Here is a 46,720-nt window from a genome sequence, read left to right as displayed (position 1 = left end):
CAATCTCAAATCTCAAATCTCAAAGCGAAAGCTCTAAAGCGACACTCAAACAGCGACAATAAAAACAGACTCTGCCTCAGAAATCTCCCTCTCTTTTGCCTCAAGTCCCCCATAAACCTCTTGTTTGGATGTTATTTCTAGCCCCCAGTACCCCCTCTGAACTCAATCTAAAATCTAAAATTTAAAATCGATTGTTCGATCGCCCACTAAAGCCTCTTGGCTCAATCTCAAATCTCAAATCTCAAAGCGGAAGCTCTAAAGCGACACTCAAACAGCGACAATAAAAACAGACTCTGCCTGAGAAATCTTCCTCTCTTCTGCCTCAAGTCCCCCATAAACCTTTTGTTTGGAGGTTATTTCTAGCCCTCAGTACCCCCTCTCAACTCAATCTAAAATCTAAAATCTAAAATTTAAAATCGATTGATCGGAGTGTGATAAAAATCACTGACAGCAGGCAGCCCCTAAATGTAGAAAATGGTGGCGGCCAACAACTAGCTTCAAAACGGGCAGCGGAACCTGTGGCGGTTAAGCTAAAAGAATTGCGGTTCCGTTCAAAACAAATTGGAGTCATCGCTCGTGCGTATTAAGGAGGCTAATTGATGGTGTACGCAGAAAATTGGTCGCAGCCGTCTATCTTGGAGCTAGCGCGATCGGGCAACTTTCAAGCCCTGAATTACTGGATTGACAGCTTGCTGCGCCCCGAAGGGATTTATGCCCGCGTCGAACAGGCTCAGGCCGGCTGCGTCCAAATCCTCCTAGAATTCCAGCGCGAATTTGCGCCAGAGACTACATTACTCGGGAGCACTCTCCGGGAAGGCCTAGTCAAATTTATTTGCCACCAACTCTGGAGACTCAACTCGCCAGCAGTAGAAGGAGTGCGAATTCACGCGCGCTTAGCTGGGGATGCAGACATTCTCTGGAAACAGTCAGTACGAATTGTCACTCCGGCAAACCGCCAGCGGCGGCGTTACCGTTCCCTACCGGTCGTGGATTGGGTTAAATTTAAAACGTATCGTTCTCTGCTGCTAGTGGGATCGGCACTTGCATCATTTATTTTAGGGTGTTGGGTCAGCTACCACGAAGCTCTCACCCTGCAGTCAGTATCTCCAGTATCCGGGTACCAGCAAGCTGCGGTAATGTCGGGGCCGCCTCCAAAACGTGCGGATACGGTGCAAGCGGCCTTAGAAGTGGTACCAGTAGTACAGCAAAAGCAAGTTGCTAATCGTTACGACCCAACAGTAACGCTGATGTTCGGAGGAAATGTGAATCTATCGGATGCGCTCGGAGCATCTGCTGCCAACGATCACCAATGGGCTTTCGCCAATATGGACGAGTACCGGCAAGCAGATGTGGCGATGGTTAACTTAGAAAACTCCCTGACTCGCTCTACATTGGGCTCTGCCAAAAAACAATTAAATTTTAAAGCCGATCCAGAATCGGTGAAAGTATTAACAGCCGGAGGAGTGGATATTGTCAATCTGGCAAATAGCCGCGCTATGGATTACGAGGAACCTGGGCTGGTGGAGACTATGAATACTCTAGATAGTAGTGGGATTCAACACCTGGGAGCCGGCAGAGATATTAAACAAGCGAGGCGTCCAGATATTATTGAAGTTAAGGGTCAGCGAATTGCCTACCTCGGTTATTACGATGCCGAGCTTAACGTCGCCGACCAAGGGAAAGCGGGCACTAACCCCCGCCGCAACAATCGCGTGGCCGAGGATATTCGAGCTCTTAGGGGTCAGGTAGACTGGATTATTGTTAATTACCACTGGGGAGTCGAATTGGCAGATTATCCGGGGGACTGGCAGATTGATTTGGCTCGGTTCACGATCGACCAAGGAGCTGATTTGGTAGTGGGACACCATCCCCAAGTATTGCAAGGTGCAGAAATTTACAAGGGCCGTCCGATAGTTTACTCGCTAGGTAATTTTATATTCGGCGGGAATGCTCGCAGGGATTACGATACCGCAGTCCTGAAAGTATCGCTCAAAGACAGGAATATGAAGGTAGAGTTTCTGCCTGTGGAGGTGAAAAAGTTTCAGCCGAAGGTGGTGAAGGGAGCCGCAGCCGATCGCATCCTCAAACGTGTCGAGCAAATTTCTAGTATTTTCGATCGACCGATGCAATCTTCTGTAGTTCTCGATGCCCTAGTCCAGCCAGGAGCGGCATCAAAAACTCCAAATTCTCCATTGCCCGGAGCAGCACAGAGCGGTACATACCAGCCCGGGCGAGGTTCCGGGGGAACCTCCGGTGAAAGCACTCAGCAAGGGCCCGGACAACCCAAGCCTACTTTGATTTTGCCGGCTTTGCCGGCTGCGCCCCAACAGCCGGACAACTCCTCATTTTTCCCGAACGGGACGGGGCCTGCAATTGAATCAAACCCACCTCCGAATCAAAATTTGCCGCCGCGCATCTACCCCACTCAACCTCAAAATCCCAGCCGGGAACCAGAGCCGTTTACAAAAGAGCCATTCATCAAAGAGCCGTTTATTTCGCCCCCTTCTCCCAGTCAAGGAGCAGTGCCGAGTCCCCAAAGCTCTCTTCCCCCCACTCGGGCTGTATCTTTTGAAGTCGCACTCAAAGGGCAGCCGACCTCAGCGATCGTACCAACTACCCGCAGCAACCGCTCCAAACAGCCGATCGCCCTGCCTCCCATAGCTGGGAGCATTGGTTAGCCGGTGAGGGCGGGAGCGAGGATGCAGGGGGAGGATAGGGGTGGTAATGGGTGAACATCAAGATACTAGCGACCAATTATTAACGATCGATTTACTGACAACCAATGATCAATGACCTACTACCGATGACAAATGTGTTTGCGATCGCGCTCAAGCAAAAGCAGTACAAAACCTATATCCTCTCCGACGAAACGGCTAACTCTACTCTAGAAGTTGTGCCGGAACGGGGCGGTATTGCCACTAGCTGGCTGGTTGAAGGCAAAGAAATCTTCTACTGGGACGCGGAACGGTTCGCCAATCCCGATCTAACTGTACGTGGCGGGATTCCCATCCTGTTTCCCATCTGCAGCAATCTCCCCGAGAATACATACACCCACAAGGGAGTCGAGCGTAAGCTCAAACAGCACGGCTTTGCTCGAGACTTGCCTTGGACAATAGGTGAACAAGTTACGGAGGGTTGCGCCGCTCTTACGCTGATTCTCGATAGCTGCGACAAGACGCTGGCTGTTTATCCCTTTGATTTCCAACTAGCCTTCACTTATCAGATTAAAGGCAATTCTTTGGAAATTTTTCAGCGATACACCAATCTGTCTGCCGAACCCATGCCGTTTTCTAGTGGTTTGCACCCCTACTTTTTGGCGACGGACAAATCTAAGCTCCGCTTTGAGATTCCGGGGATGCAGTACAGAGATCAGAACACCCATGAAAAGGGTTACTTCACCGGGGTTTTTGACGAGACGCTGGATGAAATTGATGTTTCCTTTGACGAGCTCACTGGTCTTGCTGCTACTGTCACTGACGCGGCGAGCGGCTTGCGGCTCACCCTCAGTTACAACTCCAGCTATGGGAAGTTGGTTTTCTGGATGGTGAAGGGCAAGGATTTTTACTGTTTGGAACCTTGGACTGCTCCTCGAAATGCCCTCAACACTGGCGAACACTTGATTTATTTGCAGCCGGGAGCGACTTGCGAGATGCTGGTTCGCATGACTGCAAATTTTATTTAAAAAACACTTGCTATTTCAAATGAGGGGTGCTACTATTAGAAATTGTGTGCGGTAACAATGTTTTCGCGGGTCGCTAGCTCAGCGGTAGAGCATTCGGCTTTTAACCGATTGGTCTCGGGTTCAAATCCCGGGCGACCCATAAAAATTTGTGAGTTAAGAATTTTGAGTTTTGAGCTGAATGCTCGGAACTCAAAATTTTGTTTTTTGAACTTTTAAGTAAATCTGGAAAGATAGTGCGCGATCTGTGGCAAATTGTCTTAATATTATCGTAAGAATTGAGCTTGTCCAAAATTCACTGCCAAAAAATCACAAATAATTAGGAGGAATATCTATGGCGCTTGTACCTATGCGATTGCTGCTCGACCACGCGGCTGAAAATGGTTACGGCCTACCGGCTTACAACGTCAACAACATGGAGCAAATCCAAGCGATCATGCGCGCTGCTGACGAAACCAACAGCCCTGTGATTCTGCAAGCTTCTCGCGGCGCTCGCTCCTACGCTGGCGAAAATTTCCTGCGCCACTTGATTTTGGCAGCAGTTGAAACCTATCCTCACATTCCCATTTCCATGCACCAAGACCACGGCAATGCCCCTGGCACTTGCTATTCTGCCATGCGCCAAGGTTTTACCAGCGTGATGATGGACGGTTCTCTGGAAGCGGATGCTAAGACTCCCGCCAGCTACGAGTACAACGTTCAAGTTACTCGCGATGTGGTGAATGTTGCTCATTCGATCGGCGTTAGCGTTGAAGGCGAACTGGGTTGTTTGGGTTCTCTGGAAACAGGGATGGGCGAAGCAGAAGACGGCCACGGCTTTGAAGGTGCGCTTTCTCACGATCAGTTGCTGACAGATCCTGAACAAGCTGTGGATTTCGTTGAGCAAACCGGCGTTGATGCTCTAGCAGTCGCGATCGGCACTTCTCACGGCGCTTACAAGTTCACTCGCAAGCCGACTGGCGAAATTTTGGCAATCAGCCGCATTGAAGAAATTCACCGCCGCTTGCCGAATACTCACTTGGTAATGCACGGTTCTTCTTCTGTGCCCCAAGAATTGCTGGAAATTATCAACAGCAACGGCGGCAAAATCCGCGAAACCTACGGCGTACCTGTGGAAGAAATCCAAAAGGGCATCAAGTGCGGCGTTCGCAAGATCAATATCGATACTGACAACCGTTTGGCGATTACTGCTGCGGTGCGCGAAGCTTTGTTTGCCAAGCCCGATGAGTTTGACCCCCGCCACTTCTTGAAGCCGTCGATCAAGTATATGCAGAAGGTTTGTAGCGATCGCTATAACTCTTTCGGTTGCGCTGGTCACGGTACAAAGATTAAGCAAGTGTCTTTGGACGATTTTGCAGCTAAGTATGCTAAGGGCGAATTGAGCTCTTCTGCTAAGAAGACTGTCGCTGTTTAAGAATTTTAGGTTTTAGATTTTAGATTTGTCTGAAGTCTAAAGTTAGGATTGCCGGGTAGCTTTGAAGTTGCCCGGTTTTTGTTTGTGCGATTTTATGTATTTAGTTACTGGGCGATTGAAATCGCTACTATACAAACTAAGTCTGCCTCCGCAGACTAAAGAATAAACGAGGCATTAAGGTGACAAAGTAGGGCGCACAACACGAATCAGTTTACCTTCTAAAGGTTCTGCGGCGACGATCGCAGTGTGGATTCGGTTAGCCAGCGTTTCCCAATTGCGATCGTTCGTACAGGCAATAATACCAGCATGAAGGGGCTGTATGCGGTGCAGCCGAAAGAAATCTTTACGGTTTTCGGTAAGGACGGCACGTTTTTCGCTACTAGCAAAAGCTAAAACATCGGGATCAGGAATTTTCTGATTCGCTCTGCCTGCTTCTTGGACAGTCAAAACATCGTGTCCTAAAGCTCTCAGTAATTCTACAACAGGATAGGGGTATTGCTCATCGGCATAAAGACGTGCCATCGGCTACAAATCCTCGTCCATCACTTCATCGTTTTCCCGAATTTCTGTTTCAATTTCATCGGAGAAAGCTTCAGCATAGGCCCAAGCGTTAGCAATATCAGTAGCAGAGAGTAATCGATAGCTTGTGAGTAAGTCAGCTTCGCTATAGCCAATACGACGAGCTTCTACAAGTCCCCAAACGGTGATGCGAGTTCCAGCAATGCAAGCACTCCCGCCACAGATATCAGGCGTTTTTTCTATACCGCGCCAAGGAGTGATTTTGCCTTGAGTGAGGAGTTGAACGACTTGAGCTTTTTCGTCGTCAGAGAGTGCCAGGAGTTGAGGCTCTAATTCTTTCAGCGTCATGACAAACAATGGAATTGCGACTACCGATCATTCTATCGAACCGATCGCCCTATTTACCCGATCGCCCATTGCCACTTCTAGTAATTTGGGTGAAGCGCGACAATGTAAGCAATGGTTGTATAAATTACACTATATGGGCGATCGCATATTGCCTCAGTACAGGTGAAATCGTGTAAAAATTTGCTTGTTGTGCTATCAAGCAGCGTCGCGATAGAGATTGCAGCGCATTTAGCAAATCGGAAGCCGGAATTCTGTCATTTTCTAGCAATTTTGCCCGGTTGATGGGCTGGCTTTCTTTCGCTAACAATGAGATTACTTGTTTTTCCAGTTCGGATAGGCGATCGAACTGCTGCTGTAAAACATCTTTCAAATCTTCGGGCAACAATATAATATCATTTGGTAATAGCTCTGTCACGCCTCCTCCCAAGTCTTGAATCAGAGTCGCCACGCTTTTTAACCATAGGGGATTGCCTTGGTAGCGATGAATGAGTGCTTCACTGTTGTCGCTTTCTTCTAACCCATAATCTCTGAGTATTTCCTGTCCGGCTGCGATGTCTAAACCTTTGAGTTGCAAGGTACGAATGGCAGTATTTGGGTTTTTAACTTGAGTCACTTCTCTGGGTTGTTCCCAACCGACTAACATCAAGCAGCTTTGATGGGATAATTTTTCTATTTGTTTGAATAAAGAGCGATATTCTTCGCATTCAGTTTTATATTTTCCAGCCAATTCCCCGCTACAGAAAAGGTTTTGAACGTCATCTAAGATTATTAAACAGCGATGGTTTTGTAAATACTTAATCAGCGGTAAGCGTTTCTGGTTTGTTGGGGATGAATCTTGTTTTTCTGAATTTTAAAAAAGCTGTATTAGGTTAGATTGGAATTTATCTATGGTGGGGAATTCGTCTAGTGTGTGCCAAACTGCGTACTCAAACTCGTCTTTGATTTGTTGTACGAGTTGGACTGCTAAGGTGGTTTTGCCGATACCGCTGATGCCGGTGAGGGTGATGAGGCGACAGCGTTGTTGTAGAATCCATGTGGTGAGGGTTTGGAGTTCGAGGGGGCGATCAAAGAAATCACCCAACTCTGGCATTTCGCTTAAATCTTGATGTAGAGTTTTGGTTTGTTTTGGGTTAGCTGTTTCCTGATTTGGTGGGTGTGAGTTTGGGATATTTGGCGGGTGTCTAGCTTCTCCACAGATGTTAAAACTACCGCTCACTACAACGTCTTGTGCAAAGTTTACAACATTAGAGTTTTGTAACCTCTCTATTGCTGAGCGAACATTCGATTTACTAACATCTTCTCCTAACTCCTGTGAAAGTATCTGCCATAATTCCGATCCGATTTCCCTGATGCGACTTTCAGAACAGTCAAAATCTTTTGCTATTTCTTTGTATGTCTCGCGTTGTAGAGTTCCCCGCAGTACCGCTGCTTGTAAATCGTCAAGGTGCTGACCTGTTTTCTCGAAAACTATGCGATCGGCGACATTTAACATTTCTTTAAGATTCATCTGGCAGGGAGATGCGAGAGTTTTGTGTATTGTAGCTCACAACTGCCAACATTTTCGTACATTTTCGTACATTGTTGTACAAACTTAGATTAAAGTTAAAGTTAAAGCGAGGGAGAAGTGGTGGCAAAATAGAACATTTTTGGGATAGACAAACCTTGAATTTATTAAGGATAATGGAACAAGTATTAAAAGAATAAATTAATTTATGAAGTGGGAAGATTTGGCCAGTAAAGCAGGTGAAGAAGTGGTAGAAAATGTAGTAGAAAAAAATCTGGGAATTAATGGAAATACAGTCAGAACAGTCAAAGCGGTTGCAGAAACTGGTGCTGCGGTAGGCGCGGCTGCGAGTGCTGCTACAGGATTGACTGTAGCAGCAACTTCAGGAGCAGGAATTACTTCTGGTCTAGCTGCGGCAGGTGGTGTGGTTGGTGGTGGTATGGCGGCGGCTCCTGCGGTATTAGCAGCGGGGCCAGCTTATCTGGGGGCAAAAATAATGAATGAAACTTTGTTCAAAGAGCAATCGAACTTGTCTGAGGAAGAGAATGATGCTCGTGCAGCGGCAAGAACAGCTACAAATATTGGGGCTGCTGCTGGTCTAGTTGGTGCTGGTGCTGTAACGGTAGCTGGCGGTGCCTCTGGTGCTGCAATTATGGGCACCCTTGCTGGTATCGGTGGCGTTGTCGGGGGAGGCGCAATTGCTGGTACTGCCATAGTTGCTGCTGCACCTGTTGCTGCGGCGGCTGCTGTTGGATACGGAATATATAAACTGTTTGGAGGTAAAGGGTAAAGATAGTTAGTTCAGTTTGAATTGGTAGGTTGGGTTTCCTGTTGCAACCCAACCTTCATCAGCGTTTAGTCTGGCTTTAGTATTTCCTCGCACCTCGCAGCAAATATCAGAAAACTGCCAGCGATTGAAAAGGTAAGCTTGGCTATCTATATGCAGCAAATATTACAGCGTTGGGTTATAGATTCTGTTTCGTAGCTTTGGAGTATACGGATGTTTGGTTGGCTATCTGAACTATTTAATTGGTTTTTCAGACTATGGAATCGGTTGGATGATAAAACGAAAGGTAAAATTATAGAGGAAGTTGTCAAGTCATTTGAAAAGCTGCTTCGTGCTTTTTATGGTTCGTGGAAAAATCGGCATACCAAGTGAGAATAAGTGATGAGTAATTTTAAGGAACTTATGGATGAGATTGAACAATTACCTACTCAATCAGTGATGAGTAATTTTAAGGAATTTATGGATGAGATTAAGCAATCACCTACTCAGTCACTGCCAGAATCTGATTTAACTCTCCCATCCCTTCAAATGGCTTTAACAGCAGGAACTTTCCTTATGTTGACGCCCTTCTCATTTTCAAATAATGAAAAGCAAAAATTCTCAGAAGAGGTGTCGAATTTAATCCAGAATCAATTTTTTTTATCTGACTTCAGCAATCAAATTGGTGAACCTTTGGAGCAGGAATCTGAAGATGACTTCGTGAAACGCGGTAGCAATAGGTTAAGAGAGATGCTTTATGATAGATTTGGCATCAAAGGTTGAATGGATATAATGTTCAGGTCTGTCGAAGTAGTCGCAGCATAACTTAGTGCGATCACAGCTCTTGTAGGTTGAGTTGAAGCTTGTGTTCACCTACCTCTTTTTCCAGTTACAATTTTATCCCTTTGCAGCATTTCAAAGTGCGCTGATTGCACGGATAGTGATCGCACATAATCATCATCCCTAATTTGCGATCGACCTCCGGCATCAATTCTCCACAAAGCATCCGGCTGAAATTCGTTATCTGCGTTCAAGCGCACAGTAGCATGGTCGCCCCATTCCACCCAGCCAACCTCTAATTTGATTGTGTGGTTCGCCGTGACTTCTGAATCTTACGGATAATGCCACATAAAATATTTTTCAATCTATTCAGTTAGCGATAAAAATTCAAGTAAACATAGCATCGCGGAGGCGAGTTTTGCCGCACTAAACTCGCTCCTAATATCAAATTTTAACTAAATCCGCCCCTTAAACCTTCTGCTTCTTCCTTCGCGTCTTTCGCGTCTTCGCGGTTCATTTCTAACGCAAATACTCAATCCAAGCCGGCAAAACCTCCGGCGAACCGTACCACTTCCCCGGAGAACGAGGCGAATGCCAAACCCCCTCCAACACCAAATTTTCTGCCCCGTCCAAAACAGCAGCTTCCACCGGCGTAATTCCATCTCCCCAAGTTTCGCCCTTCCCCACAGTCAACTCGTAACTTTTATAAGCCAGCCAAGTTCCAAAACCGCGCTTGCCAAAAACAGCCTTCCCAGCAGCGCACACGTAGCGCACCTGCGGGTGAAAAGCCCCCGGATAGTGAATTTTGACAAAATCTAGATTTTTGCGCGTCCAGCGCTCTTGAGAGACGTGCGGCGTGCCTAAAGTGATTAAAGTATTCACATAAGGGTGAGCTTCCCACAAACCCGCGTCCTCAAGCACGTCGCCGTGAATCGTGTAAGGCTTTTCGCCCAAATAGATGCGAGAAATCCAGCCGCCAGCGGAATGACCGACGAGATTGATCTGGGGAACGCCGTATTGCTGTAACATTTGTTTGACTGTGCGATCGAGCTGTCGCAAAATTGGCACCATCGACCGCCCGCCAAAAGTTGGCAACCAATCTCCCTTGCCCAGAGGAACTGTTACTGTTGGGAAACCTCGATCGACCAGAGACTTTTCTAATTCGCGATAGTCGGAAGCAGCAGCAAAATATCCTGGTAAAATCACGGTTGGTAATGGCATTGTCAATTTTAAATTTTAGATTTTAGATTTTAGATTTTGCGGCCGGAGTGCTACGATCGGTTTTTCAAGTTCAAAGACGCTTGCCGAAGCATCCTTTGGATTGCTAACATCTGCCGCTCGTTAAACCTTTTGCTTAGGGAATATCTACTTCTATGGCTCGCGAGCCGATTCAAACATGGTATTTTACCCTAGTTGTCGTTCACTTAGAAGACCGTTTTCTACTTGTACAAGAGCGCAAGTACGAGCAGCAGTGGTATCTCCCAGCAGGGCGAGTGGAAAAAGGGGAGACTTTGCTCGAAGCTGCTATGCGTAATACCCTTGAGGAAGCAGGCATTTCCATCATCGTTGAGGGAATTCTCCGGGTAGAACACACAGTGATGCCTAAAGGCAATGTGCGCCTCCGAGTCATTTTTGTGGCTCGTCCCCAAGATAAGACGCCGCCTAAGAGTAAGCCGGATGAGCATACTTTGTGCGCGGGCTGGTATTCTCTCAAGGAATTAGACCAGTTGTCTCTACGGGGAGAGGAAGTTCGAGAAATGTTTCAATATATGGCAAGCGGCGCTCCAATTTACCCCATCGACTTGCTCACCATCGAGGGAGCTCCTTTTAAAAATTACCGCTATCGCTGGTGAATCAAGGGGCTTTTGAGATTGCCGCCACAGCCTCCGCGTACAACGCGCACCAACTCGATCAGTTTTGAGTTTTTTGATCTCGTAACCGAATTGGAAACGCCGATCAATCCGTTGGCTTGATCGTGTGTAATGAAATAATTAGGCCCCTGAACCCGAAAAAAGACGGTATAGCAACGGCGCAGTCTGTTTTTTCCATCGCCCCAGTCCGGCCCGTCTGAGGCCCGGCTCACCATTCTCAACAATATCTGATAAACCGCGTATAGGATTCGGCCAAAGGGATTAGGCAAGAAAAACAATGGTTTGAGCAATTAACAACGTCTTCACCCTATTAGGGGCTGCTATACAAGCGTGGAACCAGGCAAAAAACCGGGTTTCTAGGCTTGAGTGCTTGATGTGAGGGTCGCGAAATCTCAATAAAAGTCGATCGGGCAATTTCGATACCGACCGTGCTAAAATTATACCTTTGAATTCTCCAACAGCAACTTTTAAAATCACTCAAAAAAAATATCAATTAATAACTATTAACTTCCAATTCCCAATTATCAATTCTCAATTACCAATTACCAATTCCCCATTCCCCATAGTCATGACTGACTCTTCCTCCCTAGCCAACACCCTTTCCGAACCGCTGCGCCAGCCTTTTTGGTGGGCAGCCCTAGCTTCTGTCAGCCTTCACGGAGTGCTCGGAGTAAGTGCCCCAACGCTCTCAAGCATACTTTATGGTGGAAATTCCTCAAACAATATTCCCGGTTCTGTCGGCTTGGTAGAACTAACTCCCGCAGAAGCCGGTCGCCTGCCACAAACCATACCACCGCGCGCGTCTAATACGCGATTTACGCCATTTTCGATCGCACCAGTTCCCCTTCGACCCGGGCCAAAGTTAGCCCCGCCCTTGCCCCCCGCACCGGATACCATCAACTTGCCCGCCATGCCGCCGGGAATGCCGCCTCCTGGATTCTTTTCCCCTCTGCCTTATCCCTCTCTCCCGCCGTTAACGGCCCCAACAGCCCCGCCACCTCCCAAAACTCCATCCCCAACAGTCAGAGCCCCCTCCCAGCCAATACCCACTTTCGTCCCACCCGTACCTCCCAGCGGTTTCCTTTTCCCACCCTTACCTGGTAATTTTGATCGCAATATCCCGCCACCACCATCGCTGCCAGAAGCGCCCCAGCTTCCCGGCGGCGGCTCGGAAGATGAAGCAGAGGCGCTCAAAAAGATCATAGCCAATAGAGGCGGACTTCCACTATTTCCCGACGGAGCTCCAGTCTTTACCCCGGAATTCCCAATTGCCGGCAGGAATGTGGGACCCGATGGAGTACCAAAATTGACTCAAAAAGATCCCAATAAAAGAAATCTCATCGCAGAAACTCAGTCCGGCCAACCGGGTTCAAACTTACCCACCGACAAAGAGGCACTACTTGCGGCTGCACAGACCTATGTTGCTTTGTTTGAGAAATTCAAAAAGGCTTATCCTGACTTGGAAATGACGAACCCGACTCCTGTGAACGTCCCTTATCCCGTAACAGCTTGTTCGCAAAAACTCCAAGGAAGAGCAGTTTTTGGAGCAGTTGTCAGCCCTCAAGGCTTGCTCAAGGCAGAGCCACAGTCGATCGTCCCCACGGGTTACGGTATTCTCGATAATGCGGCTAAAATTGCGATTATTAGCCCTTCTCTAACATTTGAAGCAGCCAGCACGCACAAGCTTTACCAACTGGCTATCGATTTTAAGTACGACGAAAAAGTTTGCAGTGGCATTCCTGTCACCCCAACCAGGCCCAACCCACCAGGCCAGCAGCAGCCAGCGCCCGCCCCGACAGCCCCCAGCAGACCAACAGGCCAGCCGCCATCTCCAGCGCCTACAGAAGTCAAGCCGCAGTTTGAGAAGCCGCCGGCCCCGTCGAACAAACCGCAGCCAGGGGCCCAACCGTCGCCGTCGGCACCCAAGCCTGCAGCTAAACCGTCGCCCTCGCCTGAACAAAAACCAGCCGCCGAACAGTCGCCTTCTCCTCAACCGCAACCCGCCGAAGAGTCCCCGCAGCCGGAAGCAGCGCCATCTCCTGCAGCCGAAGAGTCCCCGCAGCCGGAAGCAGCGCCATCTCCTGCAGCCGAAGAGTCCCCGCAGCCCGAAGCTGCACCATCTCCTGCCCCGGAAGTGTCGCCGTCGCCGGAAGCTGCGCCATCTCCTGCAGCCGAAGTGTCGCCATCTCCTGCCCCGGAAGTGTCGCCCTCGCCGGAAGCAGCGCCATCTCCTGCAGCTACCGAAAATTAATTGGGCATCGGTAATTGGCAATCCGGTAGGGGAATGGGTAATATCCAATCTGCTTGCTTGACTATTGTGAGTTAGTAGTTAGTAGCGTGCGTCAGCTTGAATATGTGTTGCTTCTCAAACTAATTTCTCCTTGCTGACGCACCCTACTTTATCCACTAAGAATGAAGGTGTTTTTCGTCCCCCCGACCAGGCTTTGGACGATTGAAGTTGTGACTGCAAAGCTAATTACCTATTCCCATTAACCTCTCAATTGTATTGAACTTTATACATTTGAAATAAGTCGCCGCTTTGCTTTTTTACTACCTTAGCGCCCGCAGCTTTAATCATTTTTTCCCAATCTTCAATTGTCTCTAAAAATACTTCGCCGGCTCGATAAGTTTCCAAAATTGCCCAATCTTCTGCTAGAGGAGCATCGGGGTTGAGGACATCAAAAACAAAATGACCGCCCGGTTTTAGTACCCGCTTTACTTCTCCCATCACAATACTCCAATAGTCTATGGGATAGTAACAGCTAAAGCCTGTAGCGAGGCATAAATCGAACTGAGCCTCCTCGTAATTTAACTGGTGGGCGGGAGCCCATTCTACGCCTTTGAACAGCTTAGAATTGAGCTGAGGGCCGCGAGCGTTTAAGGCGTCTCGCGCTGCGCTGCTGATTTCTTGACCGTAAAAATATGCCTCCCAATCCCGCCAAGGGTAGATCAGAAAGCTGACTCCGCAGCCAATGTCTAAACAGCGCTGATTTTTTTGAGGTTTGGCAATTTTCCAGAAGGGAGAAACTGTTTTTTCTTGGAGAGTTCCTGCAACAGATTCTAGGAAAATCGGCATTGCTTCGACTTCTTCGGGTAGGGCGAAAGCTTCTCCCCGGTATTCGCGATCGAATCGAGAAGCGACTTGCGACAGTAAAACTTGCCAGCTATCTGATTTTCCTTTAGCAAACCAAGTCTGCTCCTGACCCGCTACTGGGCGATCGGACTTTTTAGACATTCTTGAATTACCTTTTAGAAGCTTTGAGAGCTTTTGTAAAGTTTTGGCGGTAAGGCTTATTAAAAATTAATGCGGGCCAGAGCAGCGAGAGCTTCAGGCGATTTGTAAAACTTCTGTCGAAGTTAGTGCGATCGAAACCATTCCAAAATTTCCAAATACCGCCACCGTAAGCGATCAGCAATGCCAAGCTAATTAACGTACTCATTTAAAAAACCCCTAAGCAATGGATAGGATTTTGGGTCAGCTAGTCAAAGCGCTACCCTTAATCTATCATTTATCAGACGCCAAGGCGCAGTGATAGCTGTAGTAATTCCACCTTCAGAAAGAGACTTCAAAATCCCCGCTTGCCACAAACTTAAAAATAACACCCCCGAAATAGCTTTCACCGAGCAAGCAAGAAGGCACTTCTGTCAAAAGTCGAGCATTCTGAGGACTTATACGATTGAAGAATTAAAGAATTGGGAATGACTGATGACAGAAGGGTTTCGAGCACGGGCCTACAGTTGCATTCTTTTTTTGAACTGGTATTACCCAACATCCCCTACAAATCCGAGCTCGACCGGGGGATTGGTGCGATGCTGCAAGTTCTAATTCGGTTGAAATCGGTTGCTGTTGGGGGACGGCCTGGCCAAACGGGATTTACCAGACGTGTCACTACTCGAAGATATTTAAGTAAGAACTGATTGCTGGTGGCCGACGAATTACAGCAGGCAAACTTTTTCTAGCGGACAATAGCGGTAGAGAGCTTTCTAAGCAAGGAGGATTTTATGCGTGCAGTGCTGATGGCTGGGGGATCGGGAACGAGGCTCAGACCCCTGACGTGCGATTTGCCCAAACCGATGGTGCCGATTCTTAATCGCCCGATCGCAGAACACATTATTAATTTGCTAAAAAGGCATCAGATTACGGAAATTATTGCGACGCTGCACTACCTTCCCGATGTCATGCGCGAATATTTTACTGACGGGACAGAGTTTGGCGTTCAAATGACTTACGCTGTGGAGGAAGACCAACCGCTGGGTACGGCTGGTTGCGTCAAAAATATTGCTGAACTGCTCGATCGCACTTTTCTGGTCATCAGCGGCGACAGCATCACAGATTTCGACTTAACCGCAGCGATCAAATTTCACCGCACTCAGCAATCCAAAGCCACGTTAATTTTAACTCGCGTTCCCAACCCGATGGAATTCGGGGTCGTGATTACCGAGGAAAATTACCGCATCAGCCGCTTTCTGGAAAAGCCTTCTAGCAGCGAAATTTTCTCCGATACTATCAATACCGGCATTTATATTTTAGAACCCGAAGTCTTGGATTACCTGCCGGTAAATCAGGAGTGCGACTTCTCGAAAGACTTGTTTCCCCTGCTACTGGAAAAAAATGAGCCGATGTACGGCTACATCGCCGAGGGTTACTGGTGCGATGTCGGCCAGCTAGATGTTTACCGGGAATCTCAGTACGACGCGCTGCGGGGAAAGGTCAAACTGGATTTGAGCTACTACAACGAAGTTCGATCGGGAATTTGGGTAGGTCAGAATACTTTTATTGACGATAGCGCGATCATCGAAGTACCGGCCATGATCGGCAACAATTGCCGAATTGGAGCCCGAGTTAAAATCGATGCCGGTACAGTGATCGGAGATAACGTGACAGTCGGGGCCGACGCCAACCTCAAACGTCCCATCGTCTGGAACGGAGCAATTGTCGGTGAAGACGCTCATCTTAGGGCCTGCGTGATTTGCCGGAGTACCCGCGTAGACAGGCGCGCTCACGTCCTCGAAGGTGCTGTCGTCGGTTCAATGTCCATCGTGGGAGAAGAAGCACAAGTGGGGCCAAGTGTGCGCGTCTGGCCGAGCAAAAATATTGAATCCGGCGCTCTGTTAAATCAAAATTTAATTTGGGGAGAACAAGCTAAGCGGAATTTGTTCGGTCAGCGTGGCGTTCAAGGACTGGCAAATGTGGATGTTACCCCGGAATTTGCGGTGAAATTGGGCGCGGCTTACGGCTCGACTTTGAAACCCGGGACTTCGGTATCGGTTTCTCGCGACCAGCGGAGCATTTCGCGGATGGTTTCGAGGTCTTTGATTGCGGGTTTGATGTCGGTGGGAATTAATGTGATCAATTTGGAATCGACGGCAATTCCGATCGCGCGCACGGTTTCGTCTACGATATCAATCGCCGGCGGCATTCATGTTCGCATTTCGCCCGATCGCTCCGACCACATTTTAATTGAATTCTTCGATATCAAAGGCATCAATATTACTAAAGGAGCTGAGAAAAAAATCGAGGGAGCTTATTTTAAGGAAGATTTGCGGCGAGCTCTAATTCCCGAAATTGGAGAGATGACGTACTTTAACCAAGCTCTCGATGTTTACAACCGCATTTTTGAGCGCCAGATGAATGTTGAGGCAATACGCTACAGCAATACTAAGGTGGTAATCGATTACGTTTACGCGGTTTCTGGAGCAATTTTGCCCCAAATGCTTGCCAAGTTCGGTTGCGATGCGGTGGTACTCAATGCCAGTCTCAAGCAGACTTCTCTCAGCAACGGGGAACGGGAATATTTGCTTGACCAACTCGGCCGGGTGGTTAAAGCACTCAGCGCTAATTTTGGAGTGCAGGTATCGGCTAACGGCGAACAGCTCATTTTGGTAGATGAGTCTGGGATTGCGATTCGTGGGGAAATGCTGACGGCGTTGATGGTAAATTTGATGCTGACTTCTCATCCCAAAGGTACAGTAGTAGTGCCGGTGCACGCGTCTTCTGCGGTGGAGGCGATCGCCCGACGCTATCAAAGCCAGGTAATCCGCACGAAGGCGAACCCAACTGCTTTGATGGAAGCCGCTAACAGGAACCCGAATGTGGTTTTGGGCGGCAGCGGCCTTATGGGTTTTATTTTCCCGCAGTTGCATCCCGGATTTGACGGAATGTTCTGCATTGCTAAAGTGATAGAAATGATGACGATTCAGGAGCGATCGCTCGGACAGATCAAGGCGGAACTTCCCCGCATCACCCACCGCAGTTACAGCGTCCGCTGTCCTTGGACTATCAAGGGTTCGCTGATGCGACATTTAGTAGAAACTCATTCGCCCGATCGTCTAGAATTATTAGATGGAGTGAAGATTTTTAACTACAGCGACGACAATTGGGTATTAGTTTTACCCGATGCTAGTGAACCGACCGTTCATATCTTCGCCAACAGTGAGGATCGAGATTGGGTATCTGAAACGTTGAAGGAGTACCGTGCCCTCGTTCACGATTTTGTCAGTCAAGCCGAGGCGGCGGTTCTCCAAGATAAATTTGGTAACGTGTAATGCGTAATCGGTGACAACTAATAGCGAATAGCCCAGAAAAATCAGTAATCACCAATTACAAATTTGCAATTGGCAATTCCCAAAAGCAAGACGCACAAGTCATCGGTACACGGATAGCTATTTTTTCCTTCTTCCTTCTTCTTTCTTCCTTCAACATCCAATTCCCAATTACGCACAGATAACAGATGAATAGCTGCATTTTGATGGCGGAAATAATTCAACAACCGCAACTCCGTTATACTCCTGACAATCAACTTCAAATCGCTGAGATGTTGGTGCAGTTTCCCGGCCCAAAACCAGAAGATCCGCCCGAACATTTGAAAGTGATAGGATGGGGAAATTTTGCTCAAGAAATTCACGAGAAATATCACGAGGGCGATCGCGTGATTATTGAGGGGCGGTTGAGCATGAATACGATCGAAAGAGATGGTATTAAAGAAAAGCGCGCTGAACTGACAGCTCAAAGGATTTACAGTGTCGGCGCCGATGCAATGAGTTCGGCTCCCCCAACTAGAACCGCCCCGGAACCTGCTCAAATTCGCGACAGTGCCCCGGCTAATGTGCCGAGCAATGTAGTTCCTTTAGGCTCGCGGAACCGCAGTTCTAACACCGCTCCAGGTGGCGCTAACCGCACGTCTAGTTCGGATTGGAACTCGCATCAGTCTTCTAATTCTGAGTCCGATCGCCCGTCGGGTTCGTCTAACGAACCGGAAAATCCCGATTACGATCCGATTCCGTTTTAAAAATTAGGGTGCATCACTTTACGAGCGATCGCAAAACTTCGCCGTTCGATCGAAAGTGACGCACCTTAATTTAAGGGCGATTCCCTACAGGATAGCTTCGCACGCGCGTACTTCAGGAAAAAAACGGCGATCCTCTTCGAGGGCTGCGCTAATGACTTTGGCTGAACTACGAGCTAAATTGCAAATTTTACAGCTCGATTGTCACAACTTTTTTCTTGCTTTTTTCGTCGCGCAGCACGACTGTATTGTAGGGTGATGTATCCGTCCCCAGCGGAATTGGCAGCTTAAAGCTGCCGCTCTTATGCTTAAGTTCGCCTAAATCTATGCTTTTCGTTATATTGCCATCTGTTGCCAGATAAGCGGTAAGTTCGCCTTTATAATGTTCAATCAAAAAGTCTCTGAAGAAAACGACTTCCCCACCCTCCTCGGCATCGATAGCAAGGATGACCGTACCGCTAAACGTTGCGCCTTTTTCTTCTTCATCAACCGTCGCCATTTTAATTTCCGAGGGGTCTTGACCGGACATATCTGGCATAAATTTTTTCTCCTGAACTGAGCGCAATAATTAACAAGAATCTTACCTGACGCTAGGGGCGATCGCAAAACTCTTAGGACGTATTTCTGCATCGGTCTTGCTTCTGTCTGAGGTTATAGAAGCCCGCGAGCGCGCATTATACACCAATTACTCTCAATTCTTGAGTCACTAAGTACAGACAGTTAAAATTTTCTATTCTATAATACCCCCAAGTCTCGCAAACACCGCCGCGTTAATTCGATTCGATATTGAGCCTCCTTAGTCTGGAGTTTTTAATTGATTGGGTGGAGAATCAAGCCTGATGTTTCTGATAATTTAAGAGCGATCGCACTTCACTCAAGAAAGGGCGATCGCCCTTAAAGATTATTCTTTCCAGTAACGGGTTAAAATCCGCATTACTTCACCTGCTAGAGGGGACGGTAAAGGCGGACTCCATTCACCAACTTCTGCAAAACCCAAAACGTGCAGCAGATTGATGATGCTTTCCACTCCTTTGGGAATCCCGCAAATCAACAATCGGATCGGTTGCTTTCCGATGGGTGCGTCGGGAATTTCTTCGCGCAGGAGTTCGGGAACTGACTTTGGCTCTGATATCATAAGTTTTAACTACACAAATAGTCGGATAGCGATCGCCCTTGAGTTTTCGAGGCAAAGGGGCGATCGCTTTTCCGTTTGTACATTCTGAGTATAGGTCATTCTTCCAAGTTAGTCAACTGCCAAACTCAAAAAAATACCCGTAGCGGTTAATTAAAGGAGAGTGAAGGTTGCGGGATGGTAACATCAGCTTGCAAAGTCGTGCCCAGTAGTTGAGAATCACCAGTGATCCGTTGGAAATTAGCAGTTGTGATGGCCGAGCGCAACATCAGCAATAAGGAGTTGGCTGCTTTGATAGGAATGCACCCAACTTCCTTTTCTCGACTCAAAACCCGCCGTCGCCTCACGAGAATTGACGAATCGACTCTCAATGCTCTGTGCAAAGCACTAAACTGCCAACCGGGAGATTTAATGGTGTATGAGGAGGAAAATTCCGATCGCACTTAAAAAACCGACTGCGATCGTTAGCAGTAAGGTTGACAGCGACGCACCCTACACATTCGTGAAGCGAAGCTATCCCGTAGGGAATCGCACAATTTCCACTGCAAAAACGCGAGCAAACTCAGCGACAAGGATCGATCGCACTTGATCGACCTCAATTCCGGGGATAAACTGCTCTAAACTGCCAACAGGTTTATCGGGAATTCCGCAAGGTACAATTTGCCCAAAACCTGCGAGATCGGGACAAACATTTAAAGCAAAACCGTGCATCGTAATCCAGCGGCTGACTTTAATGCCGATCGCACCTACCTTGCACCCATCCACCCAAACCCCAGTCATACCGGGAACCCGCGAACCCTTCAACCCCAAAACTTCCAGCACCCCCAGCAGCACTTCCTCCAACTGTCGCAAATACCAGTGCAAATCAGGCTGGTGGCGCCGCAAATTTAAAATTGGATACCCCACCAATTGCCCCGGACAGTGGTAAGTCACCTCGCCGCCCCGCTCAACTCGGTGCAATTCCGGCCCAGTTTGGCTTGGGTCAAATTTCAGAAATTCCAACTTCGCGCCCTGTCCCAAAGTGTATACCGGCGGATGTTCCACCAAAATCAGCACATCTGGCAAATCTGGATTTACCCGACGTTCTTGCACGAGTTTTTGCTGGATTTCCCAAGCTTGGGAGTAGGGCACAAGTCCCCAATCGAGGACTAAGCAGGGTTGTGCATTTAGTTGTTGAGGGATGAGAGGAGAAACCATGCAAAAAATCAATAGTATTTTTACGGAATATTGGCCCAGCTTAAATCAAGAATTGTCAACATATAATAAAAGATTTGGAAGATAAGTGTTTTCCAGAATACATAGTGCTACTGTATAAAATATACCCAAGTTACAGAAGGGAGGGAGCTCTATGAAGCTTGTTATCCAGGGTAAAAATATAGAAATCACCGATGCGATTCGCGAGTACGTCAATCAAAAGGTGGAAAAGGCAGTTAGCCATTTTCAAACTTTGACGACGGAAGTGGACATACATCTATCGGTGGCTCGTAACCCCAGGATCAATCCTAAGCAGACTGCTGAGGTGACAATTTATGCTAACGGCAGCGTGATTCGGGCTGAGGAAAGCACGGAAAGCCTGTATGCCAGCATAGATTTGGTTGCCGACAAGATAGCTCGTCAACTGCGGAAATTTAAGGAAAAACGCCACGACAATAAGACCCAGAGTAGTGCCAAAACGGTTACGGTAGTTGAGGAACATCCTGTAGTAGCGGATCTGATTGGCGATCGAACTCCCGAACTTCCTGCTGAGGTTGTACGGACTAAGTATTTTGCTATGCCTCCAATGACGGTGCAAGAAGCTTTGGAACAATTGCAGATTATCGATCACGATTTCTATATGTTTCGTAATGCGGAAACAGGCGAAATTAACGTACTCTACGAACGCAAGAGTCACAGCGGCTATGGAGTTATCCAACCCCGCCACAGCAACGGTAACGGTAATAGCAAAAATGGCAAAACTGCCGAAAGCGCTACATCTGAAAAATCGAGTGTTGCGAAAAGCTAGATAATTGCTGACTGCTAATTGTTAATGGCTGCAAGTCGTTAGCAAAAAAGGACTAAAGTCCTTACTACGAACCACGAGTTTTTAGTAAGGACTTTAGTCCTTTCTTGGTTTTTTAATATCATGATTCGTAGTAAGGACTTTGCGGAGATTTCCTATAGAAAATGGGTGAGCGTTGCTCCGCCCCCAGATTTAGCTAGATAAATTGCTCTCACCTCTGGCACGCCGTTCGAGAATTGTCACATTCTAGGAGTGCCCGAACTTGGGTCATACGCACGGCGAGGGCTACAAATCAACGTCTTGCAAACCGAACAATATATTGAGTCTGATGTTAGTCCTACTTTCCCCAATATCTCGATTGTCGAACTGGTGAATCAGTACACTCAGCCGAGTCAATTTGCTGCCAGAACCCCCTCTATTCAAGCTTTTAAAAATTTGATAGAGGAAAATATTTACTCTCAGAACTTTCTTCCTCACTAACAACCGTTAGTTCGCAGTCATAAATTTAGTTTTTTCTGGGTTTTTTATAAAATGAGGCATGAGGACTTTCGTCCTCATTACCAACAATATATTTAAGCAAATCCATCTAAATTTTGATGGTTTCTAAAGCTTTGAGTGCTTCTGCAACGTGTGCTTTGAAGTCTAACATGGAGTCAAAAATATGCTTGACAACGCCTTCTTTGTCAATGACATAAGTTACTCTACCGGGCATAATCCACAGGGTAGGGGGAACGCCGTATAATTGCCGCACTTTGTTGCCCGTATCACTCAACAAAGTAAAAGGTAACTGATATTTGGCAGAAAAATTCTGGTGAGACTGCTGCGAATCTTCGCTAATTCCTATGACTTCTGCACCTGCGTCTTTGAAGACTTCGTAACTATCTCGAAAAGCGCAAGCTTGGGTGGTGCATCCGGGTGTGTCGTCTTTGGGATAAAAGTAGACTATGACGTTTTTTTTGCCTTTAAAATCTTTGAGGCTGACTGATGTGCCAGTTTGAGATGGTAAGGTAAAATCTGGTGCGGTGTCTCCTACTTTGACTGTCATGTTTTTTAACTTAGTAGATGTGTTTGCGGGAAATTTTAACTTTTGTTATTGTACAGTTTTTTGTGACGAATAGTTCGTAGGTGCGATCGCCCGATTCGGTATCATCCCATTCTTACTTTCTCGCAACCCTAAAAAAACCTTTTTACCAAATCTGGAGGCAGCCGACGATTCGCAGCTACGCGGATTAATTAGAGAGACTTTTTTGAACCGCACATCCACGGCGATTAACGAAGATTCTTATTAACAATGGGATGGACGGCGCTTCAGCCTTACTACAAACTTAATTGTTATCGACCTTTAGTTAAATTTTTTAATTCCCGCCAGATAGGAGGAATTTGACCGGAGTGTGTGCGGGGCTGGGTGAGGATTCCTTGAGTCGGACTGAACAGTAATGATAGCACAAAGAATCCCGATGCAACTAAAACTATTGCGGGGCCAGAGGGTAAGTTATAGAAGTAGCTGAGATACATTCCGCTAATGCTGGAAATCACTCCGATTATTGCGCCTAAAATCATTACTTGGTGCAGGCGAGTTACTAGGAGATAGGCGGTACTTGCGGGTGTAATTAATAGGGACAATACTAGCACTACGCCAACGGCTTTGAGGCTGGCAACTATTGTGAGGGCGATTAGTACCATCAGTCCGAAGTTGAGCAGGTTTACTGGCAAACCTGTTGCTTGTGCTCCTAATGGATCGAATGTGTAAAATAGCAGTTCTTTGTAAAAGACTACTACAACTAATAAGACTACGGCGACTATGACGGCTGTGTCGATCGCATCTTCGACAGTCACGCCCAGGATGTTGCCGAAAAGAAAGTGGTTGAGGTCGATTTTGTTGTCTTTTTGGACGATCGTAATTAAGGTGATGCCGAGGGCGAAGAAGGCTGAAAATACGATGCCCATTGCCGCGTCTTCTTTGATTGTCGATCGAGCTTTGATCCAAGCTATGATGACTGTACTCAAAACTCCGGCAATGAAAGCGCCGATAAATATGTTTGCTCCGAGGATAAAGGCGATCGCCAATCCGGGCAAAACCGAGTGGCTGATGGCGTCTCCGAGCAAGGCCAGCCGCTGTACCATGAGGTAGCTGCCGACGATCGCGCAGACGATGCCGACGAGAATGGCAATTATGAGCGATCGCTGCATGAATCCGTACTGCAACGGCTCAATTAAGGTTTGTAGCATAAAATTTATAACATCACAGTTAACTAATGACTAACAACCAAAGCAACCGGCTTTAAGGGGAGATTGATCGTTGCCAAACCCAATATTACCCAAGAAACTGAGTTCAAAAACGTAACTCGTAGATTAATGACTGCTGGCTAATTAAGCGGCTTGTCCGGCAAAAAACATTACTTGTCCGCCGTAGGCGCGGTAAAGATTTTCTTGGGTTAGCACTTCTTGGCGGGAACCAGCGGCAATCAATTCTGTATTTAGCAAAATTAAATCGTCAAAATTAGTGATTGATTCGCCTAAGTCGTGGTTGACTACTAAGACGATTTTCCCGGCATTTGCTAGTTGGTGGAAGATGTCGAAAATGATATTTTGAGTTTTTTGATCAACGCCGACAAACGGCTCGTCAAAGCAGAAAATAGAGGCTTCTTGGGCTAATGCTCTCGCTAGAAATACTCGCTGTTGCTGTCCGCCGGAAAGTTGTCCGATCGGTCTGTCTTTGTAAGCAGTCATGCCTACTCTTTCTAAGGCATCGGCAGCGGTGCGGCGGCTAGCTGCGGAGAAGCGGCGAAACCATCCGGCTTTTCTGACTCTTCCCATCATCACGACATCCCAAACCGTGGCGGGATAGTTCCAGTCAATTTGCGATCGCTGGGGCACGTAGGCTACTGTTTCGAGTCGATCGGCGATCGCTTCTTGGCCCCAGGTAACAGTGCCGCGAGCTGCCGGAATTAAGCCCAACATTGCTTTGATCAGCGTGCTTTTGCCGGCACCATTGGGGCCAATAATACCCGTCAGCCTTCCCGGTTTGACGGAAAGATTGATATCTCGGAGTGCCTCTACCGTGCGGTAGTTTACTGCTAAGTGCTTAACAGCGATAATTTCAGTGTCGGTAGCGCTGTCTTTGAGGTCGCAAACCATTTTAGACCAAGGATTCTCGTTGGGCAATGCGGCGGTATTCATGGGGGTGAGTCTATCTCCTTTTTATTAAGTTTACTGTAAAAATGAAAAGAATATGAAATCATCGGTAAATAGGAATAATCTGGAACGCAGGAGAGGTAGATAATGCGACAGTGCCAGCTCGAAACCCCTCAAACCATAGGTTTGGCGACGAAAATCTCAAATCGGTTAAAACTGATATCTTCCACCCTTCTCAATAACAGGCAAGATGCCTGTTCCACAAAGAGTGAGTCTTCTTGTGGGGTGGGCAAGATGCCCGCCCAGACAAGGGTTATTGAGAATGGTGCAAGATGTGAGTTAAAACCGACGGCAATTGTGAAGCAATCCGATAAAGGAGAGTTTAGCGGTGAGTCGGGGATTGAAACCGCCGCCCCTGGATGGGACAAGTCCAAGGCATTTTGGATTAGAACTATTGCTTGCGGCATTTTGACTGTGGGTTTATTTAGTTGTGCTTCAACCCAGGGCGATCGCCTCTCTCCAGAGGCAGATGCTAAACCCAAGGTAGTTGCTACCAGCACAATTATTGAGGATTTGACCGATCGGCTAGCGGGTGGCGAAGTTCAGCTAACAGGAATTTTGCAGCCGGGAACCGATCCTCACGTTTACGAACCGGTGCCAAAAGATTCTCAAGCTTTAGAACAAGCTAACTTAATTTTGTATAACGGTTACAATTTGGAACCGGGATTAATTAGAATGATGAATGCCGCCGGAATTAAGGCGCGGAAATTAGCAGTGGGGGAAGTTGTCAAGCCTTTGCTACTGAATAAAGAAGGCAATACCGTACCCGATCCGCACGTTTGGGGAAATGTGGAAAATGTAGTTCAAATGGTGGAAGCAATTCGGGATGCGCTAATCGAACTGTCGCCGGAAGATCGGGAGAAGTTTACGCAGAATGCTGTGAAACTTACTGAAGAGTTAAAACGTTTGGATATTTGGATCGAACAAGAGATTAAAACTATTCCCGAAAACCAGCGCAAATTAGTAACAACTCACGATGCTTTTCAATATTACAGCCGGATTTACGGATTGGGAATTGCTGACAGTTTGATCGGGATTAGTACGGAGGAACAGCCGAGCGCTCAAACGGTGCAAAAGTTAGTAGAAGCGGTGAAAGCTGCGGGAGTACCTGCTATTTTTGCCGAGACTACAATTAACCCGCAACTGATTAGAACAGTGGCGGAGGAAGCGGGGGTGAAATTGGCGGCGCAGCAACTTTATTCGGATTCGATTGGGGCGCCCGGAAGCGAGGGGGATTCTTATGTGAAAATGATGTCGGCTAATACTCGCACCATCGTCGAAGCTTTGGGGGGAAAATCCACTCCGTTTGAAGTTAGCAAGTAGCAAGTAGGGTGCGTCGGAGGAGTTTTATTTTCTCTGCGGGGTGACAGCTAGCTGACGCAGCCTACAAGTTTCAGTATGCTTGCATTGCATAAGTCTTTGATTGATACAGAAACCGCAGATTTAAGGCAGATAAACACAGATAAACGCAGATTATTGAAGGAATTGAAAGCTTGGGAATGCAAGAGGTCTAGTTTACCTGCTTCGACAAAATTAAATTGAGCACGTTCAATTCGTTGGAACTTAAAAGATATTTATCTGTAAAAATCTTTTCTCGACTTTGCTCTAAACTGTAGCTTCTAAACACGATAAATGGGAAGTCTCGATACTTGTGTCCGATCGGCATTACACTATCTACAGGGTAGATCGATCGCACGTAAGCCGACAGAATATCCCGAAACATCCGATCCTCCGGTTCCTCCAACCTGGTGTCAGCAAAATACTCCTGCATTTCCTCCCCGCTAACGAAAGCAAACAGCGGTATGGCATAATAGCGATCGAACTGCTGACTCTGCTCTTCAAAATACTGAGTTTTCTCCACATCGCTGTTGAGAAACTGCAAAAGCTCGATCGCACCTCCTCTAATTGCCGATCGTAAATTCTCAGGGTAAGATTTGCTATCCCTGATGTGCTCCATTTTTTGCAGCAACTTAGCATCTAAACATTTCCGAATCTCCCTATTCAGCGCCATCTGGTAGTTTTCCTGCAAACTTTTATCAGCCAAAGGCACTAATAACAAACTACCACAAACATGACCAATCTCTAGATTACCACAACCCAACAAACCCTCAAGAGGATTGCACATCTGCAAAAACTTGCGATTAAAATCATCCCGCAATTCCAGGTAAGAATCGCCCGTTACACGAGACTTATCAGAATTTTTCAAAACAAACTCCGCACAGCTCAAAAGCTCCTCCAGACCTTGACAAACATCCTGTAACAACTTATTTCCTGGGTTGCTGCGATGTTCGCTTTTCAAAATTTTAATTAAAGAAGCCATCTTGCTACTAAAAGTATCGCCCACAGCAGAAATCGACTTCCCGCCAATCGGAATCATCAAAAACTTTTCCCTACCCAAATATCCATATCCCACAATCCGTGTCATCACCGCAGTCTTAAGAATTAGCAGCAAATTCAACAAACTCAACTTGCTTTCTTGTAGCGAAAGTTCGGCATCATCTGCATAGTAAACTGCTGTATCAGACAAGTAAAAAACCAACTCCTTAGCTTCACCATCCAGCGTATTACCGTGTTCATCTTCCCCACGCCCGCGATAAATCACCTGTATGACTTCCATCAGATTTTTCTCAATCTGAAAGCGGGGAATATCCACTAAAATATGCTTAGTTTTAGGGAAAGACAAGCCGCGACTTCCCGATGCAGTCATAAAGATTACTTTAACTTTATTTTTGCACTTTTGTATTTGCTCTTTCTCCTCTTCCGAAATATTCGCGTGGACTTCCAGATAATCTTTATAGCGGTTAAATTCTCGTTTTTCTTGAATTTTATCAATTAACTCCGCCAATCTTCGCTTATCCTGAATGTAGACGATAATTTGTTCAACTCCCGGTATTGCTAACCGCTGATTGATATCTTCAATTATTTCAGACTGTACTGATTTAACTAAATCATTTTTGGGATTTAAAGCAGTATTTTCAGTAAACTTTACAGCCTCTACAAATACCTTATAAGTTATCTCTAAACTGCTAGCGGGATAGGAATTCGTATTGATAACTTTAGCAGCTAACCGTTTGAATTCAAAAGGTATGACTTGCAAAGGCGGGATTTCCTGAGCATTTTTATCTACATTTTTGAAATAGATTTTATCCGGTTCCGGCGAGGTATCGCTCAAGTGCTGTTTGATGACATCGGGGTCAACAATCGAAGCATCTGCTACAATAATTTTAGTATTAAAACCGTGCCGCTTATCCGCCAACTCATAATCTTGGACAATTTCCGTAATTCCTGACAAAAACTCCACACCCCCATCATCTCCCGTAACTTCATCTATCATGATGAATAAGTGTTTAATCCGGCGGGATATTTCCTGCATCTTAGCAGAAACAACTTTTCCTGTCCGTTTATTGAAAACATCTTGAAATATCTTTGCAAAGTGTTTTAAAGTATTTTCCCCGTTTTCAGTTGCTTTCAAAGACTGGATAGAAACCGTGGCGATAATATTATTAGAAATTTCACCATTATTAATCAGGGCATAAACTGCATCGCAAGTGCTGTTTAGCACTCCCAGAGTTTTGATATTGGTTGGTTGAAGTACGGTTTCCCCTTTTCTTTCAATTTGCCGCTGGTGATATTCTCTTCTCTGATTTTCTGGATTGTCTTTGAGGAAACGAACTGTTTTTTCTGTGAAATCCTCATTGCGATTATTTGATTGGTACCTGATGGTACGCCGTCCCCCATTGCTGGCAATAATATCAGAGTTTGTGTTAATACAAAAAAGGCGATTATCAAAAAGTAAATCTGTTTTTTTGTCTTTAAAATTCTCGATGATATCTAAGTTTACTTGCTTGCGGGGACTGACATAAAAAAACAGGAAACCATCGTCTATATGCTTTTTGAGGAAATTTGCGATCGCAGTTGTTTTACCTATTCCCGGATTCCCCGTCAAAAAAACGTAAGTTTCATCAGATTCCAGTGCTTTGACAATTAATTCAGCGTGAGCATTTCTCAGATGCGATCCGCGCGAAACTTGCAAATCATCTGCCAGTTTATCTGATATAATATCGATGGAATTAGCAAAACCATCAATCCGCTCAGTATGAGGTATAAAACTAGCCTCTTTCCCGATTGCTAACAAATCATCAACAAACTTCCTGCCTTCTTTAAAACTGTGAGCCGCGTTGATTTGGATAACTTTGAAAACTTCGCTCCGAGCAATGTTAATATCTTTATATGTATCTTTATTTTTGTAAATTTGCGAACAAGTTGACAAAAAGTTAATTTTGTCTTTACCTAGCGAAATAGCATTAACAGTGCGATCGCTATAACCGACTACATTAAACAATACCTCAGCATTGCTTGAAAGTATATCTGTTTTTTCCAAAAAATTATAGAAACTGTGAGAGTAGCTACCCGCTTGAATTAACTTCGTGGTTTCCTTATCCTGATAGTTAAAAGCTTTAAAATAGTCTTGCAACTCCTGTGAAAAATCAATTCCTAAAGTGCTGGTATCGATTCCCAGGTTAGAAAACACACTTTTCGATCGCAAATAGCTAATTTCTCTCCCCAACAGTTTCCGCATCACCTCAACTTCATGCAAATCAGGCATCTCAGTAGCAGCCGGAGAAAACACAGATAAATCAACACACAAAATTCTAAATTTCTTACCTTTTTGTAGCAGCAAAAGCGTATCCGCCCACAGAAATTCACCCGTTTTTGAGTAGCGATTGATGTACAAATTAATGTCAGCAGTTGATAAACTAGGTTTCAGGGCTTCGAGTTGCAATAAAACTTCTCTAAAACCTTCTGTATCCTCTTTAGCATAAGTTCCAATGCTGTTAGTTTTAGTAAAACTGCACTGATAGTACAAAATTTTTAACTGCTGTGGTTTTCCACCAATAGCTTTCAGGTACTCCCGGAAAAAATTCAAGCCGCCCAAAAAGCCTTTCTGTAGATAAAACAAGCTCCATTTTTCAACTATTTTAATGTTAAAACTGCTTGGGATATTATGCGACTTGATAATTTCGGCTACCATCTTGGAAAACTCTATCTGCTGCAAATCTCGGCGGTAAGAATCGCCGAAATTGTGAGAGATTTTTTCCTCCTGAATGCCAGCCAGAATCCCGATATTAAATCCAACTTCAAAGAGGCGACCGAAGTTTGCTGCTATCATTATTTTAGACCTCAATCTGCTACATTTAACACTTCTCTTACCTTGTTCAAAAATGCCAACGAATTAAAAGTAGCACTTCCATCCGCGTGACTGAATTCAGATAAAGCACCAACGGATGACTCGCCAATAATGCGACCAAACGGATCGAGTTTCAAGCTAATTTGTTGGCGTGCTTCGTACTTAGAAAAGTGAAAAATTGTCAAATAGTGCAATAAAGTATCTTTAATTTCACTATCATAAATCAAGCCTTGGCGAATATTTTGATCGTCGAGAATTCCCTCGTAAATATTCAACAGTGTCGAATAGGAAATTACCCCATTGTAAAAATTCTTTTCCCCTTGTTCTACTGTAATCCCATTAAACAGATTGAAAAACATCGCGGCTTGCTTGCTCGGATCTGCAAATAAGTTAGCAAGTTCCGCTGTATCTTGAATATAAAAAGATTCTCCCCGATGCTTTTGGGGACTGTGAACGTAGTATTTATCAAGGAATACCGGATAAATTCTAATATCTTGTCGCTCTCCTTTCAAGGTGCGGATAATATCTTTGGACAGGAAAAATAATTTCTCGTCTTCATCATTTTGAGTAATGTGCAGCGTACTCATATAAGGTGCTTGCGAGATATACAGAAAATTTCGATATCCTCGCTTGTACAACTGGCTGACAATATCTTCGAGAATTGATGGTTGAGTATAAAGATGCTCAAGGCTATAATTTGCGGAGAAAGTTTTCAGCAATCCGACTTGAATAGTTCCGTCTTCGTAGCGCCTGATTCCGTTAACTTCGCCCAGCAAACAGGCTTTTCTCGATGCGCGATTATCGCTCCTACCTTTTCTCGCGTCGCTGTCTCTTGTAGATACTGCAATAATCGCTAAATTATCCAATTCTGGAGATAGCTGCACGTTGTTGAATCGAAATTTTTTAGGAAGTATTGAATACAGCGAACTCAAACCGTTTCTGATTTTAAAAGCACTCAAAGTGCCTCTGATGCGGAATCCCTGGGAGTTGGTTCGGTGGTTTTCACTCAAAATGTGAGATAATGTTTTGGAAAGATGCCTCATAAACTTTTCCGAAGGGAAAGGATGATCGTGGTCGCCTTCGTGAATTCTAACTATCGGCACGAATGTATTATTTGGTAATTTTTTCAACAAGATTCGCAAGCAAATATACGACAGCAGCAAAACCACAAACTTGTAAACAAAAGCTGCTTCTTGTTTGAAACCTCCTTGGCTATCTAAGCGTCGGTATTCGTAGGGAAACACAACTAATTTACCCTTAAAATTTTCATTTAAAATTTCTTGAGAACGCTTGGCAGTCGGAACCGAAAGTATAGGCAAAGCCTGGATACCTTTGATGCTGTATTCCATGCTGAAACTTTGGAATTCATCAGTTGAGAAATAGCGAATATCTTCAATGGTAATATTGACTGGCAATTGACAAATAGCTTCGGGGCTGACATTCGGCTGTCCCACGGAAATATACTGAAGGGTTTCCTTGGGATTGCGCTGCACTACTTCTTTGAAAAATTTACCCGTTGTCAAAGTATTATTTACTTTTCTGAGGATGCCTGTTTCAATTAAGATGTGTCGCGGTTCTGTGCAAGGCTGCAAAATAGTTTTTGCTTTGATGAAATCTTTCAAAAACTTTTTGATGCTGTTGATTTTTGTCTCGACATTAAACTTCTCAAACCCTTTTAGGAAATTGCGAAAGAGCTCTTTTTTCGCATCTTCGTTAGATTCATTCAGTACGGGAAATACTTTGCGATCGAAATTGGCGATCGGATCGTAATCAAGTTCAGATTCGGGGTTATAATTTGGATCTAGCGGATTGCTGTTAGAAGCAAATACAAAATAGTATAAAAATGCTATTTTTAGTACCTGTCGAAAGAAAGTTTCGTGATAAGCTGGTTCCTCCAAAGCGGCTAGGTGTTCCGGGCTGTCGGGATTTAGCACATTGAGATTGTAGTCAAATACGCTATCTGCGCCGTGGGATGGAACTGGATTGCCAAACTTGAGTTTTAAGCCAAAGACAAATTGGCGATCGCCCCCAGAAGTATCGGTCGTTTCTCCCAGATTACCTGCTATAATCGGAATAATGGGCAGCGCATCCAAAGCTTCCGATCGCGAAAACATATCTTTATAATTAATCTTAGTCTCCTGATAGTTAACCAGATAGTCTCCCTCAACTTTATCAGCGTCTTTGATATACTGTTCTATCAACCGCAAGCGCCGGATCAAATCTCGTAAATAAATGCAGCCTCTGTCGTTGGCTTTATCTGGGCTGACGTTTGCTAAAATATATTCTAAATAAGTAATTTTTGCTTCTTTTTTTAGTTGACCTATAGTTTCTTTATCGACAATTCGCACTAATCGATGAAAACTAGAAGTTTCATCTGTCAACATTTCCTGAAGCAGTCGATTGAGTTCATCATTGTCATCCTCAGTCTGAGCTTTTTCATCAATATAATTTTTTAAACCTTCTTGCAATTCTTGTTGAAAAATATTTGCATTCCGGACAGAAATAGTAACTTTGTGAAACTTGAGCAAGGAATTGCTTCCAGTGCCCAAGGGTTCCAAAGTTAGCTTCTTTTTTTGCAAATTGTGATGTTTTTTGTCGAAATCGTATTTGAGGCCTAACTGACTTCCACTGCCTTTAAAAGACTCTAGAGGACTGGTTAAGCTATTGACAAAATTTTCAATTGCAACACTTTTTCCTAAAATTGATTCTAATTGCTGCCGCAAACACTGTTGAATCTCCCTGATTTGACCACCAAAATGCTCTTCAATTTCCGGCTGTAAGTTAACAGTGGCAGAATCTGCTTGACGTTCAAAATCTCCCAAGGGTTTTCGCACTGGTAATTTTGCAACATCAGCAGCAATGGCATCAATATCAATTAACAAGCGACGGGAATAGTCCGACACGCTAAATGGGTTTTTAGTCTGCAATGTTTCTAAAATCTTGTCCAGCAAATCGCCATAGTCAACTGGAACTAAATCGCTGTCATCCAATCTTAAGATGTTCACCCTGTTAACCCCTTCAAAAAGCTTGAATCCACTCTTTCACATCGTACTCAGTCCAAACCCCATTTACCCAATAAGGATCGGCTTCAACTAATTGTCGCACAGCAGCCTCATCTTCCGCTTCGTAAATTGCAAAAACTTTTGTTAAATCTTTCGTTGGCCCGATCGTACTTAACACGCCCGATTCCTTCTGCTTAGCCAATCCGGCTAAATGAGCGTCTCGAAACGGAGCGCGTTTTTCGAGAACGTCTTCGCAGTAACTTCCCCACATCACATATTTGGTCACGGTTTTGAGCCTTGGATAAATTTGTTTAAAAATAATTGTACAATAAGAGTAGCAGGATTTGACGAGTTTTTTTAGGATAAAATTGATTAACCGCAGAGGGCGCAGAGGTCGCTGAGGAAGAGAGGGAAGAAGAGAGAGGTTTGTTAGAGAGAAGGAGGTTACTATGACTTTATTAGACATTCGTCTGCTGACAGTTGAAGAATATGACCGGATGACGGAAATTGGTATTTTTGACGAAGATGAACGGGTGGAATTACTAGCAGGACAGATAGTAAAGATGGCAGCAAAGGGAACGGCTCACGGTGCGGCGATTGCGCGCACGAAGGTATTACTGGATAACCGTTTAGGAGAACAGATTTTTGTGCGGCTGCAAGACCCGGTTCGGATGAATAATTACTCGCAACCCGAACCGGATCTTTCTGTAGTTATACCAGATCCACTTTACTATGAAGACCACCATCCAATTCCTTCAGAAATTTATCTGATTATTGAAGTTGCGGATACTACGCTGAGAACGGATTGCGGGATTAAAGCGAAAATTTATGCTGAGTCGGGAATTACTGATTATTGGGTTTTGGATGTGAATAATCGGCAACTCCACGTTTTTCGAGAACCGAGTCAGGATGGTTATCAAAGTCGGGTAGTTCTTGCGGATGGTGATAGTATTTCTCTTCTGCAGTTTCCTGATTGTTCTTTTTTTGTGCGGGAGATGTTGCGGCCGTTAAGTTATTAACTTGTTCAACAAATTTAGGACTCGCTTGGCCGCAGAAACCGGGTTTCTCTGTTAATAGTTGGTTGATGGCGGTACATCTTGGAAGAAACCCGGTTTCTTAGTCTTTGCGTGCAAGAAGTCGAGAGAGGGCCGGCACTTTTAGCACCGCCCCTACAATTAGCTTCTCAAACTAACGCCGAATTTCTCAACTAGGACATCGCGGACTTTTTGTTGGGCTGGTTCGACATCGGTTTCGCTCAAAGTTCGATCGCCCGCGCGGTAAACTAACCGAAAAGCCAAACTCCGCTGTCCCGCCGGTACGTTGTCGCCCCGATATTCGTCGAACAATTCCACCGAATCCAGCAAACTACCCGCCGCCTTTTTCATCGCACTTTGCATATCTACAACCGGAACCTCAACTGGTGCGAAAAATGCAATGTCTCTGTCAGAAGCGGGGAAACTCGAATAACCAGCGAATTTGCGAGTTAAGTGGTTCGATCGCCCTAATTCACCCAACAGCACCGCTAAATCTAATTGAAACACGTAAACCTGCTCAGGCAAATCCTTTTCTTGCTGCAATTGCGGGTGCAACTGTCCAAAAACCCCTAAATGTTTCCCGTTTAACGATAACGCAGCCGTGCGGCCCGGATGCAAGCGTGTATTCGAGGAATCACTTTGATATTCCACCGACAAACCCAACTCTTGAAATGCGCTTTCCAAAATACCTTTTGCCTCAAACCAACTCAAAGGTCGATCGCGCCCTCCTTGCTGCCATTTCCACACAGTCGGATCGCCGCCAATAATCCCCGCAACTGCATCGGCTTCCTTCATTGCATCCCCATCTTTCCAGAAAATGCGGCCGACTTCAAAACCGTTTAGCGCCCCATTTCCCTGTTCCAAATTGTACTGGAAAGCATCAATCAAACCCGACAGCATTTCTGTCCGCAAAGCCGAATACTCCACAAACAGCGGATTCGCCAGCACAACCTGATTGTCTCCCTCAGTTTTCACCAAAGAATAGTGCATCAACTCCGTCAAACCGGCCGCCCGAAAAGCCGATCGCACATTCCGAATTGCCGCATATTCCGGTGACAGATAACCAGGTTCCGTTTTGCTAGGCAAAGTATCGCAGAAATTGTCATAACCGTGGAGTCTGGCAACTTCTTCAATTAAATCAATTTCCCTTTCTAAATCCCGGTAGCGGTAAGGCGGCACAGTCACATTCCAAACTCGCTCTTTTTCCGTTGGAACAACTTCGCATCCCAAGGCTGTCAGAATATTTTTCACCTCTTCTGGTTCCAGATATTTAGAACCGCCCGTTGCTCCTCTTTTTAACTGTCCTAAAACTAGATTTACTCGGTCTAAACGCAATTCGAGCCATCGCGAAAAACTCAAATCCTCGCCGGAACTCGCCGTTTTCTGCACCGTCGCAGTGCCTCCAGCCAACTCCAAAATTAGGGCAACAGCGCGGTTGCAGGCCGTCGTCAAAGCCGCCTGATTCACCCCCCGCTCGTAGCGGATCGATGCCTCGCTCCGCAAGCCTTGAGCGCGCGCAGAACGGCGAATCGTTGCCTGGTCAAAAATCGCCGCTTCCAAGACTAAATTTTGGGTTCCTTCGTGAACTTCCGTGTCTTCGCCGCCCATTACGCCAGCCAAAGCTACAGGTTTGTCGCTAGCAGTAATTAACAGATTTTGAGCTTGCAAATTGCGGTTTTGTCCGTCCAAAGTTTTGAAGGATTCGCCTGTTTTGGCAAAGCGGACGCCGATGCTGATATCTTGAGTACCTGTGAAAGATTGCAGGCGATCGCGATCGAAAGCGTGCAGCGGTTGTCCCCATTCCAATAAAATGTAATTAGTCACGTCAACCACATTATTAATTGGTCGCACTCCCGCCGCCTGCAACCGCTGCTGCAACCACGCTGGAGAAGCAGCAATTTTCACACCTTCAATTGCTGTGCCGATGTAAATCGGGCATCCTTGCGGTTCTGATATTTCTACTGCCAAACCAGGACTTTCTTTGCCCTCAATCACAACACCATTTGCTTGGGGAATTCTCAAACTCGCCCCAGTCAGCGCCGCCACTTCCCGCGCTACACCCACCATGCTCAAAGCGTCAGCACGGTTGGCAGTTGCTGTCAAATCTAAAATCACGTCATCTAAACCCAAAAGCGGGCGAATATCGCTGCCCAATTCGGGATTTTCTAACTCGAAAATGTGAATCCCGGCTGACTCTTTAGATAGTCCCAATTCCGCCAGAGAGCAAATCATTCCTTCGGAAGGAACGCCCCTCAATTTAGCAGGTTTAATCTTTAAATCAATAGTCGATAAATAAGTGCCAACAACAGCGACAGGCACGTAAATGTCTGCCCTAGCGTTGGGTGCGCCGCAAACAATATTCAAAGCTTCACTAGAGCCGACATCCACTTGACAAACTCTCAATTTGTCTGCATTCGGATGCTGTTCGCAGGCGATGATTTTGCCCAAAACTACGCCGCTTGCCCACGGGCGGCGGTCTTCGATTTCTTCAACTTCAAAGCCTGCCATTGTCAGAGTTTCGGCTAATTCTTCCGGCGATATTGCCACATCCACCAATTCCTGCAGCCACTTTAGAGAAATACGCATAATTTAGATCAGTAGTTAGTTGTCAGTGCTCTGTAGTGATTAGTCATTAGTCGGCGCCGACGGGCTACGACTTTTGAGTCCCAGAATTTATTCGGGAAAGCTTTTCATAGCATACTAATTTAAATTTGTCAATACTTTTAGGGTACACATCAGCAAAAACGAGGGATCGGCCCAAAGGTAGATGTCTACTGGGGGATGAGTAGCATTCTCATTCAGAGAATGAGGTATGCTAGATACATCTAACAACGCAAAAAGCACTTAAGTTTAGAAAGACTTTACACAAAAAAGCACAACTTTAGCAAGTCTTTAAACTATCTTCAAGGATAATCAACCGAAAAAACTCAAACCAGCGAGATAATCAAAATAGGGAAAAGATATCGGCATAAAAGACTTAGGTGCAATTCCAATTCGCAATCGAAGGCACGGCTTGCCGAAAACTGATAGATTAGTATGTCTACCAGAAGCAGGAACAGGCTATTTGTGCAGTCGAGCGACGCTGACAAGATCAGAACAACATAGGCAAACTCAATCAATATGAGCTACTGCGTAAATCCGGGCTGTCCCCATCCTCAAAACCCTGCTGACTCTATTCTTCAGTGTCAGACTTGCGGTGCGCGGTTATTGCTGCGCGCTCGCTACCGAGTCATTGAACCGTTAGGGCAAGGAGGTTTTGGAGCTACATTTCTGGCAAAAGACATCTCATTGCCCGGTCAACCGAGTTGTGTAGTCAAGCAACTGCGACCCAGTAGTTTGTCGCCGCGAGTTTTAGAAATGGCGCGGGAATTATTTAAGCGAGAGGCGAAAACCCTCGGCCAACTGGGCGACCACCCGCAAGTACCGAGGCTGCTAGACTATTTTGAAACCGAACAGCAATTTTACTTAGTTCAAGAGTATGTTAAAGGCTCGACTTTGAAACAAGAAGTCAAGCACTCAGGCCGTTTCAACGAATCAGACGTTAAAAATTTTCTATTAGAAATTCTGCCAGTAGTGCAATATATCCACAGCCAAGGAGTAATTCACCGAGACATCAAACCGGCAAATATTATTCGCCGAGTTCAAGACGGCCACTTAGTTCTGATTGACTTCGGAGCAGTAAAAGACCAAGTTAGCCAAACAATATTATTAGACCCCGCCGACCAAAGCGCCAACACGAAATTTTCAGTCGGCACATTTAGTTTCGCTCCCCCGGAACAAATGGCGCTGCGACCGATATTTGCCAGCGACATCTACGCGGTGGGGATGACTTGCTTGTACTTGCTGACAGGAAAATCGCCCAAGGATTTAGATTTTGATGGAGTAACCGGCGAAATTGTTTGGCAGCCGCACGTTCAGGTGAGCCCATATTTTGCGCGAATTCTCGAAAAAATGCTCAAGCCGATGGTTGGCCACCGCTTCCAATCGGCAGCAGATGTCCTCAGAGCTCTCTCCGGCGAATTTGAAGACCCAAGTCTTATGGATGGCTTGGCAACTCAATTCAACGGCTCTTCTCGTGCAGTTGAAGAACCGACAATATTTAATGACGAGGGTTCTTCGTGGTCACGGCCTGAGAGCAAAATTAATCAAGATTTACGATCGAACCACACCCGCGCTGGTAGAACTTCCTTCAGCCAATCCGGGAACACGGGGATGCAGCCGAGAGTTTCCCGGACTCTGGCTGAGTCCGGCAGAACTTTTGGAACGGTTGGACCTTCTAGTGGCAATTTAGCAGCGTCAAAGCTATCGAAAGTTGCTCCTAAGTGGGACACCAACAGCTTGCGAGCGGCATATTTTAAAGGCAAGCGCGATTTTGCTGACTGCGAACTGTCGGGTTTGCAACTGCAAAAAGCGCAGTTAGCGGGGGGGAATTTTTATCAGGCTAGGTTGGTGAAGGCAAATTTGCAAGCAGCGGATTTGTCGGGGGCGAATTTGGGTCACGCGAGGTTAATTCAGGCCAATTTGCGAGATGCTAACTTGACTGAGGCTTATTGCAGCACTGCCAATTTTGAAGGGGCGGATTTCCGAGGCGCTGACTTGACGGGGGCTTATTTGACTAAGGCGAATTTGCGGGGAGCAAATTTGTGCGGGGCGAATCTTACCAACGCTACAGTTTCTGAGGAACAACTGGCAATGGCAAAGACCAATTGGCTTACTGTTAAGCCGGATGGTAAGCGGACTTTTGGATTTTAAGCAGTCATGGGGCATGGGGCATGGGGCATGGGGCATGGGGCATGGGGCATGGGGCATGGGGCATGGGGAGTTGTTAGCTGCTACTAATCACCAATCACAACAGTCAACTGTTAACAGTCAACAGTCAACAGTCAACAGTCAACTCCCCACTCCCCCAGTCAGGTGAGTCGTCAGGAGGAAGTTCGATCGCCCCAAAGCCGCCTAAATTAAAAACTAGGAATGGAGGATTCGATCGCACTAAACATGAAACTGCTCAACCCCCGCACTCGAATGCTTCTGTACACCGGCATCCTGGCCCTGGCCTACTTTGTTACCGGAAAACTCGCAGTGTCGATGCTGGGACTGGTGAAAGCCGAACCCTCCCCCGTGTGGCCGCCCGCCGGTATTGCTCTAGCAGCACTGCTACTGCAAGGACGACGGATGTGGCCGGGAATTGTCCTCGGTTCGGTGCTGTTAAACTCTACCGGGGGTATACCGTCGGCTGTCATTGTCACATCGGCCTTTAGCGTCACCCTGCAAGCGCTGGCTGGAGAGGCTTTGCTGAGGGAGAGCGGATTTTCTACCAAACTCGATCGATTGCGAGATGTTCTGGCTTTAGTAGCGGGCGCTGTCATCGGGTCTACTTTGGTCGGCTCTATCCTCGGCAACTTGGGAACGTGCATTTTTGGTTGGGCTCAGTGGAGCAATTTCTCTCGCAACTGGTGGACTACGTGGCTCGGAGACGGCATGGGAATTTTGCTCGTGACGCCTGTGCTGCTGACTTTGAACCACGCCGTTAATAGTTTTAAATTTTCATTAAAAAAAACCATTATTTCAACTTTTATAGAACTTTTTAAAAGACAGAATAATCAATTATCAATTACTAATTCCCAACTAAAAATTGCTAATCGCAGACACACATTTCCTGCAACTGAAAACCGTTATAATCTTATATTTTTAATTGTTAATTATTCAGAAATAGCGCTCTGGCTGACTCTATTGCTGAGCGTTAGCTGGTTGTTTTTTTGCTCGAAAACACAGGCGGCGATCGCTCAGTATCCGCTGGAGTATCTGCCTTTTCCTCTGATAGTTTGGGCTGCCCTGCGGTTTCAACCGGCGGGAGCGATTTTTGCTTATTCGATCGTCTCTTACATCGCGATTTGGGGAGCAGTACAGGGAGGCGGCCCCTTTTTGGCCAAAAGCGATAATCTCAAACAGGCGGTTTTATTTTTACAAGCTTTTACCGGTACGATCGCCCTTGTGGCTCTGATGTTGGCCGCCGCCGTAGCAGAACGCCAGCAAGCGCTGGTGGAGGTGCGCCGCACGGCCGCCATGCTGCGCGATCGCGAAGCTAGTTTAGCCAACGCTCAGCGCATCGCTCAGTTGGGAAATTGGGATTTAAATTGCGCCGCCCTCACAGCAACTGACAACTGCCAAGAATCCGCAGAACATCGTATATCCAATATCGAATTGCGGTGGTCAAACGAACTTTACCGCCTCTTGGGTTTTGCTCCTGGAACTGTCAAACCGACACCAGAAGTTTTTTTGCAGGCCGTACATCCAGAAGACCGAGAATTGGTGGCGCGATCGCAGCGCCAAGCTATGTTGGAGCGCAAAGCCTATTGCATTAACTACCGAATTGTGCTGGCAGATGGCTCCGAACGCACTGTCTGCGAACAGTCGGCAATTGAGTCAGGGGCGATCGCCGCCACAGTCCAAGACGTTACCGAACGCCACCGCACCGAAACCGCTTTGCGGGCGTCCTCCGATCGCGATCGCTTGCTCTCAGAAATCGCCCTGCGAATTCGCAACTCCCTCGACCTCGAAGAAATTCTCAACACTACTGTTGCCGAAGTCCGGCAATTTTTCAAGGCAGACCGCGCTTTCATCGGTATTGTGGACGCGGACGGGGTAAATCTTCCTAACCCGGTGTACGGTAAGGTTGTGGCCGAGTCTGTGGGTGCCCAATGCCGTTCTCTTTTGGGGTGGGTACTCGCTGACGAGAATCACCTCGAAAGCCAGAAAACTTTTTATGCTAACAACCGCGTCCGAACTATCTCCGATACTGCTAGCGTTCAACTCAGCGTTCCAATTGCCCAATTGTACAGCGACTATCAAATTCGCGCGACGTTAAATGTGCCGATCGTGCTGGGGGATGAATTGTTCGGGATCTTGGCCGTCAACCAGTGTTCCGGGCCCCGCCAGTGGCAGGAATTTGAAATTGATTTGTTGGAAAAACTCGCTACCCAAGTGGCGATCGCTCTCCAGCAAGCCCAACTTTTGCAGCAGGTAAAAGCTCTCAATGCCAACTTGGAATCTCAAGTGGAGGAACGCACCCGCCAACTACAGCAAAAAATGCACGAACTGCAAGAAAGCAACCGCCTCAAAGACCTATTTTTGCACGCAGTTTCTCACAATCTCCGCACTCCAGTTATGGGAATGTTAATACTGCTGAAAAATTTGCTCAACAAATCGGCCTCTGATTCTCTACAAGATGTTCCGGTTTCTCGATCGATTTTGGAGCGGATCGTTCAGGGCAGCGAACACCAGTTGACTATGGTTAATTCCCTGCTCGACGCTCACGCTAGCGAGGTGAAAGGTATTGTTCTCAATACTGTACCGCTGCATTTGCCGTCTTTAGCTTCAGCCATTGTTGCCGATTTAGAACCGATGCTGGCCAAAAACCAAGCAACTTTGACTCAGGAAATACCGACGGATTTGCCACAAGTCAAGGCCGACAGCAAACACTTGCAGCGGGTGCTAGAAAATCTGTTGACTAATGCTATTAAACACAATCCTCCGGGAGTCAATATAACTTTTAAAGCCGAGGTAATTGAAGTTGAAACAGTGCTAACTTATGAAGAAAATTTACAGCCTTTAACATCGCCCAATAATCCGCTTGCCCGCTGTATCGCTAACCGGATATCTGCTGCGGGCGATCGTCCTAGGATAGGCGAGACCACCCAGAAAAATCAGGAAACTCTGGCCAAATTTAACCTCGACGGCAGTGGCAAAATGCCTCGCTATCAGGGGCAAATTGCCAATATCGGCAGCAAATTGCCCGGAGTCACCGTAAAAATGGTTCGCTGTACTGTAACAGATAATGGAGTGGGAATCAGCGCCAAACACCGGGAATCTCTATTTGAACTTTACGTTCACGACCCTAATAGCCGACAATTAACAGGGCTGGGTTTGGGCTTGTACCTCTCCAAGCAAATTATCAAAGCTCACGGCGGCGAAATCGGCGTCGAAAGCACTCCCGGAGGTGGCTCGACTTTCTGGTTTTCGCTACCTGCTGTCAACTCGGACGATCGCTCTTTGTCTATCTAAAACCTAAAATCTAAAATCTAAAATGCTATGAACTATTTGGGCAATGCAAAATCCGTTCAGGCGTTAACGGTTTATGAGGTGTGGCGCGATCGCTTCCTCCGAGAGCGGCTGCGCCCTGCCGTCGGAATTGCCATCTTTTTTGCCTTCACAATAACGGTCTATTTTCTAGGCGAAAGATTCTTCGCTCGCCAGGAGTTTAAAAGTGTTTATTTGTACACGAGCGCTGCTGTAGAACTGGGTTTGTTGACCTGTTTTGTGTTGCAAAAAACCTCCTTCGGACAGCGCTATCCCGGTTTGCTATTTTTGGCTTTTTCGTGGTCGCTGACGGTGGTTGTACAGCTTGGGCTAGCTGTCGCACAAGCCGGGGAATTACCAATTTTTACCTGGATTTTAGCGTTTCTGATCCAAGCTACGCTGATCCCCGTCCGCTGGCGCCTCCACCTGATTTCTCAACTCGGCGTTTTGTGTTGCCACGTCGGGATAAATTTGGTTTTAAATCTAAGTTTGGCTAAGTATACTCCTTTTAAGTTGACCGGGTTGTACTTATATTTGTTTTGGATTTGTTTGATTTGCGATTTGTCGGTTTATTGGTACGAATGTCTGCAACGGAAAGAGTTTAGTACGAGGCGTGAGTTGGAATCTGCTTACCAGCAGTTGGAGGTGGCGGAGGCGAAGTACCGCAGCATTTTTGAGAATGCCGGCGAGGGGATTTTTCAAAGCACTCCCGATGGCCGCTACATTACTGCAAACCCAGCTTTGGCGCGGATTTACGGCTGCGATTCCCCGGAAGAAGTGACGGCAAAGTTTACTGATATCGAGCGGCAGTTGTATGTAGATCCGGCTCGCAGAAATGAGTTTTTGCGAGCGATCGAGGAAAGCGGCACAGTATCGGATTTTGAATCTAAAATTTACCGCTCAGACGGCAGTATTGTCTGGATTTCTGAGAAGGCGCGGGCTGTACGGGACAGCAGCGGCGCCGTGCTTTATTATGAGGGTTTAATTGAGGATATCACGCAGCGCAAACAGGCACAAGAATCGCTGCGGCTGTTTATCCACGCTCTTTCTCACGACTTGCGAAACCCGGTGGCGGGAATGTTAATGGTGCTGAAAAATTGGCAGACGAAACCTGGGGATTCGATCGCAATTCCCCGTTCTGTTTTGGAGCGGATGATTCAAGGTAGCGAGCAGCAATTGCGCTTGATAAATTCGCTGTTGGAAGTTCACGCCGGGGAATTGCGCGGCTTGGTTCTGCATTTCGATGCCGTTGATTTGAGGGCGGTAGTTGAAGCTGCTGCGACAGATTTGGAGCCTTTAATGAATGAGGGTAAAGCTACTTTTAAAAATTTGGTGCCGGATAATTTGCCAGCCGTGAAGGCTGACAAGACTCAGTTATGGCGCGTCTTATCTAATTTAATTGCGAATGCTTTGAAACACAATCTGCCGGGACTAAATTTAACAGTTTCGGCTCAAGTAATCAAGGCGGATAAATTAATTATAAATCAAAGCACAGCAAAACAAGACACCGACAAATTACCGCTTACCAATCCACAATCCCCAATCCCCAATTCCCCAAGTAGCATGATTTACTGTACCGTTGAAGATGACGGGGTGGGAATATTGCCGGAACAGTGCGAACATCTTTTTGACCTTTACGTTAGGGGCGATCGATCCCGACACTCGGTCGGTTTGGGTTTGGGTCTATATCTTTGTCGCCAAATCATTGGTGCTCACGGCGGCCAAATTGGGGTAATTAGCACTCCCGGTGCTGGGGCAAGTTTTTGGTTTACTTTGCCGCTGGCTGAGAATTTACGGTAATTTTTTTGTATTTTTAATTACATTTTATCTAGCAATCGTGCCAGATATTTAGAACGTTATTAATTGCTGAAACCCTTGCAAATTATGCTCTTCCTTTTGCCTGCGGCTATACTTTTTTTGTGCCGTCGCAGGTACTTTTTGTGTGGTTCCAGCCAAATCTGTCGATCGGACTATTTCGATCGGGCTATTGATATTAATTTAAAAGCGTGGTATACTTTCCAAAAGTTTTTAAAGGAAAAATAAATTTTCGATCTTCACATTTTCTTTAGAAACATCATTTAATCTAGAAAATCTCTAAAACTAGATAAAAAATATGCAATTTATGTTTATCGAGCAAAGCTCAGGAAATACAGCTAAAGACAATGCAGCTAAGTACGACTCAGCTAAATATAACGAGCGGTCGTTCTCAACTTTAATGCGGGCGCTCCGTCTTTCCCAAGGTTACTTTTCTTTCGTTTTAGTCCACTGCAACTCGCTAACTTTGCGGCAGCAAATAGTCGATCGGCTGCAAGCAAATTGTCCCGTGAAACCGCGGCAACTGTTTTTGCCCAAATCGGCGACAACTCTCTACGCGACAATCGCAGCAGAAATAGACGGCGAAAAGCCTCCAGCTTTAATGCTCCTCGGTTTGGAATCCGTGGAGCCGATCGATAGATTGCTCGTTTCTACCAACCTATTATGCAGTGAATTCAGCAAAAAATTTTCGTTTCCCCTCGTCTTTTGGGTGACGGATGAGCTCCTGAGAAAAATCATTCGCACCGCCCCGGATTTATACAATCGGATGACGACAATTAGATTCATCAGTAATTAGTAATCAGCCCATCAATTTTAGATTTTAGATTTTTAACAGTCAACAGTCAACATTTAACAGTCAACAGTCATTAGTCAAGTGTTAAATTCCGCTTCCCAAATCTGGACTAATTCTCGCGCCGCCGCAGTTCCCTCAGCAGGAAAACCTGCCAAAAAGTCTTTATCCGCCCCCACGTCGTAAGGCCCTTCCTTAAACTCCAAAATCACAGTATCCTGTGTCAAAGCTACTAACGTGTGAATAGTGCCCTCTGGCAGTTCGACAGCGCGAGTCGGGCCGGCCGCGCTGACTCGCAAGGAGCGCAGGATTTGACCGTTTTCGTTCAAAATAACAATACCGACTTCTCCTTGAATCACCACAAAAAACTCAAAACCGTTAACTGCAGGCGGGCGGAGGTGTTGGTGAGGGCGGACGTAAGTGCCTGGTTGCAACACGTTGACAAACCGCTGCACTTTTTCAGACAAATCGTGGAAATTGTAGTTTTGTCGCTGGCGGGGACTGCGCCGGGAGGAAGCGGCAACTTCGTCTAGCAATTCTTGCGTCAGCAATTTGATCGGAGGGGACTGCACAACAGATATCCTGTATTTAATAGTTTATGAACAAATGGGCTAGTCTGGGATCATCGTTATCAGCATCTCTTGACACATGGAAATCGCAACTCAGGTGCGTATCACTAAGGCAATGCGTTTGTCAAGTATCTTTAGAAAAAGTATTAGCCCGATCGCCCTTTTGACTATTCTAGTCTGCGCCAGTAGCGTTTCTGCGTCTGAACCGAGGGTCGCACTGTTGGTTCAACAGGAATTCTCGCAGCAGCAACTTAAAGAAGAAATTGGCGATCGAGTTCAAGAAGAAGTTGACATTGCTTTCGGGCGCACGGCGGTACTGCTTAACGGGCTGGTAATTGCCCTAACTTTGTTTCCGACAGCAGCCGGAGTCGGGGTTTGGTTTCTGTTGAGCAAATTGTCTAAGCAGACAACAATTGCTCGCCAAGAAATTGAAAGTCTCCATTACGATACAATCTCTCAATTAAAACTATTAATTTCGGACGCTGAAACTATCTTAGGCGAAATTCAACAGCAAAGTCACCCGGCAGAGGCAGAAACAGACCTTTTATTCCCCGATGCCCAAATTCAAGAATTTGCTCCGGTTAACTATGGCAATTACCAAAAGTTATTGACGGCCGGCGACTATGCTAAACAGGGAGATGCTTGTTTCTTTGAAAACCGTTATCAAGATGCGATCGCAGCTTACGATCAGGCCCTGCAAATTCAGCCGGATTTAGCCGATACTTGGAATAACCGAGGAGTAGTGCTCACAAGAATGCAGCGGTATCCAGAGGCGATCGCGTCTTACGAACAAGCTACTACAATTCGTCCGAATTATCCCGATGCTTGGAACAATCGAGGCGTGGTATTGTTGGAGTTGCAGAAGTACCAGGAGGCGATCGGCTGTTACGAACAAGCAATTCAAGCCAAACCCGATTACGCCGATGCTTGGAACAACCGAGGCGTTGCTTTTTCCAAAATGCAGGAGTACGAACAAGCAGTAATTTCTTACAATCAAGCCCTACAAATTAAAAATGATTATACTGACGCTTGGAACAATCGAGGGGTGGCACTCTCCAAATTGCAAAAATACGAAGCGGCGATCGCTTCCTACGACAATGCTGCTAAAATCCGGCCTGACTTTTACAGAATTTGGTACAATAAAGCCCGATGTTATGCCCTACAAGGTAAAATTGAATTAGCAATTGAAAATTTAAAGCGCGCCCTGAATCTCAATCCGAATGTGTGTAAAGAGTTGGCAAAAAGTGAAGCTGATTTAGAAAAAATTCGCGAACACGACGCATTTAAGCAGTTGATTAATTGAGCGGAACTAAGTAGATGAGTGGGAAAATACATACAGCCTATTCCAGGTTTATGAAGTGTAGGGACAAAGGTTTTCGCCTTTTCCCTACGGGGATAGAACGATAGGCGGGGGTACTTCATAAACATAGAATCTGCTTTCAGTAGTCAAAAGCGAGTGAAACGAAGCTATTGGCTTTCGGTTCTGGCAGTTGTACATTCGGTTATACAGCAAGGTTTATTTGTGCCTACCTACTTACTTCTGTTTGATTACTACCAAAGTAATGTCATCAAATACTTTTTGCTCCCCCATGTATCGCCGCACGTCGTCAATAACCGCTTGCTTGATTTCTGCTGCTGACTGTCCCCTGTTAATGGCAACAACTTCAATCAATGGCTCAATACCGTATTGAGCTTGATTCATATCAAAAGCTTCCGTAATTCCATCTGTGTAGAGTACGACAACATCCCCGGA

The 46,720-nt window shown here is 46.2% G+C and carries 38 protein-coding genes, 1 tRNA gene and 1 pseudogene; 21 read left to right on the top strand and 19 right to left on the bottom strand.

Translation table 11 applies throughout. The features are described from left to right. The first annotated feature begins 431 nt into the window (after window positions 1-431). The 5 genes from QUA77_RS05695 (at window position 432) to fba (ending at window position 5,093) form a co-directional block, all read left to right on the top strand. Complete coding sequence (locus tag QUA77_RS05695) at window positions 432-587, top strand: hypothetical protein (protein WP_158307982.1); 156 nt, start codon at window positions 432-434, stop codon at window positions 585-587. A gap of 12 nt (window positions 588-599) precedes the next feature. Next, the gene (locus tag QUA77_RS05690; protein WP_333449519.1) at window positions 600-2,678 is read left to right on the top strand and encodes a CapA family protein; all 2,079 of its coding nucleotides are present in this window, start codon (window positions 600-602) and stop codon (window positions 2,676-2,678) included. A 134-nt stretch (window positions 2,679-2,812) separates the two neighbouring features. Continuing rightward, window positions 2,813-3,682 carry an aldose epimerase family protein gene (locus tag QUA77_RS05685; protein WP_445242191.1) on the top strand — a complete coding sequence of 290 codons (870 nt, stop codon included), beginning with the start codon at window positions 2,813-2,815 and terminating at the stop codon, window positions 3,680-3,682. Window positions 3,683-3,749: 67 nt separating this feature from the next. Further along, window positions 3,750-3,821 (top strand) — tRNA-Lys (locus QUA77_RS05680). Window positions 3,822-4,013: 192 nt separating this feature from the next. Then, a complete protein-coding gene (gene fba, locus QUA77_RS05675) occupies window positions 4,014-5,093 on the top strand; it encodes a class II fructose-bisphosphate aldolase (RefSeq protein WP_006633469.1) in 1,080 nt (359 codons plus the stop codon). Window positions 5,094-5,267: 174 nt separating this feature from the next. Here the strand turns inward: fba and QUA77_RS05670 are convergent, their stop codons facing one another. From QUA77_RS05670 to QUA77_RS05660, 3 genes and pseudogenes are all read right to left on the bottom strand, one after another. After that, window positions 5,268-5,615, bottom strand: coding sequence for a DUF5615 family PIN-like protein (locus QUA77_RS05670; protein WP_333449518.1), 348 nt, complete (start codon window positions 5,613-5,615; stop codon window positions 5,268-5,270). A gap of 3 nt (window positions 5,616-5,618) precedes the next feature. Next, a complete protein-coding gene (locus QUA77_RS05665) occupies window positions 5,619-5,960 on the bottom strand; it encodes a DUF433 domain-containing protein (protein ID WP_333449517.1) in 342 nt (113 codons plus the stop codon). Window positions 5,961-6,084: 124 nt separating this feature from the next. Next, a pseudogene (locus tag QUA77_RS05660) lies at window positions 6,085-7,467 on the bottom strand (NB-ARC domain-containing protein). 205 nt (window positions 7,468-7,672) lie between these two features. Here QUA77_RS05660 and QUA77_RS05655 point away from each other — a divergent pair. After that, a complete protein-coding gene (locus tag QUA77_RS05655) occupies window positions 7,673-8,254 on the top strand; it encodes an RNA polymerase subunit sigma-24 (protein WP_333449516.1) in 582 nt (193 codons plus the stop codon). Window positions 8,255-8,632: 378 nt separating this feature from the next. Beyond that, a complete protein-coding gene (locus QUA77_RS05650) occupies window positions 8,633-9,013 on the top strand; it encodes a hypothetical protein (RefSeq protein ID WP_333449515.1) in 381 nt (126 codons plus the stop codon). Window positions 9,014-9,099: 86 nt separating this feature from the next. Here QUA77_RS05650 and QUA77_RS05645 read toward each other — a convergent pair whose 3' ends face one another. After that, window positions 9,100-9,294: a hypothetical protein gene (locus QUA77_RS05645; protein ID WP_333449514.1), complete on the bottom strand. Its 195-nt coding sequence runs from the start codon at window positions 9,292-9,294 to the stop codon at window positions 9,100-9,102. A gap of 235 nt (window positions 9,295-9,529) precedes the next feature. After that, window positions 9,530-10,231, bottom strand: coding sequence for an alpha/beta fold hydrolase (locus QUA77_RS05640; protein WP_333203674.1), 702 nt, complete (start codon window positions 10,229-10,231; stop codon window positions 9,530-9,532). Between the two features lie 152 nt (window positions 10,232-10,383). On the opposite strand from QUA77_RS05640, the gene QUA77_RS05635 reads away from it, so the two are divergent. Next, window positions 10,384-10,863 carry an NUDIX domain-containing protein gene (locus QUA77_RS05635; protein WP_333036304.1) on the top strand — a complete coding sequence of 160 codons (480 nt, stop codon included), beginning with the start codon at window positions 10,384-10,386 and terminating at the stop codon, window positions 10,861-10,863. A gap of 586 nt (window positions 10,864-11,449) precedes the next feature. Next, window positions 11,450-13,132 (top strand): hypothetical protein, encoded by a 1,683-nt coding sequence (locus tag QUA77_RS05630; protein WP_333449513.1) that lies wholly within the window; start codon window positions 11,450-11,452, stop codon window positions 13,130-13,132. A 246-nt stretch (window positions 13,133-13,378) separates the two neighbouring features. On the opposite strand, the gene QUA77_RS05625 is transcribed toward QUA77_RS05630, so the two are convergent. Then, window positions 13,379-14,116, bottom strand: a complete 738-nt coding sequence (locus tag QUA77_RS05625) for a class I SAM-dependent methyltransferase (RefSeq protein WP_333036301.1) — start codon at window positions 14,114-14,116, stop codon at window positions 13,379-13,381. A gap of 7 nt (window positions 14,117-14,123) precedes the next feature. Beyond that, on the bottom strand, window positions 14,124-14,321 hold the full coding sequence (locus QUA77_RS05620; RefSeq protein ID WP_006633481.1) for a hypothetical protein: 198 nt from the start codon (window positions 14,319-14,321) through the stop codon (window positions 14,124-14,126). 562 nt (window positions 14,322-14,883) lie between these two features. Here QUA77_RS05620 and QUA77_RS05615 point away from each other — a divergent pair. Together QUA77_RS05615 and QUA77_RS05610 are read left to right on the top strand one after the other, a co-directional pair. Beyond that, entirely contained in the window at window positions 14,884-17,427 is a 2,544-nt protein-coding gene (locus tag QUA77_RS05615; RefSeq protein WP_333036299.1) for a mannose-1-phosphate guanyltransferase, read from the top strand. Window positions 17,428-17,612: 185 nt separating this feature from the next. Continuing rightward, window positions 17,613-18,170: a single-stranded DNA-binding protein gene (locus tag QUA77_RS05610; RefSeq protein ID WP_333036297.1), complete on the top strand. Its 558-nt coding sequence runs from the start codon at window positions 17,613-17,615 to the stop codon at window positions 18,168-18,170. Between the two features lie 187 nt (window positions 18,171-18,357). On the opposite strand, the gene QUA77_RS05605 is transcribed toward QUA77_RS05610, so the two are convergent. After that, on the bottom strand, window positions 18,358-18,705 hold the full coding sequence (locus QUA77_RS05605) for a hypothetical protein (RefSeq protein ID WP_333036295.1): 348 nt from the start codon (window positions 18,703-18,705) through the stop codon (window positions 18,358-18,360). A 363-nt stretch (window positions 18,706-19,068) separates the two neighbouring features. Beyond that, window positions 19,069-19,302, bottom strand: coding sequence for a hypothetical protein (locus QUA77_RS05600; protein ID WP_333036293.1), 234 nt, complete (start codon window positions 19,300-19,302; stop codon window positions 19,069-19,071). A 222-nt stretch (window positions 19,303-19,524) separates the two neighbouring features. On the opposite strand from QUA77_RS05600, the gene QUA77_RS05595 reads away from it, so the two are divergent. Beyond that, complete coding sequence (locus QUA77_RS05595; RefSeq protein WP_333036292.1) at window positions 19,525-19,746, top strand: helix-turn-helix transcriptional regulator; 222 nt, start codon at window positions 19,525-19,527, stop codon at window positions 19,744-19,746. A 66-nt stretch (window positions 19,747-19,812) separates the two neighbouring features. Here the strand turns inward: QUA77_RS05595 and lipB are convergent, their stop codons facing one another. Beyond that, window positions 19,813-20,496 (bottom strand): lipoyl(octanoyl) transferase LipB, encoded by a 684-nt coding sequence (gene lipB / locus QUA77_RS05590; RefSeq protein ID WP_333449512.1) that lies wholly within the window; start codon window positions 20,494-20,496, stop codon window positions 19,813-19,815. 151 nt (window positions 20,497-20,647) lie between these two features. Between lipB and hpf the strand changes: the two genes are divergently transcribed. Both hpf and QUA77_RS05580 read left to right on the top strand, forming a co-directional pair. Further along, entirely contained in the window at window positions 20,648-21,301 is a 654-nt protein-coding gene (gene hpf / locus QUA77_RS05585; RefSeq protein ID WP_190663308.1) for a ribosome hibernation-promoting factor, HPF/YfiA family, read from the top strand. A 297-nt stretch (window positions 21,302-21,598) separates the two neighbouring features. Continuing rightward, on the top strand, window positions 21,599-21,778 hold the full coding sequence (locus QUA77_RS05580; RefSeq protein WP_333449511.1) for a hypothetical protein: 180 nt from the start codon (window positions 21,599-21,601) through the stop codon (window positions 21,776-21,778). Between the two features lie 106 nt (window positions 21,779-21,884). On the opposite strand, the gene QUA77_RS05575 is transcribed toward QUA77_RS05580, so the two are convergent. The 3 genes from QUA77_RS05575 to QUA77_RS05565 all read right to left on the bottom strand — a co-directional run bounded on the left by QUA77_RS05575 (window position 21,885) and on the right by QUA77_RS05565 (window position 24,478). Beyond that, window positions 21,885-22,343 carry a peroxiredoxin gene (locus QUA77_RS05575; protein WP_333449510.1) on the bottom strand — a complete coding sequence of 153 codons (459 nt, stop codon included), beginning with the start codon at window positions 22,341-22,343 and terminating at the stop codon, window positions 21,885-21,887. Between the two features lie 287 nt (window positions 22,344-22,630). Continuing rightward, on the bottom strand, window positions 22,631-23,527 hold the full coding sequence (locus QUA77_RS05570) for a metal ABC transporter permease (protein WP_333436481.1): 897 nt from the start codon (window positions 23,525-23,527) through the stop codon (window positions 22,631-22,633). Between the two features lie 141 nt (window positions 23,528-23,668). After that, complete coding sequence (locus QUA77_RS05565) at window positions 23,669-24,478, bottom strand: metal ABC transporter ATP-binding protein (RefSeq protein ID WP_333449509.1); 810 nt, start codon at window positions 24,476-24,478, stop codon at window positions 23,669-23,671. A 102-nt stretch (window positions 24,479-24,580) separates the two neighbouring features. Here QUA77_RS05565 and QUA77_RS05560 point away from each other — a divergent pair, with 102 nt between their 5' ends. After that, window positions 24,581-25,816, top strand: coding sequence for a metal ABC transporter substrate-binding protein (locus QUA77_RS05560; protein ID WP_445302059.1), 1,236 nt, complete (start codon window positions 24,581-24,583; stop codon window positions 25,814-25,816). A 187-nt stretch (window positions 25,817-26,003) separates the two neighbouring features. Here the strand turns inward: QUA77_RS05560 and QUA77_RS05555 are convergent, their stop codons facing one another. Genes QUA77_RS05555 through QUA77_RS05545 form a run of 3 tightly spaced genes read right to left on the bottom strand, consistent with a single transcriptional unit; the run spans window position 26,004 to window position 32,969 of the window. Beyond that, window positions 26,004-29,663 carry a helicase-related protein gene (locus QUA77_RS05555; RefSeq protein ID WP_333449508.1) on the bottom strand — a complete coding sequence of 1,220 codons (3,660 nt, stop codon included), beginning with the start codon at window positions 29,661-29,663 and terminating at the stop codon, window positions 26,004-26,006. A gap of 11 nt (window positions 29,664-29,674) precedes the next feature. Continuing rightward, window positions 29,675-32,686, bottom strand: a complete 3,012-nt coding sequence (locus tag QUA77_RS05550; protein WP_333449507.1) for a hypothetical protein — start codon at window positions 32,684-32,686, stop codon at window positions 29,675-29,677. 13 nt (window positions 32,687-32,699) lie between these two features. After that, window positions 32,700-32,969 carry a YciI family protein gene (locus tag QUA77_RS05545; protein ID WP_190741349.1) on the bottom strand — a complete coding sequence of 90 codons (270 nt, stop codon included), beginning with the start codon at window positions 32,967-32,969 and terminating at the stop codon, window positions 32,700-32,702. 163 nt (window positions 32,970-33,132) lie between these two features. On the opposite strand from QUA77_RS05545, the gene QUA77_RS05540 reads away from it, so the two are divergent. Next, window positions 33,133-33,702, top strand: a complete 570-nt coding sequence (locus QUA77_RS05540) for a Uma2 family endonuclease (RefSeq protein WP_333036278.1) — start codon at window positions 33,133-33,135, stop codon at window positions 33,700-33,702. 156 nt (window positions 33,703-33,858) lie between these two features. Here QUA77_RS05540 and pheT read toward each other — a convergent pair whose 3' ends face one another. Next, window positions 33,859-36,303 carry a phenylalanine--tRNA ligase subunit beta gene (pheT, locus tag QUA77_RS05535; protein ID WP_333449506.1) on the bottom strand — a complete coding sequence of 815 codons (2,445 nt, stop codon included), beginning with the start codon at window positions 36,301-36,303 and terminating at the stop codon, window positions 33,859-33,861. Between the two features lie 534 nt (window positions 36,304-36,837). On the opposite strand from pheT, the gene QUA77_RS05530 reads away from it, so the two are divergent. From QUA77_RS05530 to QUA77_RS05515, 4 genes are all read left to right on the top strand, one after another. Continuing rightward, the gene (locus QUA77_RS05530; protein WP_333449505.1) at window positions 36,838-38,469 is read left to right on the top strand and encodes a serine/threonine-protein kinase; all 1,632 of its coding nucleotides are present in this window, start codon (window positions 36,838-36,840) and stop codon (window positions 38,467-38,469) included. 270 nt (window positions 38,470-38,739) lie between these two features. Then, window positions 38,740-41,778: an MASE1 domain-containing protein gene (locus tag QUA77_RS05525; RefSeq protein ID WP_333449504.1), complete on the top strand. Its 3,039-nt coding sequence runs from the start codon at window positions 38,740-38,742 to the stop codon at window positions 41,776-41,778. A 27-nt stretch (window positions 41,779-41,805) separates the two neighbouring features. Next, the gene (locus QUA77_RS05520; protein ID WP_333449503.1) at window positions 41,806-43,593 is read left to right on the top strand and encodes a PAS domain-containing sensor histidine kinase; all 1,788 of its coding nucleotides are present in this window, start codon (window positions 41,806-41,808) and stop codon (window positions 43,591-43,593) included. A gap of 313 nt (window positions 43,594-43,906) precedes the next feature. Beyond that, entirely contained in the window at window positions 43,907-44,404 is a 498-nt protein-coding gene (locus QUA77_RS05515) for a hypothetical protein (protein ID WP_333036270.1), read from the top strand. 74 nt (window positions 44,405-44,478) lie between these two features. On the opposite strand, the gene QUA77_RS05510 is transcribed toward QUA77_RS05515, so the two are convergent. Further along, window positions 44,479-44,970 carry a WbuC family cupin fold metalloprotein gene (locus QUA77_RS05510; RefSeq protein ID WP_333036269.1) on the bottom strand — a complete coding sequence of 164 codons (492 nt, stop codon included), beginning with the start codon at window positions 44,968-44,970 and terminating at the stop codon, window positions 44,479-44,481. A 76-nt stretch (window positions 44,971-45,046) separates the two neighbouring features. Between QUA77_RS05510 and QUA77_RS05505 the strand changes: the two genes are divergently transcribed. After that, on the top strand, window positions 45,047-46,270 hold the full coding sequence (locus QUA77_RS05505; RefSeq protein ID WP_333449502.1) for a tetratricopeptide repeat protein: 1,224 nt from the start codon (window positions 45,047-45,049) through the stop codon (window positions 46,268-46,270). A gap of 231 nt (window positions 46,271-46,501) precedes the next feature. Here QUA77_RS05505 and QUA77_RS05500 read toward each other — a convergent pair. Beyond that, on the bottom strand, window positions 46,502-46,720 hold a 219-nt coding region (locus QUA77_RS05500), incomplete at its 5' end, for a SpoIIE family protein phosphatase (RefSeq protein WP_333449501.1).

The sequence above is a fragment of the Microcoleus sp. K5-D4 genome (assembly GCF_036704575.1).
Taxonomy (GTDB): domain Bacteria; phylum Cyanobacteriota; class Cyanobacteriia; order Cyanobacteriales; family Microcoleaceae; genus Microcoleus.
This window is presented reverse-complemented; position numbering and strand designations above follow the sequence as displayed.

Excerpts from the sequence above, each read along its gene's own strand:
- QUA77_RS05690 (WP_333449519.1), top strand. The coding sequence starts at position 600 with ATGGTGTACGCAGAAAATTGGTCGCAGCCGTCTATCTTGGAGCTAGCG.
- QUA77_RS05530 (WP_333449505.1), top strand. The coding sequence starts at position 36,838 with ATGAGCTACTGCGTAAATCCGGGCTGTCCCCATCCTCAAAACCCTGCT.
- QUA77_RS05505 (WP_333449502.1), top strand. The coding sequence starts at position 45,047 with ATGGAAATCGCAACTCAGGTGCGTATCACTAAGGCAATGCGTTTGTCA.
- QUA77_RS05615 (WP_333036299.1), top strand. The coding sequence starts at position 14,884 with ATGCGTGCAGTGCTGATGGCTGGGGGATCGGGAACGAGGCTCAGACCC.
- QUA77_RS05635 (WP_333036304.1), top strand. The coding sequence starts at position 10,384 with ATGGCTCGCGAGCCGATTCAAACATGGTATTTTACCCTAGTTGTCGTT.
- QUA77_RS05560 (WP_445302059.1), top strand. The coding sequence starts at position 24,581 with ATGCGACAGTGCCAGCTCGAAACCCCTCAAACCATAGGTTTGGCGACG.
- QUA77_RS05640 (WP_333203674.1), bottom strand. The coding sequence starts at position 10,231 with ATGCCATTACCAACCGTGATTTTACCAGGATATTTTGCTGCTGCTTCC.
- fba (WP_006633469.1), top strand. The coding sequence starts at position 4,014 with ATGGCGCTTGTACCTATGCGATTGCTGCTCGACCACGCGGCTGAAAAT.
- QUA77_RS05655 (WP_333449516.1), top strand. The coding sequence starts at position 7,673 with ATGAAGTGGGAAGATTTGGCCAGTAAAGCAGGTGAAGAAGTGGTAGAA.
- QUA77_RS05520 (WP_333449503.1), top strand. The coding sequence starts at position 41,806 with ATGAACTATTTGGGCAATGCAAAATCCGTTCAGGCGTTAACGGTTTAT.
- QUA77_RS05540 (WP_333036278.1), top strand. The coding sequence starts at position 33,133 with ATGACTTTATTAGACATTCGTCTGCTGACAGTTGAAGAATATGACCGG.
- QUA77_RS05570 (WP_333436481.1), bottom strand. The coding sequence starts at position 23,527 with ATGCTACAAACCTTAATTGAGCCGTTGCAGTACGGATTCATGCAGCGA.
- QUA77_RS05575 (WP_333449510.1), bottom strand. The coding sequence starts at position 22,343 with ATGACAGTCAAAGTAGGAGACACCGCACCAGATTTTACCTTACCATCT.
- QUA77_RS05630 (WP_333449513.1), top strand. The coding sequence starts at position 11,450 with ATGACTGACTCTTCCTCCCTAGCCAACACCCTTTCCGAACCGCTGCGC.
- QUA77_RS05665 (WP_333449517.1), bottom strand. The coding sequence starts at position 5,960 with ATGACGCTGAAAGAATTAGAGCCTCAACTCCTGGCACTCTCTGACGAC.
- QUA77_RS05670 (WP_333449518.1), bottom strand. The coding sequence starts at position 5,615 with ATGGCACGTCTTTATGCCGATGAGCAATACCCCTATCCTGTTGTAGAA.
- QUA77_RS05605 (WP_333036295.1), bottom strand. The coding sequence starts at position 18,705 with ATGCCAGATATGTCCGGTCAAGACCCCTCGGAAATTAAAATGGCGACG.
- QUA77_RS05525 (WP_333449504.1), top strand. The coding sequence starts at position 38,740 with ATGCTTCTGTACACCGGCATCCTGGCCCTGGCCTACTTTGTTACCGGA.
- lipB (WP_333449512.1), bottom strand. The coding sequence starts at position 20,496 with ATGGTTTCTCCTCTCATCCCTCAACAACTAAATGCACAACCCTGCTTA.
- QUA77_RS05555 (WP_333449508.1), bottom strand. The coding sequence starts at position 29,663 with ATGATAGCAGCAAACTTCGGTCGCCTCTTTGAAGTTGGATTTAATATC.
- QUA77_RS05620 (WP_006633481.1), bottom strand. The coding sequence starts at position 14,321 with ATGAGTACGTTAATTAGCTTGGCATTGCTGATCGCTTACGGTGGCGGT.
- QUA77_RS05515 (WP_333036270.1), top strand. The coding sequence starts at position 43,907 with ATGCAATTTATGTTTATCGAGCAAAGCTCAGGAAATACAGCTAAAGAC.
- QUA77_RS05565 (WP_333449509.1), bottom strand. The coding sequence starts at position 24,478 with ATGAATACCGCCGCATTGCCCAACGAGAATCCTTGGTCTAAAATGGTT.
- QUA77_RS05625 (WP_333036301.1), bottom strand. The coding sequence starts at position 14,116 with ATGTCTAAAAAGTCCGATCGCCCAGTAGCGGGTCAGGAGCAGACTTGG.
- QUA77_RS05600 (WP_333036293.1), bottom strand. The coding sequence starts at position 19,302 with ATGATATCAGAGCCAAAGTCAGTTCCCGAACTCCTGCGCGAAGAAATT.
- QUA77_RS05650 (WP_333449515.1), top strand. The coding sequence starts at position 8,633 with ATGAGTAATTTTAAGGAACTTATGGATGAGATTGAACAATTACCTACT.
- QUA77_RS05610 (WP_333036297.1), top strand. The coding sequence starts at position 17,613 with ATGAATAGCTGCATTTTGATGGCGGAAATAATTCAACAACCGCAACTC.
- pheT (WP_333449506.1), bottom strand. The coding sequence starts at position 36,303 with ATGCGTATTTCTCTAAAGTGGCTGCAGGAATTGGTGGATGTGGCAATA.
- hpf (WP_190663308.1), top strand. The coding sequence starts at position 20,648 with ATGAAGCTTGTTATCCAGGGTAAAAATATAGAAATCACCGATGCGATT.